At 71.0% G+C, this 55,972-nt stretch carries 53 protein-coding genes (1 of these 53 cut by a window edge); 37 read left to right on the top strand and 16 right to left on the bottom strand.

Features of this window, described 5'->3' with window-relative positions:
• From ACIA77_RS43070 to ACIA77_RS43060, 3 genes are all read left to right on the top strand, one after another.
• A protein-coding gene (locus ACIA77_RS43070; RefSeq protein ID WP_395891940.1) for an aldehyde dehydrogenase crosses the window boundary here: on the top strand, positions 1-417 show its end. Its footprint begins 1,074 nt before the window's first position; the window shows 417 of its 1,491 coding nt (coding positions 1,075-1,491); its start codon lies beyond the left edge, outside the window; it ends in the stop codon at positions 415-417.
• Between the two features lie 40 nt (positions 418-457).
• Positions 458-1,630: an LLM class flavin-dependent oxidoreductase gene (locus tag ACIA77_RS43065; protein ID WP_395891976.1), complete on the top strand. Its 1,173-nt coding sequence runs from the start codon at positions 458-460 to the stop codon at positions 1,628-1,630.
• Positions 1,631-1,760: 130 nt separating this feature from the next.
• Positions 1,761-2,603, top strand: coding sequence for a helix-turn-helix domain-containing protein (locus ACIA77_RS43060; protein WP_395891939.1), 843 nt, complete (start codon positions 1,761-1,763; stop codon positions 2,601-2,603).
• A 12-nt stretch (positions 2,604-2,615) separates the two neighbouring features.
• Here the strand turns inward: ACIA77_RS43060 and ACIA77_RS43055 are convergent, their stop codons facing one another.
• Positions 2,616-4,085 (bottom strand): amidase, encoded by a 1,470-nt coding sequence (locus tag ACIA77_RS43055; protein ID WP_395891938.1) that lies wholly within the window; start codon positions 4,083-4,085, stop codon positions 2,616-2,618.
• A gap of 158 nt (positions 4,086-4,243) precedes the next feature.
• Here ACIA77_RS43055 and ACIA77_RS43050 point away from each other — a divergent pair, with 158 nt between their 5' ends.
• From ACIA77_RS43050 to ACIA77_RS43035, 4 genes are read left to right on the top strand one after another with little or no spacing between them, the layout of a single operon-like run.
• Positions 4,244-4,753, top strand: a complete 510-nt coding sequence (locus tag ACIA77_RS43050) for a methylated-DNA--[protein]-cysteine S-methyltransferase (protein WP_395891937.1) — start codon at positions 4,244-4,246, stop codon at positions 4,751-4,753.
• Positions 4,754-4,764: 11 nt separating this feature from the next.
• Positions 4,765-5,253: an RNA polymerase sigma factor gene (locus ACIA77_RS43045; protein ID WP_395891936.1), complete on the top strand. Its 489-nt coding sequence runs from the start codon at positions 4,765-4,767 to the stop codon at positions 5,251-5,253.
• Positions 5,250-5,849: a methylated-DNA--[protein]-cysteine S-methyltransferase gene (locus ACIA77_RS43040; protein WP_395891935.1), complete on the top strand. Its 600-nt coding sequence runs from the start codon at positions 5,250-5,252 to the stop codon at positions 5,847-5,849. Before ACIA77_RS43045 ends, ACIA77_RS43040 begins: the two co-directional genes overlap by 4 nt.
• Before the next feature lie 37 nt (positions 5,850-5,886).
• The gene (locus ACIA77_RS43035) at positions 5,887-6,537 is read left to right on the top strand and encodes a response regulator (RefSeq protein ID WP_395891975.1); all 651 of its coding nucleotides are present in this window, start codon (positions 5,887-5,889) and stop codon (positions 6,535-6,537) included.
• On the opposite strand, the gene ACIA77_RS43030 is transcribed toward ACIA77_RS43035, so the two are convergent.
• Positions 6,538-7,350: a hypothetical protein gene (locus ACIA77_RS43030; protein WP_395891934.1), complete on the bottom strand. Its 813-nt coding sequence runs from the start codon at positions 7,348-7,350 to the stop codon at positions 6,538-6,540.
• A gap of 720 nt (positions 7,351-8,070) precedes the next feature.
• Here ACIA77_RS43030 and ACIA77_RS43025 point away from each other — a divergent pair.
• Both ACIA77_RS43025 and ACIA77_RS43020 read left to right on the top strand, forming a co-directional pair.
• Positions 8,071-8,673, top strand: coding sequence for a hypothetical protein (locus ACIA77_RS43025; RefSeq protein ID WP_395891933.1), 603 nt, complete (start codon positions 8,071-8,073; stop codon positions 8,671-8,673).
• Between the two features lie 40 nt (positions 8,674-8,713).
• Positions 8,714-9,007: a hypothetical protein gene (locus ACIA77_RS43020; RefSeq protein WP_395891932.1), complete on the top strand. Its 294-nt coding sequence runs from the start codon at positions 8,714-8,716 to the stop codon at positions 9,005-9,007.
• Between the two features lie 34 nt (positions 9,008-9,041).
• On the opposite strand, the gene ACIA77_RS43015 is transcribed toward ACIA77_RS43020, so the two are convergent.
• Entirely contained in the window at positions 9,042-9,260 is a 219-nt protein-coding gene (locus ACIA77_RS43015; RefSeq protein ID WP_395891931.1) for a hypothetical protein, read from the bottom strand.
• Positions 9,261-9,445: 185 nt separating this feature from the next.
• Entirely contained in the window at positions 9,446-10,063 is a 618-nt protein-coding gene (locus tag ACIA77_RS43010) for a TetR/AcrR family transcriptional regulator (protein ID WP_395891930.1), read from the bottom strand.
• Positions 10,064-10,151: 88 nt separating this feature from the next.
• On the opposite strand from ACIA77_RS43010, the gene ACIA77_RS43005 reads away from it, so the two are divergent.
• Positions 10,152-10,988: an SDR family NAD(P)-dependent oxidoreductase gene (locus tag ACIA77_RS43005; protein ID WP_395891929.1), complete on the top strand. Its 837-nt coding sequence runs from the start codon at positions 10,152-10,154 to the stop codon at positions 10,986-10,988.
• A gap of 15 nt (positions 10,989-11,003) precedes the next feature.
• On the opposite strand, the gene ACIA77_RS43000 is transcribed toward ACIA77_RS43005, so the two are convergent.
• A complete protein-coding gene (locus tag ACIA77_RS43000; protein ID WP_395891928.1) occupies positions 11,004-11,570 on the bottom strand; it encodes a TetR/AcrR family transcriptional regulator in 567 nt (188 codons plus the stop codon).
• A gap of 97 nt (positions 11,571-11,667) precedes the next feature.
• Between ACIA77_RS43000 and ACIA77_RS42995 the strand changes: the two genes are divergently transcribed.
• A complete protein-coding gene (locus ACIA77_RS42995) occupies positions 11,668-12,621 on the top strand; it encodes an SDR family NAD(P)-dependent oxidoreductase (protein ID WP_395891927.1) in 954 nt (317 codons plus the stop codon).
• 48 nt (positions 12,622-12,669) lie between these two features.
• Here ACIA77_RS42995 and ACIA77_RS42990 read toward each other — a convergent pair whose 3' ends face one another.
• The 3 genes from ACIA77_RS42990 to ACIA77_RS42980 form a co-directional block, all read right to left on the bottom strand.
• Positions 12,670-13,506 carry an alpha/beta fold hydrolase gene (locus ACIA77_RS42990; RefSeq protein WP_395891926.1) on the bottom strand — a complete coding sequence of 279 codons (837 nt, stop codon included), beginning with the start codon at positions 13,504-13,506 and terminating at the stop codon, positions 12,670-12,672.
• 443 nt (positions 13,507-13,949) lie between these two features.
• Positions 13,950-16,445, bottom strand: coding sequence for an FtsX-like permease family protein (locus tag ACIA77_RS42985; RefSeq protein ID WP_395891925.1), 2,496 nt, complete (start codon positions 16,443-16,445; stop codon positions 13,950-13,952).
• On the bottom strand, positions 16,445-17,176 hold the full coding sequence (locus ACIA77_RS42980) for an ABC transporter ATP-binding protein (protein WP_395891974.1): 732 nt from the start codon (positions 17,174-17,176) through the stop codon (positions 16,445-16,447). The genes ACIA77_RS42985 and ACIA77_RS42980 overlap by 1 nt, the downstream gene beginning before the upstream one ends.
• A gap of 137 nt (positions 17,177-17,313) precedes the next feature.
• Here ACIA77_RS42980 and ACIA77_RS42975 point away from each other — a divergent pair, with 137 nt between their 5' ends.
• On the top strand, positions 17,314-17,997 hold the full coding sequence (locus ACIA77_RS42975) for a response regulator transcription factor (protein ID WP_395891924.1): 684 nt from the start codon (positions 17,314-17,316) through the stop codon (positions 17,995-17,997).
• Positions 17,990-19,462, top strand: a complete 1,473-nt coding sequence (locus ACIA77_RS42970) for a sensor histidine kinase (RefSeq protein ID WP_395891923.1) — start codon at positions 17,990-17,992, stop codon at positions 19,460-19,462. The genes ACIA77_RS42975 and ACIA77_RS42970 overlap by 8 nt, the downstream gene beginning before the upstream one ends.
• 1,083 nt (positions 19,463-20,545) lie before the next feature.
• Here the strand turns inward: ACIA77_RS42970 and ACIA77_RS42965 are convergent.
• On the bottom strand, positions 20,546-21,031 hold the full coding sequence (locus ACIA77_RS42965; protein ID WP_395891922.1) for a hypothetical protein: 486 nt from the start codon (positions 21,029-21,031) through the stop codon (positions 20,546-20,548).
• A 608-nt stretch (positions 21,032-21,639) separates the two neighbouring features.
• On the opposite strand from ACIA77_RS42965, the gene ACIA77_RS42960 reads away from it, so the two are divergent.
• Complete coding sequence (locus ACIA77_RS42960) at positions 21,640-22,881, top strand: dicarboxylate/amino acid:cation symporter (RefSeq protein ID WP_395891921.1); 1,242 nt, start codon at positions 21,640-21,642, stop codon at positions 22,879-22,881.
• Positions 22,882-23,031: 150 nt separating this feature from the next.
• Here ACIA77_RS42960 and ACIA77_RS42955 read toward each other — a convergent pair whose 3' ends face one another.
• Positions 23,032-23,241, bottom strand: coding sequence for a molybdopterin-binding protein (locus tag ACIA77_RS42955; RefSeq protein WP_395891920.1), 210 nt, complete (start codon positions 23,239-23,241; stop codon positions 23,032-23,034).
• A 359-nt stretch (positions 23,242-23,600) separates the two neighbouring features.
• Between ACIA77_RS42955 and ACIA77_RS42950 the strand changes: the two genes are divergently transcribed.
• Both ACIA77_RS42950 and ACIA77_RS42945 read left to right on the top strand, forming a co-directional pair.
• Positions 23,601-24,863: an SLC13 family permease gene (locus ACIA77_RS42950; RefSeq protein WP_395891919.1), complete on the top strand. Its 1,263-nt coding sequence runs from the start codon at positions 23,601-23,603 to the stop codon at positions 24,861-24,863.
• Positions 24,860-25,345, top strand: a complete 486-nt coding sequence (locus ACIA77_RS42945; RefSeq protein ID WP_395891918.1) for a universal stress protein — start codon at positions 24,860-24,862, stop codon at positions 25,343-25,345. The genes ACIA77_RS42950 and ACIA77_RS42945 overlap by 4 nt, the downstream gene beginning before the upstream one ends.
• Before the next feature lie 22 nt (positions 25,346-25,367).
• On the opposite strand, the gene ACIA77_RS42940 is transcribed toward ACIA77_RS42945, so the two are convergent.
• A complete protein-coding gene (locus ACIA77_RS42940) occupies positions 25,368-26,243 on the bottom strand; it encodes a LysR family transcriptional regulator (protein ID WP_395891917.1) in 876 nt (291 codons plus the stop codon).
• A gap of 71 nt (positions 26,244-26,314) precedes the next feature.
• Between ACIA77_RS42940 and ACIA77_RS42935 the strand changes: the two genes are divergently transcribed.
• From ACIA77_RS42935 to ACIA77_RS42895, 9 genes are all read left to right on the top strand, one after another.
• Positions 26,315-27,328 (top strand): SDR family oxidoreductase, encoded by a 1,014-nt coding sequence (locus tag ACIA77_RS42935; protein WP_395891916.1) that lies wholly within the window; start codon positions 26,315-26,317, stop codon positions 27,326-27,328.
• Positions 27,329-27,659: 331 nt separating this feature from the next.
• Positions 27,660-29,819 (top strand): N,N-dimethylformamidase beta subunit family domain-containing protein, encoded by a 2,160-nt coding sequence (locus ACIA77_RS42930; protein WP_395891915.1) that lies wholly within the window; start codon positions 27,660-27,662, stop codon positions 29,817-29,819.
• Positions 29,820-29,861: 42 nt separating this feature from the next.
• Positions 29,862-30,863: a sugar ABC transporter substrate-binding protein gene (locus ACIA77_RS42925; RefSeq protein ID WP_395891914.1), complete on the top strand. Its 1,002-nt coding sequence runs from the start codon at positions 29,862-29,864 to the stop codon at positions 30,861-30,863.
• Positions 30,864-30,871: 8 nt separating this feature from the next.
• The gene (locus tag ACIA77_RS42920) at positions 30,872-32,413 is read left to right on the top strand and encodes a sugar ABC transporter ATP-binding protein (RefSeq protein WP_395891913.1); all 1,542 of its coding nucleotides are present in this window, start codon (positions 30,872-30,874) and stop codon (positions 32,411-32,413) included.
• Positions 32,410-33,417: an ABC transporter permease gene (locus ACIA77_RS42915; protein ID WP_395891912.1), complete on the top strand. Its 1,008-nt coding sequence runs from the start codon at positions 32,410-32,412 to the stop codon at positions 33,415-33,417. The genes ACIA77_RS42920 and ACIA77_RS42915 overlap by 4 nt, the downstream gene beginning before the upstream one ends.
• A 43-nt stretch (positions 33,418-33,460) precedes the next feature.
• Entirely contained in the window at positions 33,461-34,258 is a 798-nt protein-coding gene (locus tag ACIA77_RS42910; protein ID WP_395891911.1) for a DeoR/GlpR family DNA-binding transcription regulator, read from the top strand.
• The gene (locus ACIA77_RS42905) at positions 34,255-35,706 is read left to right on the top strand and encodes an FGGY family carbohydrate kinase (RefSeq protein ID WP_395891910.1); all 1,452 of its coding nucleotides are present in this window, start codon (positions 34,255-34,257) and stop codon (positions 35,704-35,706) included. The genes ACIA77_RS42910 and ACIA77_RS42905 overlap by 4 nt, the downstream gene beginning before the upstream one ends.
• Positions 35,706-37,115, top strand: a complete 1,410-nt coding sequence (locus ACIA77_RS42900) for an NAD(P)/FAD-dependent oxidoreductase (protein WP_395891909.1) — start codon at positions 35,706-35,708, stop codon at positions 37,113-37,115. Before ACIA77_RS42905 ends, ACIA77_RS42900 begins: the two co-directional genes overlap by 1 nt.
• Positions 37,112-38,368, top strand: coding sequence for an NAD(P)/FAD-dependent oxidoreductase (locus ACIA77_RS42895; RefSeq protein WP_395891908.1), 1,257 nt, complete (start codon positions 37,112-37,114; stop codon positions 38,366-38,368). The genes ACIA77_RS42900 and ACIA77_RS42895 overlap by 4 nt, the downstream gene beginning before the upstream one ends.
• Before the next feature lie 361 nt (positions 38,369-38,729).
• Here the strand turns inward: ACIA77_RS42895 and ACIA77_RS42890 are convergent, their stop codons facing one another.
• The 3 genes from ACIA77_RS42890 to ACIA77_RS42880 all read right to left on the bottom strand — a co-directional run bounded on the left by ACIA77_RS42890 (position 38,730) and on the right by ACIA77_RS42880 (position 41,614).
• Positions 38,730-39,650, bottom strand: coding sequence for an NADP-dependent oxidoreductase (locus ACIA77_RS42890; RefSeq protein WP_395891907.1), 921 nt, complete (start codon positions 39,648-39,650; stop codon positions 38,730-38,732).
• Positions 39,651-39,706: 56 nt separating this feature from the next.
• A complete protein-coding gene (locus tag ACIA77_RS42885; RefSeq protein ID WP_395891906.1) occupies positions 39,707-40,117 on the bottom strand; it encodes a cupin domain-containing protein in 411 nt (136 codons plus the stop codon).
• 81 nt (positions 40,118-40,198) lie between these two features.
• Entirely contained in the window at positions 40,199-41,614 is a 1,416-nt protein-coding gene (locus tag ACIA77_RS42880; protein WP_395891905.1) for a PLP-dependent aminotransferase family protein, read from the bottom strand.
• 324 nt (positions 41,615-41,938) lie between these two features.
• Between ACIA77_RS42880 and ACIA77_RS42875 the strand changes: the two genes are divergently transcribed.
• The 3 genes from ACIA77_RS42875 to ACIA77_RS42865 all read left to right on the top strand — a co-directional run bounded on the left by ACIA77_RS42875 (position 41,939) and on the right by ACIA77_RS42865 (position 43,509).
• On the top strand, positions 41,939-42,160 hold the full coding sequence (locus tag ACIA77_RS42875) for a hypothetical protein (RefSeq protein ID WP_395891904.1): 222 nt from the start codon (positions 41,939-41,941) through the stop codon (positions 42,158-42,160).
• A 285-nt stretch (positions 42,161-42,445) separates the two neighbouring features.
• Positions 42,446-42,787: a hypothetical protein gene (locus tag ACIA77_RS42870; RefSeq protein WP_395891903.1), complete on the top strand. Its 342-nt coding sequence runs from the start codon at positions 42,446-42,448 to the stop codon at positions 42,785-42,787.
• A 362-nt stretch (positions 42,788-43,149) separates the two neighbouring features.
• Positions 43,150-43,509 carry an MmcQ/YjbR family DNA-binding protein gene (locus ACIA77_RS42865; RefSeq protein WP_395891902.1) on the top strand — a complete coding sequence of 120 codons (360 nt, stop codon included), beginning with the start codon at positions 43,150-43,152 and terminating at the stop codon, positions 43,507-43,509.
• Between the two features lie 486 nt (positions 43,510-43,995).
• Here the strand turns inward: ACIA77_RS42865 and ACIA77_RS42860 are convergent, their stop codons facing one another.
• Positions 43,996-44,106: a nitroreductase/quinone reductase family protein gene (locus ACIA77_RS42860; RefSeq protein ID WP_395891901.1), complete on the bottom strand. Its 111-nt coding sequence runs from the start codon at positions 44,104-44,106 to the stop codon at positions 43,996-43,998.
• A gap of 263 nt (positions 44,107-44,369) precedes the next feature.
• On the opposite strand from ACIA77_RS42860, the gene ACIA77_RS42855 reads away from it, so the two are divergent.
• The 8 genes from ACIA77_RS42855 (at position 44,370) to ACIA77_RS42820 (ending at position 51,411) form a co-directional block, all read left to right on the top strand.
• On the top strand, positions 44,370-45,149 hold the full coding sequence (locus ACIA77_RS42855) for an alpha/beta fold hydrolase (RefSeq protein WP_395891900.1): 780 nt from the start codon (positions 44,370-44,372) through the stop codon (positions 45,147-45,149).
• A gap of 280 nt (positions 45,150-45,429) precedes the next feature.
• Positions 45,430-45,951: a cupin domain-containing protein gene (locus tag ACIA77_RS42850; RefSeq protein ID WP_395891899.1), complete on the top strand. Its 522-nt coding sequence runs from the start codon at positions 45,430-45,432 to the stop codon at positions 45,949-45,951.
• Positions 45,952-46,070: 119 nt separating this feature from the next.
• Entirely contained in the window at positions 46,071-46,595 is a 525-nt protein-coding gene (locus tag ACIA77_RS42845) for a general stress protein (RefSeq protein WP_395891973.1), read from the top strand.
• A 211-nt stretch (positions 46,596-46,806) separates the two neighbouring features.
• The gene (locus ACIA77_RS42840; protein ID WP_395891898.1) at positions 46,807-47,064 is read left to right on the top strand and encodes a hypothetical protein; all 258 of its coding nucleotides are present in this window, start codon (positions 46,807-46,809) and stop codon (positions 47,062-47,064) included.
• The gene (locus ACIA77_RS42835) at positions 47,058-48,296 is read left to right on the top strand and encodes a Rieske 2Fe-2S domain-containing protein (RefSeq protein ID WP_395891897.1); all 1,239 of its coding nucleotides are present in this window, start codon (positions 47,058-47,060) and stop codon (positions 48,294-48,296) included. Before ACIA77_RS42840 ends, ACIA77_RS42835 begins: the two co-directional genes overlap by 7 nt.
• Before the next feature lie 85 nt (positions 48,297-48,381).
• Entirely contained in the window at positions 48,382-49,341 is a 960-nt protein-coding gene (locus ACIA77_RS42830; protein ID WP_395891896.1) for a PDR/VanB family oxidoreductase, read from the top strand.
• Between the two features lie 139 nt (positions 49,342-49,480).
• Positions 49,481-50,743, top strand: coding sequence for a GAF domain-containing protein (locus ACIA77_RS42825; protein WP_395891895.1), 1,263 nt, complete (start codon positions 49,481-49,483; stop codon positions 50,741-50,743).
• Between the two features lie 29 nt (positions 50,744-50,772).
• Positions 50,773-51,411: a response regulator gene (locus ACIA77_RS42820; RefSeq protein ID WP_395891894.1), complete on the top strand. Its 639-nt coding sequence runs from the start codon at positions 50,773-50,775 to the stop codon at positions 51,409-51,411.
• A 711-nt stretch (positions 51,412-52,122) separates the two neighbouring features.
• Here ACIA77_RS42820 and ACIA77_RS42815 read toward each other — a convergent pair.
• Positions 52,123-52,611, bottom strand: coding sequence for a hypothetical protein (locus ACIA77_RS42815; RefSeq protein ID WP_395891893.1), 489 nt, complete (start codon positions 52,609-52,611; stop codon positions 52,123-52,125).
• A gap of 854 nt (positions 52,612-53,465) precedes the next feature.
• Between ACIA77_RS42815 and ACIA77_RS42810 the strand changes: the two genes are divergently transcribed.
• Entirely contained in the window at positions 53,466-55,727 is a 2,262-nt protein-coding gene (locus ACIA77_RS42810; protein ID WP_395891972.1) for a M4 family metallopeptidase, read from the top strand.
• The last annotated feature ends 245 nt before the right edge of the window (positions 55,728-55,972 follow it).

The raw sequence follows: 55,972 nt of genomic DNA, 5'->3' as shown, positions 1-55,972 counted from the left end.
GGCGGCGAACCCGACGCCGACCGCGGCGGCCTGTTCGTGAAACCGACCGTGGTCACCGGTGTGACCGCCGAGCACACGATCGTCCGCGAAGAGGTGTTCGGCCCCGTGCTGGCCGTCTACGCGTTCCGCGACGAGGACGAAGCCGTGAAGCTCGCCAACGACACCCCGTACGGGCTGGCCGGCGCGGTCTGGACGAAGGACGTGCACCGCGCCCACCGCGTCGCCGCGAAGCTGCGCGCGGGCACCGTGTGGATCAACGCCTACCGCGTGATCGCGCCGAACATGCCCTTCGGCGGCTTCGGCGCCAGCGGCATCGGCCGCGAGAACGGCATCGACGCGGTGCACGAGTACACGGAGAACAAATCCGTGTTCGTCGAGCTCACCGGCGGCACGCGAGACCCGTTCCAGCTCGGCTGAGCACCCCCGAATTTCCCGTGAAGGAGACAACCCCGTGACGATGACCGCGAACGAACGCCTCGGCCTCGCCCCGACCGACCCGCGTCCGGCCGACGAGACGCGGCCGCTGGCCGACCGCGCGCTGACCAACCCGCTGTTCGGCGACCAGAAGATGAAGCTCGGCCTGTTCGGCACCAACTGCTCCTACGGGCTGATCATGAGCCACGCCCCCAGCTCGTACAAGATCACCTGGGAGCACACGCGCGAGATCGCGCAGCGCGCCGACGCCCTCGGCTTCGACGTGCTGGTGCCCGTCGCGCGCTGGAAGGGCTTCGGCGGTTCGACCAACTTCAACGGCAACTGCTTCGAGACCTACGCGTGGGCCGCCGGGCTCGCCGAGGCGACGGAGCGGATCGCCATCGCGTCGACGTCGCACCTGCCGACGGTGCACCCGATCGTCGCGGCGAAGGCCGCCACCACGATCGACCACATCTCCGGCGGCCGGTTCGCGCTCAACCTCGTGATGGGCTGGGTGCCGCCGGAGATGGAGATGTTCGGCGGCGAGCAGCGCGAGCACGACGAGCGCTACGCGTTCGGCCAGGAGTGGCTCGACTACGCGATCCGGCTGTGGACCGAGCCCGGCTCGTTCGACGTCGCGACGAAGTACTTCCAGGGCCACGACGTCGAGGCCTACCCCAAACCGCACCAGGCGCCGCGACCGGCGCTGCTGAACGCGGGCAACTCGCCCGCGGGCATCGAGTTCTCCGCGCGCAACGTGGACATCAACTTCGCCTCGCTCGACACGCTCGAGAACATCAAGGCCTACACGGACAAGGTCAAGGCGAAGGCCCGCGACGACTACCGGCGCGACATCAAGGTGATGACGTACGGCCTCGTCGTGTGCCGCGACACCGAAGCCGAGGCCAAGCGCGCGTTCCAGCAGGTCGTCGACGAGGGCGACTGGGGCGCCGCGGGCAACGTCATCAAGATCGCCGGCTCCGGCGCGAGCCAGTCGTTCGACCACGCGGTCAAGAAGATGCAGGAGCGCTTCATCGCCGGCTGGGGCGGTTACCCGATCGTCGGCACGCCCGAGCAGGTCACCGAGGAACTCGGCCGGCTCAACGACGCGGGCATGGAGGGCATGATCTTCGGGCTCGTGGACTACAACGAGGAGCTCAAGTACTTCGGCGACGAGGTCATGCCACTGCTCAAGCAGGCGGGGCTGCGGCACTGAACCGCGGCGTCACTGAACCACTGAGCCACGTGCGGGCTCCGGGTGCGCACCCGGAGCCCGCCGTTGGGATGACCCGAGTTTGAGAAAAGAGGCGGTACCGCGCGGCCGGTGGTTTGCGAGACTGGGTGCCGTGAACCACCCGGACGAGCTCGCGAAGACGTTGCGGGGATGGCGGGAACGGCTGGTACCCGGCCGGGCCGGCTTGCCGGTGCACGGGCAGCGGCGGGCGCGGGGCCTGCGGCGCGAGGAGCTGGCGGCGCTCGCCGGGCTCGCGGCCGACCACGTCGTGCGACTGGAGCAGGGCCGGGCGGCCGCGCCGGCGGTCCAGGTGTGCGTGGCACTCGCGCGGGCGCTGCGGTTGTCGGACGCGGAGCAGGAACGGTTGTTCCGGCTCGCCGGTCACGAGCTCGGTGGCGGCCGGGTGCCGCGCCTGGTGCCGGAGAGCACGCGGCGCCTGCTCGAACGGCTCGACGACCACCCGATCGCGGTGCACGACGCGATGTGGACGCTCATCGCGTGGAACCGGCCGTGGGCCGCGCTCATGGGCGAGCCCGCGGCCCGCGACGACGACCGCAACGCGGTGTGGCGGCACTTCGCCGCCCGCCCGACCCGCACGCGCCTGACCCCGGCCGAACGCGCCGAGTTCGAACACGCCCTCGTCGCCGATCTGCGGCTGGCGCAGGAGCGCTACCCGCGCGAACCCGACCTGACCGCGCTGCTGGGCCGGCTCGCCTCGGTCAGCACCGGCTTCCGCGCGTTGTGGGATTCGCAGCCCGCCGACGGGCAGCAGCCCGCGGGGCTGACCGTCGAGCACCCGGACGTCGGCCGCCTCGACCTCGACCGCGACGTGCTCGCCAGCCGCCACGGCGACCTGCGCATCGTGGTCTGCACCGCCCGCCCCGGCACGGAGTCCGCGGCGAAGCTCGCGTTGCTCGGCGCGCTCGGCTTCGACGCCATGGCCCCGCCCGGCTGACCCCGCTGCCGGTCAGCGGCGGTCGAGGTCCGGAGCGGTGAAACCGCCGATCTCGGCTTCCAGCAGTTCGGCCAGCCGCAGCGTCGTGCGGTCGCCGTACATCGGGCCGATGAGCTGGACGCCGACGGGCAGGCCGGCGGCGTCGGGCCCGGTCGGGATGACCGTGGCGGGCAGGCCGGGCAGGGTGGCGAGGCCGGCCCACACGAGCTGGTCGCCGTAGGGGTGCTCGGTGCCGTCGATCGTGATGGTGCGCCGGTCCTGGTGCGGCGACTGGTCGTGCGGGAACGCCGGCGTGGGCGAGACCGGGCAGACGACGGCGTCGTACTCGGCGAACACCGCGCGCCAGGCGTGGCGGTGCCCTTCGCGGGCGAGGTCGGCGGCGAACCAGTCGCGGTGGCTCAGCCGGGCGCCACGCACCCGAGCGGCGACGAGGCTGTCGTCGGCGGGGTCGAGGCCCGCGGCCAGAGCTCCGAACCGTTCGTAGATCTCGGCGGGGTAGCTCGCGCCGAAGACGGAGAACAGCAGCCGCAGGTAGAGCCGCGCCGCCTCGCCGAGATCCGGCAGGACGGGGCTGCTGTGGTCGACACGCGCGCCGGCGGCCGTGAGGGCGCCGGCGACGCGGGCGAGGCCGGCGCGCACGCTCGCCGACGTCGCGATGTCCGGGTGGTCCGCGAGCACGAGCACGCGGAAGTCGCCGAGCCGGTCGTGGCGCGCGGGTGGCAGCCGCAGCTCGTACGCGGCGCCGAGCGTGAGCGGATCGGGTTCGGCCAGCACGTCGAGCAGCACACCGAGGTCGGCCGCGCTGCGCGCCATCGGCCCGATCACGCCCAGGTCCACCTCGGCCGTCAGCGGGGGAGCGGGCGGTGGCGTGTGGCCGCGCGTGGGCACCAGCCGGAACGTCGGTTTGTGCGCGTGGACGCCGCAGAAGTGCGCGGGCGTCCGCAGCGATCCGCCGATGTCCGAACCGATCGACAGCGCCCCGAACCCGGCGGCGAGTGCGGCCGCCGACCCGCCTGACGAACCGCCGGGCGAGCGGCCGAGGTCCCACGGGTTGGCCGTGGTGCCGTAGGTGTCGTTGTAGCTCTGCAGATCACCCAGGGCCAGCGGCACGTTGGTCTTGCCGAGCACCACCGCCCCCGCCGCCTTCAGCCGAGCGACCGCCAGCGCGTCCTCGGCCGGGGTGAAGCTCGCGAACTGCGGGAAACCCCACGTGGTCGGCAGGCCGGCGACGTTGAACGATTCCTTGACCGTCATCGGCACGCCGAGCAGCGGCCCGTCCTCGCCCCGGGCGCGCGCGGCGTCGGCGGCCCGTGCGGCGGCGAGGGCGCGGTCGAAGTCGGGCACGCAGATCGCGTTGACCTCGCCGTCGTGCTTCGCGATGCGCTCGATCGCCGATTCGGCCAGCTCGACGGCCGTCACCTCACCCGCCCGCAACGCCGCCGCGAGCTGCCCGGCCGACAGCAGGTTCCGGTCCGTGCCCATGCGTTCCTCCCGCTGCCGTGAGCCGACGTGCGGACCGAGGCTAGTCCGCGCCGTCGCTATCGTGGCCCGTGGTGCTGCCGTCGTGGTCCGGGCGGACCTCACACTTCGGCGCGCCCACGCGTCTACGGGGTGTGACGCGAGGAGAAGGGAACGGGGACATGGGCGTTCGGCACGCTGTCGCGGCTTCGCCGGTCGGCGAACTGACGCTGGTCGCGGACGGCACGGCCCTGGTGGGGCTGTACTTCGAGGGCCACAAGCGCGAACCGCGCCTGATGAGCCTGGGGCCGCGCGTGGCCGGGAGCGATCCGGTCTTCGCCGCGGCGATCAGCCAGCTGACCGAGTACTTCGCGGGCGAGCGACGGGATTTCGACCTCGAGCTGGCACCGCGCGGCTCGGACTTCGAACGCAAGGTGTGGGGCCTGCTCACGAAGATCCCGTACGGCGAGAAGCGCACGTACGGTGAGCTCGCCGCCGAACTCGGTGACCCGGGGGCCGCGCAGGCCGTGGGCAACGCGAACGGCTGGAACCCGATCAGCATCGTCGTGCCGTGCCACCGAGTGGTCGGCGCCAGCGGCGGGCTCACCGGGTACGCGGGTGGCGTCGACCGCAAGCGGTTCCTGCTCAGCCTGGAGGAGCCGGCCGCCGAAGACGACGGCAGGTTGTTCTGAAAGCGCGCGGCGTGCGGCCCTTCGACGAGGTCGTCCAGGAGCACGGCGCGATGGTGCTGCGGGTCTGCCGCGCCGTGGTGGGCCCGCACGACGCCGAGGACGCGTGGTCCGAGACGTTCCTGTCCGCGCTCAAGGCCTATCCGGACCTGCCCGCCGACGCGAACGTCGCGGCGTGGCTCGTGACGATCGCGCACCGCAAGGCCGTGGACGTCACGCGGGCCCGCGCCCGGCACGCGGTCCCGGTGGAGCACCCGCCGGACGAGCCGAGCCGCACCGGCCGCCCCGAGGACTGGGACGGCGACCTGTGGGACGCGCTCGCCGCGTTGCCGGACAAGCAGCGCGCGGCCGTCGCGTACCACTACCTCGGCGGGTTCCCGTACGAGGAGGTCGCCGCCATCACCGGCGGCACCGCGGCCGCCGCGCGCCGGGCGGCCGCCGACGGCGTGAAGGCGCTGCGGGCGGCGTCCCGCCGCGGCGAGCTGGAAGGAGCAGCGCCATGACCACCGACCTCTTCGCCGCGCTGCCGGCGACCGACGAAGCCGTGCAGGTGCGCCTGCGTGCCCGGCTGACGGCCGCAGCGGACCGTGAAGGACTGCTCGACGTCGCGTACCGCACCGTCGATTCGCCCGTCGGCCCGCTGCTGCTCGCCGCGACCGGCGCCGGCCTCGTGCGCGTCGCGTTCTCCGTGGAGGACCACGACGCGGTGCTCGAATCGCTGGCCGGGGAGATCAGCCCGCGGATCCTCGCGGCCCCGGCGCGGCTCGACCCCGTCGCGCGGGAGCTCGACGAATATTTCACCGGCCACCGGCACGAGTTCGACGTCGACGTGGACTTCCGGCTGGCGAAGGGCTTCCGGCGCGAAGTGCTGCAGCACCTCGCCGAGATCCCGTACGGCGGCACGCGCAGCTACGCGCAAGTCGCGGCGGCAGCGGGCAGTCCCAAGGCCGTGCGGGCCGTCGGCACCGCGTGCGCGCGCAACCCGGTGCCGCTCGTCGTGCCGTGCCACCGCGTGGTGCGCTCCGACGGCAGCGCCGGTCGCTACCGCGGTGGCGAGGAGGCGAAGCGGGTTCTGCTCGCCCTGGAAGCGGCTGCCTGACGCGTAGGCTGAGCCGGTGGACGGACCTGATCCCGGGGTGATCAAGGTCTTCCTCGTCGACGACCACGAGCTGGTGCGCCGCGGAGTCGCGGACCTCGTGGAGGACGAGGAAGACCTCACCGTGGCGGGTCAGGCCGCCTCGGCCGCCGAGGCGCTGGCGCGGATTCCCGCCGTACGCCCGGACGTCGCCGTGCTCGACGTGCGCCTGCCCGACGGCGACGGCGTGCGGCTGTGCCGAGACCTGCGGGCCACGCTGCCGGGCCTGCGGTGCTTGATGCTCACGTCCTACACCGACGAGGAGTCGATGGTCGACGCCGTGCTCGCGGGCGCCGACGGGTACGTCATCAAGGACATCGAGGGGCTGCGGCTCATCGACGCCGTGCGCCGCGTGGCCGCCGGGCGCAACCTGCTCGACGACCGCGCGGTGGCCGCGCTGGTGGGAAAGCTGCGCGAGGGCACGCGCCACCCCGGCCCGCTGGCCGCGCTCACCGAGCAGGAACGCGTGCTGCTGGACCTCATCGGCGAAGGCCTCACCAACCGGCAGATCGCCGAACGGATGTTCCTGGCGGAGAAAACGGTGAAGAACTACGTGTCGCGGCTGCTGGCGAAGCTCGGCGTCGAACGGCGGACCCAGGCGGCTGTGCTCGTCACCGCCGTCCACGACGAGAAGCGGCGCACCCCCGGCTGATCACGGCCGGACTTCGCTCGTCACGACGGTTTCCAGCGGGGCCTGCTCGGGCACCGGCACGGGGGCGCCGTGGCCCAGGCGCAGCAGGACCTGCGGCCACAGCCCGCCGCCGAGCAGGCCGCGCAGTTCGCGGCGGCTCGCCGGCGTCAGCACGTCGGTCCAGTGGGCCGCCGACAGACCCGCGACCGTCGCGGTGAGCAGCACGCGTTGCACGGCCTGGCCCGCGTGCAGCTGCGCGAGCGGGGTGTCGTGGAGCGAGCCGACGGCCACGAGCAACCGCTCGGGTGCCAGGTCGAAGCCGCTGGAATCCGAGCGCCGCAGGATTTCCCGCAGCCGGGGGAGGTGTTCGGGGCCGATCGTGGCGAGCCACGCGCGTTCGAGCTCCGCGGCGCGGCGCAGTTCGCGGTGCAGCGCCGGTGGCACGACGGCGGTCGTGAACGGGCTGCGGTTGCCGCGGCGGATGCGGATGGCTCCGGCGAGCCGCCGGTCGATCGGCGTCACCGGCTCGAGCCCGCGCGGGCGCACCACCGCCAGCAGATCGGGCCGGCTCCGGGCGGGCAGCAGGCGCACGTCGGGGTGGCAGCCCTGGGCTTTCACCGCGAGCCGGAGGTTGAGCAGGGCCGCACCGCAGTCGAGCAACTGCCCGCGCCGGCCGTTGCGCGAAGGCGCGGCGTAGAGCTCGATCGAGGCCGGGGTGCAGCGGAACCGCCACGGGCAGCCCTCGTGCAGGGGCGGCGGGCTGGTCGCGGCGACGAGCACCGCCCGCACCTGGCGGGCGGTGAGCCGTCCGACGGGTCTGACTCCGGCCTTCACGGCGCCACCTCTCGTGCACGTCCGTCGTTCACCGTGCGCTCTTCCGCGGGCCCGGGCTAGTGCCGAACGTCCCGCGTGGCGGGTCCAAGGGTCGCCGATGACGGGTGACCCCGGGGCCGGTTTCTCGTGCCAGAGTGGGGGGATGCCGGACGTCGACGACCGGAGCGCGGGCACGGCCCGGGCCGGGGAACGGGACCGGACGGCGGCGCTGCTCGCCACGGTCCCCGGGGCCCCCTCGCGCCTGGAACCGGCCCTCGCGCTGCGCCGGATCGTTGCCACCACGGCGAATCTCGTCGGCGCGGGGCGCGGGGCGCTCGCGGCGGGGGATCACCACGGAGCCACCGCGGGCTTGGCCGGGCGGGTGTCCCTGACGGGCAAGAACCCGGGCGAGTGCTTCACCGACGAAGCCGATCAGGCGTTGGCCGTTCGCGCGGCTGCCTCGCCGGCTGCCGGGGGCAGCGCGGTGCGCGGGGCACCTCGTGGTCGACGTGCCGGACCCGGGACGGGCTCCCGCGCTTCGAGCGGCGGGCCACCGCGTCCGGCGGCACTTTCCGGGCCGAGCGCCCGCACCCGGGCCGCACGCGTCTCGTGTGGACGGTGCGGGGCGCCGTCCGGTGGCCGGAGCGGCGCCGTGCGGGCGCGGCCCGGCCCTCGACGTCCGCTCGTCCGTCCACATCGGACCGGACGCGGCGGGCCGAGTTGCGGCAGGAGGCAAGACCGATGAGCACGTCGGCGGAGTGGTTCAGGCGGATGCGCCGCGCCCTGTTCGCCCGGCACGGTGGCCTGGCCCGGCCGTCGGACCGGTTCCAGGCGGTGGTCCTCGCCGTCTTCGTGGTGCTGGCCCTCGTGGCGGTGCCCATCGCCATCGGGCTCGGCTCGGACACCGCAGCACAGCGCAGCCGGCAGGCCGCCGAGGAAGCGGCCGCACGCCACCAGATCACCGCGACGCTGCTCGTCGACGCGTCTCCCGACGACGCCGCGATCGGCCCCGACGGCGTCCCGGCCGGTCCCAGCCCGCGCGACGCCCGCTGGCGGCTTCCCGACGGCGGCTACCGAGTGGGCCAGGTCGACGCCGACTTGCAGGTCCACGCCGGGCAGACGGTCCCGATCTGGGTGGACCGCGCCGGCAACCTCGTGCCTCCGCCGATCGAGCGGCGCACGGCTGTGGTCGAGGGCGTGCTGACCGGGGTCGGTGTGTGGGCCGGGTCCTGCGCGGCGCTGGCTCTGCTCTACGGCGGGCTCGTCCTCGGCCTGGACCGGCACCGGCTCAAGCGCTGGCAGCACGAGTGGACTGTCGAACTCGACCGGAGAACACCATCGTGACCGGCTCCGGCCGGTCCTCCGCAGGAAGGCGGGAATCCCCATGCTCACCCTGTCCCCGTCCGCCACGGAAGCCATCGACCGGCTCACCGTGACCTACCAGGTCGGCCCGCGCGGCGGCTTCCGGCTCAGCCTGGCCGGTCCGCCCGAGCAAGGGTGCGCCGTCGACGTCGAAGCCGCGCCGTGGCCGCGCGGGGACGACGACGTGGTCGCGTTCGACGAGACCCAGTTCTTCCTGTCGCGCGAAGCCCGGGAGGGGCTCAACGAGAAGATCCTCGACGCCCGGGAGGACTACGAGGGCCACTACACTTTCTCGATCGTCAACGCCGGGTGCTGACCCGCCGCGGCGGAAACCGGTTGCGGGAAACCGGTTACGAGGGCTCGCGGGGGGAGGGCATCGTCCCCGCGGCCGGGGGTTCCGGCGGCTCGGCTGTCCGCTGTGGACCGTCGTGGCGCGAGAGGCCGCGCAGGCGGTCGATCATGCGGTTCGCCTCCGCTTCGGTGAACCGGCCCTGGCGGGCGTAGCCCATGATGGCGACCACCGTGCTCACGTGCGGCTCGGCGATGCCGGTAAGATCGACGGAGTCCATGGCCCCCCCTCGTCAGGCGCGTCCGCCGGGGGCAGGGGCGGCGCACTTCGCACCCTACGCCGGTCTGGGTGCGTCAGGCCGAATCGCGGCAAACCTTTCAGCGCAACGATTTCAACGCACACGCACAGTGAGGATGCCGACAGGGCAAGGAAAAACGGCGCCGACGTGCAGGAAACCGGGCTGGATCAAGGGTTCTGCGTAGGTGCGACCGCGGACATCGCGTGATCGAGGCAATCCGCGAACGTGGCTTTCGCGCCGCCGGCGAGCCACGCGTGCTGCGCGGCGAGCAGGCACGCGAACGCGGCGCCGATCACCGCGCGCGGGGCCGGGTCGGCGGGCTGGTACGGCGTTCCCCGTAGCCCGGCCCGTTCACGCAGCGCGACCTCGGCCGCGGATTCCATGCGCTGCAGCTTCTCGAGGTAACTCGCCAGCAGGGCCGGGGTCGCGAACACGATGCGCTGCATGGGTTCGGCGACCTCGTGCTTGCCGGGGGCGTCGACGTAGGGGACGAGCAGGTCGAACGCCCGTCGCAGCGACTCCCACACGAGCTCGTCGAGCGGGCGCTCCCGCAGCCGCTCGACCATCGTGTCGGCCAGCACCTCGAACTTGCCGACGATCAGGTCTTCCTTGGTGGGGAAGTAGCGGAACAGGCTGCGCCGCGACAGGCCGGCTGCCTCGGCGACGTCGTCCATCGTCGTGCGTTCGTAACCGTGCTCGACGAACAGCCGCTGCGCGGCCTCGGTGATGTCCTGCTGGACTGCCCGGCGGGTCCGTTCTCGCAGGCCGGGGCGGTGTTCGTTCACCGGCGCCACCCTAGCAGGCGGGGCAGAGTTGGCACTGAGTGCCAAGCGTGGCGTACAGTGCCGGTCATCGACCCCGTGAAGGAGTGCCATGTCCCCGAAGACGATCGTGATCACCGGCGCCAGTGACGGCATCGGCGCCGCCGCGGCCCGCGAACTGCACGGGCGCGGTCACCGCGTGGTGGTCGTCGGGCGGTCGCCCGCCAAGACCGCGGCCATCGCCGGGGAGCTCGGCGTGGACCACCACGTCGCCGACTTCACCCGCTTCGCCGAGGTCCGCGAGCTGGCCGCCGCGCTCGACGCGGCGTACCCGCGCATCGACGTGCTCGTGAACAACGCGGGCGGCGTGTTCGGCGACCGCGCGAAGACCGAGGACGGGTTCGAGCAGACCGTGCAGATCAACCACCTGTCGCCGTTCCTGCTCACCACGCTGCTGATGGACAAGCTGCTCGCGTCGCGCGCGTCGGTGATCCAGACGGCCAGCTCCGGCGCCCGGCTCTTCGGCGACCTGCGCCTCGACGACCTCGACCACGACGCCGCCTACACCCCGCACAAGGCCTACGGCACCGCCAAGCTCGAGAACATCCTGTTCACCCGCGAGCTGCACAAGCGGTTCCACGCCCGCGGACTCTCGTCGGCCGCGTTCCACCCCGGCACCGTCGCGACGCGGTTCGCCACCGGCAGCGCGAGCTTCATGCGCCTCGTCTACACCAACCCGATCGGCCGGCTGGTCATGCTCAGCCCGGAGAAGGGTGCGCGGCAGCTGGTGTGGCTCGCGACCGCGGTGCCGGGCACGGACTGGGAATCCGGCGCGTACTACGAACGCGGCCGCGTCGCGCGCCGGCTGAACCCGCAGGCGAAGGACGACGACCTCGCGCGCCGCTTGTGGGACCGCTCGGCCGAGCTGGTCGGGGTCAGCGTCGGCTGACCGCGCGGGTGGGGTTCACCGCGGCCGCAGTCCGGCCACGACCAGGTCGAGCAGCCGTGAGGCGAGTGCCCGCTGGTCCTCGTGGCCGGCGATGAGCGTGACGCCGCCGATCGCCATCATCACGTCGTCCGCCGGGACGTCGGCGCGCAGCGTCCCGGCGTCGGCCGCGGCGGTCAGCATGCGCTCGATCGCCGCGCGCAGGAGGTCGCGGCTGTGCGTGCGCAGGCCTTCGCGTGCGGCGAGGATGCCCGGCAGTGCTTCGGCCATGCCGTTCTTCGTGAGCATGTAGCCGACGAACTGGTCCATCCACGCCCGCAGGGCCGCGTCGGGTGGCAGTTCGGCGAGGAGGCCGGCGGCCGAGCCGGCCAGGCGCTCGGTCTCGCTGCGGTAGGTCGCCTCGACCAGGTCCTCGCGGGCCGGGAACCGCCGGTACAGCGTGGCGATGCCGACGCCGGCTTCCTTCGCGATGGCCTTGAGCGAGGTGTCGGCGCCCTGCTGGGAAAACGCGCGCGCCGCGGCTTCGAGGATGCGGTCCTGGTTCTCCCGTGCGTCGGCGCGCAACGATCGTCCCGTGTCCGCCACACCACTCTCCCTTGCTAAGTGGAACCAGCTCCGGTTACGGTCGTAAGTGGAACCGGCTCCGCATAACAGGCTAGCGGAGCGGAGAGAGGACAGCACCATGACCCAGCGCAGCACGACACCGTTCGGGGCGACGGCCACCGCCGCCGAGGTGATCGCGGGGGTCGACCTGACCGGCCGGCGCGCGATCGTGACCGGCGCCGCGTCGGGGATCGGGGCGGAGACCGCCCGGGCACTGGCGTCGGCCGGCGCCGAGGTGACGCTCGCCGTGCGCGACACCGCGGCCGGCGACCGGGTGGCCCGGGAGATCACGACCGGCACGGGCAACGCGGCGGTCCACGTCGCCGCGCTCGACCTGGCCGATCCGGATTCGGTCGCCGCGTTCGTCGAGCAGTGGCGCGGACCGTTGCACGTCCTGGTGGCGAACGCCGGCGTGATGGCGACGCCCGAGCGCCGGACGGCGCAGGGCTGGGAACTGCAGTTCGCCACCAACCACCTCGGCCACTTCCAGCTCGCGACCGGCCTGCACGGTGCGCTCGCGGCGGCGGGCGGCGCCCGCGTGGTGGTGGTCAGCTCGGTCGGGCACGTGAACGGCGAAGTGCTCTTCGACGACGTGTCCTTCACGCGCACGCCCTACGACCCGTGGGTGGCCTACAGCCAGTCGAAGACGGCCAACGTGCTCTTCGCCGTCGCCGCCGCGCGGCGGTGGGCGGCGGACGGGATCGCGGTCAACGCGCTCAACCCCGGCCGCATCTGGTCGACGAACCTCGGGCGCCACAGGGAAAACCCGCCCACGGCGTTCGACCCCGCCGGCTCGACCGGCGTGTCGGAGAAGGACATCCCGCAGGGCGCCGCGACGTCGGTGCTGCTGGCCGCGTCGCCGCTCGTGGAGGGCGTCACCGGCAAGTACTTCGAAGACGGTCAGGAAGCGGAGCCCTACACCGCGGGCGTGCGGCGCGGGGTCGCGGACTACGCGCTCGACCCGGAGAAGGCCGACCGGCTCTGGACGCTGTCCGAGCGCCTGCTCGCCGAGGCGGGACACCCGGTGGGGTGACCGGGCTCCGGTGGGATGGCCGCGCGCCACCCCACCGGGCCGGGTGGCTCACTCGCGCAGGAACGTCAGCAGCTCGGCGTTGAACGTCGCCGCGTGGGTGACGTTGAGGCCGTGCGGGGCGTCGGCGACGAGCACCAGGCGGGCGTCCTTCACCGTCTCGGCGGTGCGCTTGCCGCTGATCTCGAACGGCACGATCGCGTCGGAGTCACCGTGGATCACCAGCGTCGGGATGGTGAACGCCTTGAGGTCCTCACGGAAGTCCGTGTTCGTGAACGCGGTGGTGCAGTCGAGCGTGCCCTTCGGCGACGCGAACGCGGCGATCGCGGTGTTGTACGCGTGCACCGACGGGCTGACCAGGTCGGTGCGGCCCTTCACCGCGAAGAAGTTCGTGACGAACCCTTCGACGAACGCCGGGCGGTCGGCGCGGATGCCGTCGTGGAACGACGTGAGCAGCGCGTCGTCGAAGCCGCCCTCCGGGTTGCCGTCTTCCTTGTGCAGGAACGGCGGGACGGCCGCGGCGAACACGGCCTTGGCGATCCGGCTGGTGCCGTAGCGGCCGACGTAGCGGGCGACCTCGCCGCCGCCCATCGAGAACCCGACGAGCGTGACCTCGGTCAGGTCGAGCGCGGTGAGCAGCTTGTCGAGGTCGTCGGCGAAGGTGTCGTAGTCGTAGCCCTCCCACGGCTGCGACGACTGCCCGAAGCCGCGGCGGTCGTAGGTGATCACGCGGTAGCCGTCTTCGACGAGCGCCGGCACCTGGGCCTCCCAGGAGCGGCCCGACAGCGGCCAGCCGTGGATCAGCACGACCGGGCGCCCGGCGCCGCGGTCTTCGTAGAACAGCTCGACCGGTGCTCCGTTCTCTTCACCGACGGTCAGCTTGGGCATGAGGTGTCCTTCCCTCCAGGAAACGATGTGGGTCCGGCACTCCGGGCGGTGGCCCCGTTGCCGGCGCCGGTGCTGCCGAGGGGAACCGTAGTCCCACCATGTGGCCGGGCGGCAGTCCCGCCAACGGAGTAATTTTGCGAATACTTCCGGGACGCGTCCGTTCGGGTGACCGGGTTTCCTTGTCTCCCACGGGTTTCGGCTGGCACGCGCGTTTTTTCACCGCCGTCGCAGCTCCCGGCCGGTGTCCCGATCTGTGGCTTGATCGGCACGCTCGCGTGGTCCGACCACTCTGGACGGTCGCGCGATTTCGGACGCGGCGGGACGATTCCGGGGTGCGGGGGAACCGGCCCCCTGGGTGGGGAACCGGTTCCCCGTTTGCCCGGGGTTCCCGATAGTGCCCTGGTTTCCGGGTACGAACGGGCGTCCTCAGTGGACGGCGCGCCTCACGCCGCGGCCATGCCCGCGGTGAGCGAGCCCCGGGCCGCGCGCCGCGCGGGCAGGGCGGCCGCGAGCGGGGCGGCCAGCACGGCGGCCGCGAGCAGCACCCCGAGCCGGGCCGACGGCAGCGTGAACAGGACCGGTTCGGCGGCGGTCGACGCGACGCGCGTGATCAGCCACGCCGAGCCGACGCCGAGCAGCAGCCCGCACGCCGCGCCGAACACGGCGACGAACACCGACTCCGCGGTGAGCGTCGCGCGCAGCCCGCCGCGGGTGAGGCCGAGTGCGCGCAGGAGCGCCGACTCGCGCGTGCGTTCGAGCACCGACAGCGAGAGCGTGTTGGCGATGCCGGCGAACGCGATCAGCACGGCGAGCGCCGTGAGCGCCCACAGCAGGTCGAGCGTGCTGCGCAGCGGCGCCGACAGCTGGTCCTCGAGGTCGGCGATCGTGTTCACCTGCGCCAGGGGAGCGGCCGCGAGCGCGTGGTCCAGCCCCGCTCGGACGCGGTCGGTGTCGGCGCCGGCCGCGACCTTCACGAGCACGCTGCCGTCGTGCTCGCTGTCCGCGAGCGCGACGTGGGGCAGCTCCCCGAGGTCGACGAGCCCGAGCCCGAGACTGGCGCCGGGCGCGTCGACGCTGTCGTACACCGCGACGACCCGCAGCGACCCGGACGACGTGCGCACCGGCTGACCGACGGACAACCCGGTCTCCTCGGCCAGCTGCCGGCTCACGGCGAGTTCGCCGGGGCCCAGCCGGTCGAGCCGCCCGGCCAGGACGACCGGCTTCAGCAGCGTGCCCACCGCGTCGCCGCGCACGGCGGTCATGCCGTACGCGCCGAGTTTGCCGAGGTCGCCGGTGAACTCGGTGACCGGCGCGGCCGCCGCGACCCCCGGTACCGCGGCGAGCGTCGCGGGCAGCGTCGACGGCAGCTGCTGCCCGTTCACCACGGACGTCACGGTGAACTCCGCCGCCAGCTGCTGCTCGACGCCCCGGCCCTGGCCCGCTTCGACTCCGGCGGTCACGGTCGTCACGAGCGCCACCACGGCCAGCCCGATCGTGAGGGCGGCCGCGGTCGCCGCCGTGCGCCGCGGGTTGCGGTCCGCGTTGAGCGCGGCGAGTTTCGCGGGCTCACCCAGCACCGGCCCGGTCACGGAGCCGAGCACCCGCACGACCGGGCCGGCCAGCAGCGGCCCGACGGCGAGGAGCGCGCCCAGGAGCGCGACCATCGCGACGACGGCCAGCACGGCACCGTCCTCGACCTCGGCGATCAGCGCCCCGATCGCCGCGGCGATCCCGGCGACCAGCAGCACGACCGCGGCGATCGTGCGGGGCCGGCCCGCGCGCGCCCGGCGGCCTTCGACCGGCGTCCGCATCGCCTCCACCGGGGCGACGCGCGTCGCGGTGCGTGCCGGTGGCACCGCCGCCAGCACCGTCACCACGACCCCGATCACCACCGCCAGCACGGCGGTCCGGGCCGACAGCGGCACGTACACCGGCGCACCCGGCTTCCCGGTGATCGCCTGCAGTGCCGCGGCGACCCCGAGCCCGCCGAACAACCCGGCGACCGACGCGACGAGCCCCACCGCACCGGCTTCCACCAGCACCGCGCCGAACACCTGCCGCTTCCCGGCGCCCACGCACCGCAGCAGCGCGAGCTCCTTCGCGCGCTGCGCCACGAGGATCGTGAACGAGTTGGCGATGACCATCGCCGCCACGACCATCGCGAGCACGGCGAACGCGGTGAAGAACTTCGTCAGCCCGGCCGAGTCCGGCGCCGCGTTCGAGAGCAGCTCCGAAGCGGCGTCCGCACCCGTCACCACGCGGACGCCCTTCCCCCCGACGGCCTGGTCCAGACCGGCGACGAGCGTGGCCGGCGCGACCCCCTGCGCCGCCCGGACCACGATCTCGTCGTAGGCCGCCTCGGGTGCCACCTGCCGCAGCCCCTCGGGTGTGAGCACCAGGTCCTCGGCGCCGATCCCCGCGTCGGCCGGCCGGCTGAAGGTGCCGACGAGGGTGAACGGGTGCGCTCCACCCTGCTGGTCGAACAGCGTCACGCGCTGCCCGAGCGTGAAGTCCGCGGCGGTGGTCTCCGCCATCGCGAGCTCACCGGGCTGCTGCGGGAACCGGCCGCCGACGAGGTCGAACGGCCGCAGCGCGGCGTCGGCGGGCAGCGCGATGGCACCCGCGTCCCGCGCGTGGCCGGTGGCGTCGCGCAGGGGAGCGCTGACGGTGGTGCGGCCCTCCGCCGCGGCCACGCCGGGCACCCCGCGCACCTTCGCGAGCAGGGCGTCGTCCAGACCACTGCCGCCGCCGCGGGTCTGATCGACGACCGCGTCGACCCCGCGGGTCTGGTAATTGACGGCGGCGCGCAGCCCGGCGCCGACGGCCGCGGACAGGATGAGCGAGCCGGACACGAAGGCCACCCCGAGGGCGATCGCGACGGCCGAGAGCAGCAGGCGCAGGGGCCGGGCCCGGACCCCCGCGGCGACGACGCGCAGCATCACGCCACCAGCCCGCTCAGCGCGGCCAGCACGGAGTCGGCCGTCGGGCGGGGCACGTGCGCGGCGACGCGGCCGTCGGCCAGCAGCACGCCGTGGTCGGTGTAGGACGCGGCGACCGGGTCGTGCGTCACCATCACCACCGTCTGGCCGAGTTCACGCACCGACGCGCGCAGGAAGCCGAGCACCTCCGCGCCCGAGCGCGAGTCGAGGTTGCCGGTGGGCTCGTCCGCGAACACCACCTCCGGCCGGCCCACCAGCGCGCGGGCGCACGCCACGCGCTGCTGCTGGCCACCGGACAGCTCCGCGGGGTGGTGGCGCAGGCGCTGGCGCAGTCCCAGCGCGTCGACGACCACGCGCAACCACGACGGGTCGGGCTTGCGGCCGGCCAGGCGCAGGCCGAGCAGGATGTTCTCCTCGGCGGTCATCGTCGGCAGCAGGTTGAACGCCTGGAACACGAAGCCGATCCGGTCGCGCCGCAGCCGCGTCAGCGCGGCGTCGGACAGGCCGGTGAGCTCGGTCCCGCCGATCCGGACGCTGCCGGAGTCGACCGTGTCCAGCCCGGCGAGGCAGTGCATCAGCGTCGACTTGCCGGACCCCGAAGGGCCCAGCACGGACGTGAACCGCCGCACCGGGAAGTCGACGGACACGTGGTCCAGTGCCCGCACCGCCGTGTCCCCGCGGCCGTGGACCTTGAGGACGCCGCGGACGCCCGCCGCGACGGGACCGTCCATTGTGCTTGGTTGCATGAGTTCTCCCCGAACTTCGCCTGTGGTGTGTGGCGATCATCGCGGGCTCGGCCTGAACGGTTCCTGAACCGACCTGAAGAACCCTTCAGGTGCGCTCGGCGGCGTCTGGGAAGATCGGGTTCATGAGGGTGCTCGTGGTCGAGGACGAGCGGCGGCTCGCCGAGACGCTGCAGTGGGGGCTCGAAGCCGACGGTTACGCCGTGGACCTCGCCCACGACGGCGAGACGGGGCTGGAGCTCGCGCAGCTGCACCCGTACCAGGTCATCGTGCTGGACATCATGCTGCCGAAGCTGAACGGCTACCGCGTCTGCGCCGCGCTGCGCGAACGGGGCGTCACGACGCCGATCCTCATGCTGACGGCCAAGAACGGCGAGTACGACGAAGCGGAGGCGCTCGACACGGGAGCCGACGACTTCCTGAGCAAACCGTTCTCCTACGTCGTGCTCACCGCCCGCCTGCGCGCGCTCGTGCGCCGCGGCCGGGCGGCCGCGGTGGCGACGCTGACCTTCGGCGACCTCGTGCTCGACCCCGCGAAGCGCACGTGCCGGCGCGGCGGCACCCCGGTGGCGCTGACGACGAAGGAGTTCGCCGTCCTGGAGTGCCTGCTGCGCCACGACGGCCACGTGGTCGCGAAGCACGAGATCCTGGAACAGGTGTGGGATCTCGCGTACCGGGGCGACCCCAACATCGTGGAGGTCTACGTGAGCGCGCTGCGGCGCAAGCTGGACGCGCCGTTCGGGCGGCGCACGATCGCGACCGTGCGCGGGGCCGGCTACCGGCTGGTGGGCGACGGGTCCGATGAGTAGGGCGTGGCCCGAATCCGTGCGGCGGAGCACGGCGCTCGCGGCCGTGCTGCTGGCCGTGGTGGTGTTCGGGCTGGGCTGGTGGGGGATCCGGCAGTTCGTGTCGACGCAGCTCTCGCGCAACGCGGTGAACGCGACGCGCGCGGAGCTCGACCGGCTGGCCGAGGCGTATCGGCTGGGCGCGCTCCCGTCGGCCGGGCTCAACGGGGACGCGATGTTCGAAGTCGTCGCGGACTCAGGGCGGGCCGTCGTCCACAGTGCGAACCTGAGCCGCCTCGACCCCGCGTGGCGGCCGCTGCCGCCCGCCCCGCGCGGTGCGGCTCCCGGCTGGGAGACGACCACCAGCGCGACGCTGCGTCCGGGAGAACACCCGCAGTGGCGTGAATACCGCACATACACCGTCGTCGGGACGGTGGTCTCGGACGTACCGGCCGCGTTGGTGGAACCGCTGGGGCGGTCGGGGTCCACTGTGGACGCGGAACTGACCGGAGCCGCGGGCCCGCGGTACCGGTTGACGCTCTACCTGTACGTGCTGCCCTGGAACACGCTCGGCACGCTGGGGCTGTTCGACGACACGCTGCGGGTGTTCGTGCCCGTTGCGGTGCTGCTGACGGGGCTCGTCGCGTGGTTCGCGGCCGGGCGCGCGCTGCGGCCGGTGGAGGCGATCCGCTCGAAGCTCGCGGAAGTGAGCGGCAGCCGGCTCGACCGCCGTGTGCCCGTGCCGCGCTCGAAGGACGAGATCGCGCGGCTGGCGCACACGACCAACGACACGCTCGACCGCCTGCAACGCAACCACGAGCAGCAGGAACGCTTCGTGGCCGACGCGAGCCACGAACTGCGCAGCCCGCTGGCCAGCCTCCGCACCGGCCTGGAGGTCGCACTGGCCCACCCCGGCCGCGCCGACTGGCCCGCCGTCGCCGAACGCTCCCTCGACGACGTCCGGCGCCTCCAGCGCATCACCGCCGACCTGCTGCAGCTGGCGGTGGACCAGGGCAGCGCACCCGCGTCGGACCCGGTCGACCTCGCCGACGTGGTGCGCGAGCAGGTCGCCGAACGCGCCTTGTCGGCCGGGCCGGCGTTCCGGTCCTTCGTGGACGGCCCGGCTGTGGTGCCGGGCGAACCCGTCCAGCTCGAACGCCTGCTGCGCAACCTCCTCGACAACGCTGCCCGCCACGCCGCGTCGTCCGTCACGGTCACCGTCGGCCGCACCGGCCCCGACATCGTCCTCGAAGTCCTCGACGACGGCCCCGGCATCCCACCCGCCGACCGCGAGCGGGTCTTCGACCGCTTCGCCCGCCTGGACGACGCGCGCACCCGCGACTCCGGCGGGTCCGGCCTGGGCCTCACGCTGGCCCGCGACATCGCCCACCGCCACGGCGGCACCCTCACCGCCGAAGACTCCGCCACCGGCGCCCGCCTCGTCGCCCGCCTCCCGGCAGCCGATGCGGAGGCGAGTGAGACCGAGTGAACGGCTGAGGCTCGGGCTCGCGCCGCCTTGCCCGCGCAGCGGCGTGCTGGTGCTCGCGCGCTTGTCCTTCCGGCGCACGGCGCTTACGCGGTCGCGCATCGCGTTCACGGTGCCTTGCGGACTTAGGCTCTACCGCCGGCGAGGCGGCCGATGTCGCTCGGACCGCGGTGTCCACCGCGCTTTGGCCAAGCCGCTGTGAGCCCGGCGACGCTGGCTGGGCCGGCGGTCGTTGCGCCGTGTCTCGCTGGCCGTCGACGGCGCGGCTGATGCAACAAGGCCCACGGTGTTCGCCGTGACTCTGACTCCGTTGTCTCGCGCGAGGGGAAGGCGTCGGCGCTTGTGCCGTGGTCCGTCAGCCGCCGATGAGGCGGCTGGTGTGGTTCGGCCGCCGTAATCGCGGCGAGGGTGCTGGGCCGGCGGTCCTTGCGCCGGGTCTCATCAGCCCTCGACGGCGCGGAAAACACCACAAGGCCCACGGTGTTCGCCGTGACTCTGACTGCGCTGTCGCGCGCGTGGTGAAGGCGGCGGTCCTTGTGCTGTGTCCCGTCAGCTGCCGATGAGGCGGCTGGTGTGGTTCGGCCGGCGTAATCGCGGCGAAGGTGTCTGGGCCGGCGGTCCTTGCGCCCCGTCTCGTTAGCCGTCGACGGCGCGGCTGATGAGACTGGGCCTGTGGTGTCCGCGGTGACTCTGACTCTGCTGTCGCGCGCGTGGTGAAGGCGGCGGTCCTTGTGCTGTGTCCCGTCAGCTGCCGATGAGGCGGCTGGTGTGGTTCGGCCGGCGTAATCGCGGCGAAGTTGCCGGGCCGGCGGTCCTTGCGCCCCGTCTCATTGGCAGTCGACGGCGCGGCTGATGAGACTGGGCCTGTGGTGTCCACCGTGACCCTGAATCTGCTGTCCAGCGCGCGGTGAAGGCGCCGGCGCTGTGTCCCGTCAGCTGCCGATGAGGCGGCTGATGTGGCTCGGCCCGCGGTGTTCGCCGCGGCTTTGGCCCGTCCGCCGTGGCTGCGGCGAAGGGCGGTCCTTTCGCTGTGTTCCGTCGAATGCGGCGCGACCACGGTGAGTACCGGCGCCGCGGCTCGCGAGGTCAGGGGGTCGTCGACGTGGTGCTGGTGGAGCCGCCGCAGACGTTGAGCGCCGCGCGGATCGACGAGGCGACCTGGCCGGCTGCGGAGCGGACCGCGGCGGTGTCGAGCGGCTGGGTCGTGAGCGCGGTCTGGAGCTGACCGACCGCCGTGCCGGCCGCGTCGAGGTCGGCGCGCGCGTTCGGGCCGAGGGTGTTGCGGGCCGAGTCGAGGGCGGAGGCCAGGTCGCGGCCGGCGGCGGCGACCTGCTCGCGGCTCGTCTGGCCGGCGACGAGCGCCTGCACCTGACTGGTGAGGTTGCGGGCCGCCGTGCTGACCGCGGCGCAGTCGGCGCCGGTCGGGCCGGTGGTGGGTGAGGCGGTGGGTGCGGGGGCAGGGGTGGGCGTCTGTCCACTTTGGCCGCCCCCGCACGCGACCGCGATCGCGGCGACCGCGGCCACGACCGCCGCGGCCCCGGTGCGCGCTGTTCGCCGTGTGGGTGCGCTCACGAGCGCTCCTCTCCCGCCGCGGGCGACGTGGCCTGGGCTCCTGTCACCCCATCGTCAGGGCGGCGGCGGCCGGGCTGCCTCGCCTGATCCGGGTGACCTGTCCGCCGCGCGCACACCGAACCCGACCGAAGCCGAAACAACCTCCCCAAGCTCGCGCCCTGGCGCGGAAATCCCTACCCGGCCGTGAAAACGGCAGAAGCTCCACCCCCTCCGGTGAGGAGCGGGTGCACGGAACCCGGATTGACCAGGCAAGACGCAGGATCTCCCGCTGGGTCGTCCGGCCGCGTGAAAACTCCTCGACAAGCGCTGAGCGCACGGTTTCGGCCGCAGCGCTTCGCCTGAGCCGGCGAGCTCCCGGATCTGACTCCGGTTCGCCTGTCAGTGACCTGGTGAACACAGGAACGGCCGGCAGTGGCGGGAGACGGTGTACGCACGTCGACGTGCGTCAGCGCCGGTGGTTCCAGGCCGAACCCGGCCGGAGTATCGCCATCGCCAGGTCGGCCGGGCTTCGCCGGTCAAGGCGGTCTGGCATGTCGATCCCGCACGGGGCATGCGCATCCCGCATGACGTGCCGCCCCGCGTGGCGCGGCGGGTCAGACTGCGGGGCCATGTGGACATCAAGGAAGATGCCGCCACTGGGCGTGCAGGTGCTGGCGGCACTGGTGATCGGCGCGGTGCTCGGGTTCGCCGCTCCCGCGGTCGGTGAGCAGCTCAAGGTCGTCGGCGACGCGTTCATCCGGTTGATCGAGATGAGCATCGTCCCGCTGATCTTCCCGTTGATCGTGGTCTCCATCGCGCGGCTGCAATCGGCGAAGGCGGTGGGCCGGATGGCCGGCAAGACGATCCTCTACTTCGAGGTCGTGACCACCGTGATCCTGGCGCTGACGCTGCTCGCCGCGTTCCTCAGCGGTGTCGGCAAGGGCACCGACCTCGATGCCGTCACCCCGGCCGGGACGAGCAGCATCCAGAAGTCGGTCGACTTGAAGGACCTTTTCGTCGGCATCATCCCGGACAACTTCTTCGCCGCGCTGGCGAAGGGGGAGCTGTTGCCGATCCTGTTCTTCGCCGTGTTCCTCGGCCTCGCCTTGACCAAGATCGGGGACAAGGCCAAACCGGTGGCCGCCGTGCTGGACGGGCTCGCGGACGCCATGTTCCAGGTGATCACCTGGGTGGTGCGGCTGACCCCGCTCGCGGTGCTCGCGTTCGTCGCCTACAACACCGCGCACTACGGCTGGAACCTGGTGGTGAAGCTGGCGCTGTTCGTGGTCGTGAGCTACGTGGCCGTGGCGCTGGTGTTCCTCGTGATCTTCCCGCTCGTCGGGGTGATCTGCCACGTGCCCTACTTCCGCATGCTGCGGGCGATCGCCGACCTGATCTTCCTGTCGTTCGTCAGCCGCAGTTCCGAGGTGGTGCTGGCTCCGTTGATCAAACGGCTGGACGGCTTCGGCGTCGACCGCACCGTGTCCTCGTTCACGCTGCCCCTCGGCTATTCGTTCAACGCCGACGGCGCCACGCTGTACGAAGGCCTGGCCGTGGTCTTCCTCGCGCACGCCTACGGCGTCGAACTGACCCCGGGCCGGCTGGTGACCACGATGCTGGTGCTGATGCTGCTGACGAAGGGGATCGCGGGCGTGCCGTCGGCGTCCATCGTCGTGCTGTTCTCGGCCTCCGCGGCCATCGGCCTGCCCGCGCAGGGCGTCGCGGTGCTCCTGGCGGTCGACTTCGTGATCGACATGGCCCGCACCGCGCTGAACGTGACCGGCAACGCGCTGGCCGCGGTGGTGGTGGCCAAGTCGGAACGGCTGTTGCGCTCCCCGGACCACGACACCGCCGTCGAGCCGATCCACTGACTGTGCTTGGCCGGCACGATGGACAATCGGCCCACGCGGCGGCGCCGTGCGATGCTCCGGCCGCGCACAGGTGGAGACCCTTGCGCTGAGGTCGCGCGGCACGGCTGCGTTCCTTTGTGGACACCCCGAGAACGAGGAAGACGTACGGGATCAGTCCGTACTGAGCAACACCTCGGTGGATTTGATGATGGCCGTGACCGGCGAGCCCACGGCGAGGCCCAGTTCGGTGACGGCTTCCTTGGTGACCGACGCGGTGACTTCCTGGCCACCGTCCAAAGTGATCTTCACGATCGACATGACGGCGCCGGTCTCGATCTCGGCGACCTTGCCGGTGAGCTGGTTGCGCGCGGACAGGGGCATGTCAACCTCCACAATGGATCAGCCCTGCGTGGCCGGCCAGGAAGGACCAGCCGCATCCGTGCCGACCGTGCGCCGGCGATGAAGGAGCGGTTCGGACGCACCTCGGGTAAAGCTCGACCGAGTCAGACACGACGTAGCACACCCTAAACCGGACGCCACACGGTGCGACGGCATCTTTTTTGCCGGTCTCGCCTCCGGCTGTCACCATGAGCCCCGGGCCCCTCCCGGCTGTTCTCACCTGACGACATGCGCCACGAGCGCGACACCGATCGACGCACAGGTGATCGATGGACGCGATACCGGCCTATCATCCCGTCTACCTGACCGTTCGCCCCGCAGACTGGGAGGGGGCCTGTTCGGTGACCGCCGCGCTGGCGGAGGCTCTGTCCGCCGTTCTGCTCCTGGCTGTGCTGGCGTGTGCGGTCATCCGCCCGTGGGGCTGGCCGGAGGCGCTCGTCGCGGTCCCGGCCGCCGGCGTGGTCATCGGCACCGGAGCGATCTCGCTGGACCACGCCCGTGCCGAGGTCGAACGGCTGGGGCCGGTGATCGGATTTCTGGCCGCCGTGCTGGTGCTGGCCCAGCTGTGCGACGACGAGGGGTTGTTCCACGCCTGTGGGACGTATCTGGCCCGCACCGCCGCGGGACGGCCGCGCCGGCTGCTGACGCAGGTCTTCGCGGTGGCGGCCGTGGTCACCGCGGCGCTGAGCCTGGATGCCACGGTCGTGCTGCTGACTCCGGTCGTGTTCGCCACCGCTGCCCGGCTCGGCGCCCGGCCCCGGCCGCACGTCTACGCCTGCACCCACCTGTCGAACACCGCCTCGCTGCTGCTGCCGGTGTCCAACCTGACCAACCTGTTGGCGTTCGCGGCGAGCGGGCTGAGCTTCACCCGCTTCGCCGCGCTGATGGCGCTGCCCTGGCTGGTGGCCATCGGCACCGAGTACCTCGTCTTCCGCCGGTTCTTCGCCACCGACTTGGCTGCCGGCGCCCTGGCCCCGCCCTCGGCCGAGAGTCGCGAGGTGCCGGTGTTCGCCCTGGTCACCGTGGTGTGCACACTGGCCGGTTTCGTCCTGACCTCCGCGCTCGGGGTCAACCCGGCGTGGGCGGCGCTCGCCGGCGCGGCGGTGCTGGCCGGGCGCGCCCTGGCCCGGCGCCGCACCACCCCCGTCGCGATCGTGCGCGCCGCGGCGGTGCCGTTCCTCGCGTTCGTGCTCGCGTTGGGCATCGTGGTCCGCGCCCTCGTCGACAACGGCCTCGCCTCGACGTTGAGCCACTTGATCCCCCACGGCAGCGCGCTGCCCGCGCTGCTCGCCATCGCGGCAGTGGCCGCCCTGCTGGCGAACGTGATCAACAACCTGCCCGCTGTACTGGTCCTGCTGCCCTTGGCCGCCCCGGCCGGATCGGGCGCCGTGCTCGCGGTCCTGCTCGGGGTGAACATCGGACCGAACCTCACCTACGCCGGCTCCCTGGCCACGCTGCTGTGGCGTCGCATCGTGCGCAAACACGACACCGACGTCGGCTTGGGGGAGTTCACCCGCCTCGGCGTGGCCACCGTCCCCGCCGCCCTGGTGCTCGCGGTACTGGCGCTGTGGGCATCACTCACGCTCATCGGAGGCCGACCGTGACCGTCATCGTCTGGATCGTCGAGGGCACCTGGCCCGCCTGCATCGACGCCGTCCGTGCCCACGCGCCCGAGGACACCGACGTCGTGCTGGTGCACGTCACCGGCTCCGAAGCCCCCAGCGCCGCCCACGGCGCGTACGCCGGCTTGCTCGGCCGCGCCCGGCCCGAACGCGACCCCGGCACGGCGGTGGAACACCTGGCCGCCGCCTCCGCCGAACACCTCCTCGCCGACGCGGCGTCGCGGCTGGGGCGCCCGTGTACCCGGAGCGAACGCACCGGACGGGTCGAGCGGGAGGTCGTGGCCGCCGCCGCGGGGGCGGACCTGCTCGTCCTCGCCCGCGACGGTGATCGCACCCGCCTCGGCCCGCGCAGCCTCGGTCCCGCCGGCCGGTTCATCGTCGACCACGCCCCGTGCCCGGTTCTGCTCGTCTGGCCCGAAACCGCCCCCGGCATCGACACCATCCCGGCCCCACCGCACCGGTAGCGGGGAGTTCTGACCGGATGCTTCAGACTTTTGCGTGCTGGGCAAGGACTTCCACGAACGCGGTGGTCAGCGGATCCGGCCCCGGCCGGCTGTAGGCGCTCAGCATCCGCCGCACCGGTCGTGCCGGGCGCAGCACCCGGCCGTCGAAGTTCGGGGGCAGCACGTTGGCCGGCACGAGCGCCGGGCCGAGGCCGGCGGCGGCGAGGATCGGGGCGGTGGCCGTTTGTTCGGTGCGCACGGCCGGGCGGGGCCGGAAGCCCGCGTCGGCGCAGGCGGCGTCGAGGATCTCCGCCAGGCCGTGGCCGGGGGCGTAGTGCACCCAGGCGCAGTCGGCCAGGGAGCGGAGGTCGACGGTGCCCGCGTGGCCCTCGGTGGCGCCGTCGGCGGGCAGCACGACGACGAACTCCTCCGCGCCGAGTTCGCGCACCGGGCCGTCCCAGGCGTCGGGGACGGGGCCGATGGCGATGTCCGCCTGGCCGGCCGTCATGGCGTCGCGGAGTTCGGTGGTGTGGCGGTGTTCGAAGAGGCGGACGTCGACGGCCGGGTGGTCCCGGCGCCACACCCGCAGCGCGGCGGGCAGCACGCCGAGGCTGACCGAGTAGACGGTGGCCACCAGCAGTTCTCCCGCCATCAGGCCGGACGCTTGCCGGGCGGCGCAGCGGGCGCGTTCGGCGTCGGCGAGGGTGGCGCGGGCGTGCGGGAGCATCGCGCGGCCCATCGGGGTCAGGCGGACCGAGCGCGGCAGCCGTTCCAGCAGCGGGCCGCCGACGTGCTGCTCCAGCGCCCGAACCTGGTGCGACAGCGCGGGTTGCGTGACGTGGAGCTGTTCGGCTGCGCGCGTGAACGACCCGGTGTCCACGACCGTCACGAGGTACTCAAGCTGCCGCAGGCTCGTCATGAGCGCAGTTTATCCTCGACCAAAGAACTATGCCTTGGACTTATTCATGCGTCGGGCACAGCATCGGAGGCATGAGCACACCACGCAAGGCCCTCGTCGCCGGCGCCCACGGGATCATCGGCCGCACCCTCACCGACCACCTGCGCGGCCTCGGCGGCTGGGACGTCGTCGGCCTGTCGCGGCGCGGCGGGCCCGGCTCGCTCGCCGTCGACCTGCTCGACTCCGCGGACACGAGCGCGAAACTGGCCGACCACCGCGACGCGACGCACCTGTTCTACGCCGCCTACCAGGACCGGCCGACGTGGGCGGAGCTCGTACCGCCGAACGTCGCGATGCTCGAGAACCTGGTCGACGCCCTCGACGGCAGCGCACTGGAGCACGTGAGCCTCATGCAGGGCTACAAGGTCTACGGCGCGCACCTCGGGCCGTTCAAAACGCCCGCGCGGGAGTCCGACGCCGGGCACCTGCCGCCGGAGTTCAACGTGGACCAGCAGGCGCTGCTGGAGCGGCGGGCGCCCAGCTGGTCGGCGATCCGGCCGTCGGTGGTGGGTGGCACGACGCTCGGCAACCCGATGAACCTGGCGCTCGTGATCGCGGTGTACGCGTCGATCACGAAGGAACTCGGGCTGCCGCTGCGGTTCCCCGGCAAACCGGGCGCGTACGACAGCCTCCTCGAGATGACCGACGCCGGCCTGCTCGCCGAGGCGACGGTCTGGGCCGCGACGTCGACCCGCAACGAGGCCTTCAACATCGCCAACGGCGACCTGTTCCGGTGGAGCGAGCTGTGGCCGAAGCTCGCCGCCTACTTCGAACTCGACACCGCGCCGCCGTTGCCGATGTCGCTCACCACCGTGATGGCGGACAAGGGCCCGCTGTGGTCCGAACTGGCCGCCGAGTACGGCCTGAAACCCGGCTACGACCAGGTTTCCGCCTGGCCCTTCGGCGACTTCGTGTTCTCCTGGGACTACGACGTGTTCGCCGACACGTCCAAGTCCCGGCGCGCGGGCTTTCACTCCTATGTGGACACAGAGCGGATGTTCTACCGGCTGTTCGACGACTTCCGGCGCGACAAGATCATCCCCTGAGCGCCGGCGCCCTCTGGCGCGACTGAAGCCCTGCCCCTCCGAAAGAGGAGCAGGGCTTCCTGCCGCCAGCTGCGTGGCACCTCCAGCGGCCACGGCAACACGACTACGTGGAGCAGGTGACCGGAGGACGTGAGCCTCCCGATGTCGAGCCGGATCGAGCGGCCGCCGGGTCGGCGCTGTAACGAGAACGTGACGAGCGGAAACCTCCTCGTAAATACGAGGTATTGCGTGGAAGTTCGGTCACCTGTACGGTCCCATCAGCCAGAAACCGCAGGAAGATCGTGGGCGTTGTTGTGTAAGTTCGGGCATGCGTCGGATGGGCGGAGTGTTCATGAGGTTGATCGGTTACCTGGACCAGCTGTCCGCCCGGCCGGGGGAGACGCTCCCGGTCCGGATCAGCGGTGACGGCGGGAAGGTCACGGTCGATCTCGTCCGGCTCCTGCACGGCGACACGAACCCGCTCGGTCCCGGCTTCCTCAGCACCGACGTGGCTTCCGTTCCCAGTCAGGTCGTAGTCGCGGCCGAGCAGGTAACACCGGTCGGTTCCTGTCTGCGAGCGGACGACGTCGTCCCGGCGGGCACCACGCGGCTGAGTCTCGGTGCGGTGATCTGGCCGACCACTGTGGACGCCGGCCGTGAACAGGGTGTGCTGACCGTGGTGGACGCGCGCGGTGAGCCCGTCGTCGCGGTGGCACTCGGCGAAACCGGCCGCCTTCGGCTGTCCACCGGTGACGGTGCGGTGCCGGTCGAGGCCGCCCGGCCACTGGCGAACCGGCGCTGGTACCGCGTGTCCGCCGAGGTCGGCACCGGCGGCGTGTCACTGGAAATCGTGCCGCTGGAGCCGTTCCCCGGCGACGAAACGCCGGTCCGCGTGAGCGGGGAGTCCGAAGTGGACCTTTCGGCCGCGAGCGGCGTGGTGGTCGCGGCGCTGCGCTGCCCGGCGGAGGGCACCCGATACTTCCCCGGTGCCGTCTTCAACGGCAAGGTCGAACGTCCGGTGGTGTCCTCCGGTGCCGACCTGCTCGCCGAGTGGGCGTTCGAGCGCGGTTTCGCCACGGACGCCGCCGAGGACGTCTCGGGCCGCGGCCGGCACGGGCGGCTGGTGAACAAACCGGCCCGCGCGATGACGGGGCACACCTGGACCGGCGAGGTGCAGGACTGCACCGCCGCGCCGGAGCAGTACGCCGCGATCCACTTCCACGACGACGACCTGATCGATGCCGGCTGGCCCGAGACGGCTCGCGTGGAGTTGCCGGCCGATCTGCCGAGCGGCATCTACGCCGTGCGGCTGCGCGGAACCACCCGCGACGGCGACGAGACCGACCACATCCCGGTCGTGGTGGCGCCGGCGAGCGGCGCGCCCCGTTCGAAGGTCGCCTACCTGATCCCGACCTTCACCTACCTGGCCTACGCCAACGAACGCCTCCAGCACCGGCTCGACTACGAGGCGGCCGGCATCACCGACCACCCGATCACGCCAGGAGCGCACGACGTCGCGCTCGCCGAGCACCCGGAGTTCGGCTCCAGCCTCTACGACCTGCACAGCGACGGCTCCGGAATCTGCTACACGAGCGCGTTGCGGCCGATCCTCAACCTGCGCCCGGACTACCGCATGTGGCTGCAGAACGCGCCGCGCAGCTTGGGTGCCGACCTCTACCTCGAGCACTGGCTCGTCCGAAGCGGCATCGAGCACGACGTGCTCAGCGACCACGACCTGCACGCCGACCCCGAGCACGCGCTGGACGGTTACCAGGTGGTGCTCACCGGCTCGCACCCCGAGTACTACAGCGGGGCGATGCTCGACGCGCTGCAGCGGCACGTCGACACCGGACACTGCCTGATGTACCTGGGTGGCAACGGGTTCTACTGGGTCACCTCGCAGGACCCGCACCAGCCGGCCGTGCTGGAGGTGCGTCGCTCGGGCGGGATCCGCACCTGGGAGATCCAGCCGGGGGAAGGCCGCCACTCGACCACCGGCGAGCCGGGCGGGCTGTGGCGCTGGCGCGGCCGGTCGCCCAACAAGCTCGCCGGCGTCGGGATGTGCAGCCAGGGCTGGGACGAAAAGGCCCCGGCGTTCGAGCGCACCCCGTTGTCCCACGAGCCCGAATGGGCCTGGGTTTTCGAAGGCATCGAGGAGAATCTCATCGGTGACTTCGGCCTGATCATGAACGGCGCGAGCGGCGACGAACTCGACCGCTGCGACTTCGCGCTGGGCAGCCCGCCGAACACGGCTGTGCTGGCCACTTCCCAGCGCCACAGCGATTTCTACCAGCTCGCCGTCGAGGACGTGCTGATGCTCGCCCCCGGGCTCGGCGGCAGCGAGTCCGATCTCGTCCGCTCGGACATGGTGCTCGTCGAGCGCCCGGGCGGCGGTGCGGTCTTCTCCGTCGGCTCGATCTGCTTCACCGGCTGCCTGCCGTGGAACGGCTACGACAACAACGTTTCGCGGCTGCTGCACAACGTGCTCGGCAACTTCGTCGCCCGCGTCTGACCAACGGTCCCCACCGGAATCCCGACTGCAGGGAGAACTCCCATGAAACAGCCCGTCCTATTCCGCCGGCTGGCCGGCGCCAGCGCGGCGGCCGTGCTGACCCTGTCGCTGGCCGCCTGCGGCGGCATCACCGCCGACAACGGCTCGGCGGCCGGCGGCCAGTCCTGCAAGCGCTCCACCGACAAAGTGATCGGCTTCGACTACCCGTTGACGTCGCTGTCGGTGTACGGCGACCTCAAGCGGTTCGCCGAGCAGCGCGCCACCGCGCGCGGGTACCAGATGAAGTACACCGCCGACGACGAGGACCTGCAGAAGCAGACCCAGAACGTGCAGACCTGGGTGACGCAGAAGATCCCGGCGATCGTGTCCTACCCGCTCGAGCCGGCGTCGATGGAACCGCTCGCGCAGCAGGCGCGGAGCAACTGCACGGTGTTCGTTTCCTACGCCTCGCCGCTGAAGAACCAGGACGCCTCGGTGCTGTTCAGCGGCCTCGAAAGCGGTCAGGCGCTCGGCAAGACGGCGACCGAGTGGGCCAAGCAGCACCAGGGACCGGTGAAGGTGCTCGTGCTCAACAACCGGGACCTCGCGGTGGGTGCGCAGCGCGACGATGGGCTGAAGGCGGCTTTCGCCGCGGGTGGCAACGTCGAGATCGTCTCCACGCAGAAGGCCGGTACTCGCGCGGACGGCGAGCAGATCGCCCGCACGGTCCTGCAGGCGCACCCGGACCTCAACATGGTGCTCGGCTACGACGACGACGTCGCCCTCGGCGCGCAGCAGGCGTTCCTCAACGCGGGCAAGAACCCGAAAGACCCGGGCATCTTCATCGGCGGCCAGGACGGGTCGAAGGAAGGCCTCCAAGCGGTGGCGCAGGGCGGGATCTACCGGGTCTCGGTCGCCGTGCGCATCCGGGACATCGGCTTCGCGGTCACCGACGTGGCGGCGGACCTGTTGGAGGGCAAGCCGAACAAGGGCGTGAACGTCCCGCCGGTCGCGCTCACCTCGAGCACCCCCTCGCTCAAGGACTACCTGAGCGACTACAGCTGAGGAACCCGATGACGCTCACCATTCGAGGCCTGGTCAAGGGATACGGCGCGGCCACCGTCCTCAAGGGGGTCGATCTCGACATCGCCCCCGGCGAGGTGCACGCGCTGCTCGGCCCCAACGGCGCCGGCAAGTCCACCTTGATCAAGTGCATCGGCGGAGTGGTGACCCCGGACGCGGGTGAGCTGGCGCTCGACGGCGAGCCGCTGGGCCAGCTCACCCCGCACCGGGCCTTCGCCGCCGGCATCGCCACCATCCACCAGCACCTCTCGCTGATCGACGTGCTGTCGGTGAGCGACAACCTGTTCCTCGGCCAGGAGAAGACCGTCGCCGGGGTCCTCGACCGGGCCGGCCAGCGGCGGGTCACCGCCGAGTTGCTCGACCGGTTCGGCCTCGACGTGGCGCCGGGGACGAAGGTCGGCGGGCTGCCGATGGGCACCAAACAGCTTCTGGAGATAGCGAAGGCGTGGCACCGCACCGACGTGCGGGTGCTGATCCTCGACGAGCCCACGGCGTCGCTGTCGGAGAGCGAAACCGAACGCCTCTTCGCCGAGATCGCCAAGATGAAGAGCGGCGGGGCGCGCATCGTCTACACCACGCACCGCCTCGGCGAGGTCTTCCGCATCGCCGACCGGGTCACGGTCCTTCGCGACGGCGTCCTCGCCCTGCGCGAGAAGGTCGCCGATGTGGCACCCGAGCGGATCGTCGAGGTGATCTCCGGCGGCACCGGCGCGCCGACGGCACCGGCCGAGCCCGCCGACCTCGGCCCGGTCCGGCTGCGGCTGCGGGGCCTGGCCGGGCTGCGGTTCGGGCCGATCGATCTCGACGTGCGCTCCGGCGAGATCCTCGGGCTCTACGGTGTTCTCGGCTCCGGCCGCACGTCGCTTTTGGAGACGCTCGCCGGCCGCTACCGGGCCGCCCGCGGCACCGCTGAGGTCGACGACGAGCTGTCGGCGCCGCGCACCCCGGCGGGCGCGGTGCGGCGCGGAATCGCGCTCGTCCCGTCGGATCGGCTCCGCCAGGCGCTGTGGCCGACCCGCAACGCGGCGGACAACCTGCTGCTCCCGTCGTACCGGCGGCTCGCGCGGCTTGGTCTGCGCCGGCCCGGTGGTGAGCGGCGACTGTTCGCCGAGACCGCCCGGCAGGTCGACCTTCAGCCGCCCGACGGCGGCCGCAAGGGTGGCCAGTTCTCCGGCGGGAACCAGCAGAAGCTCGTTCTCGGACGCTGGCTCGCGCGGGCCGGGGAACTCGGTGTGCTGCTGCTCGACGAGCCGACGCAGGGAGTCGACGTCGGGGCCCGGCGGCAGATCTACCAGGTGTGCCGGGAGCTGGCCGCCCGCGGTCTCGCGGTGGTCTTCGCTTCTTCGGATGCCCAGGAGGTCGCCGTGCTCGCACACCGCGCGGTCGTGATGGACCGCGGGCGGCTGACCACCGAGCTGATCGGCGAGGACATCACCGAATCCGCCTTGCTCGCCGAAGCCCACCAGTTCACCGGTGTCACCACTGACCTGCCCGACGACGCCGCAGTCACCCTCCCGGAGGTACGCCCATGACGACGGCAACCGCCAACCCGGAGGTGAGCACCACCCGGCGTACGCCGGTGCTGGAGCTCGTCCTGCGGTCGGCACTGCTGATCGGCCTGCTCGTGTTGATCGGCTTCTTCACCAGCCGGTCGGACCTGTTCCTCACCGTGGGGAACATCAAGAACATCGCGCTGTCGGGCGCAGTGCTGCTCATCGTCGCGGTGCCGCAGGCGGTGCTCGTGATCATGGGCTACGTGGACCTCTCGGTGGGATCGGCGGTCGGGTTGTCCGGGGTGGTCACCGGGCTGCTCATCGTCGACCACCACCTGAACTGGGGGCTGGCCGTGCTCGCCGGGCTCGTGGTCGGCGCCGTGGGCGGTCTGGTCAACGGGGTGCTCGTGTCCTACACCCGGCTCAGCCCGATCATCGTCACGCTCGGTACCCTGCAGCTGTACCGGGGGATCGCGCAGTTCCTGCGCTCGGACCCGCCGGCCGACTTCGGCTCGGGGATGTCGCTGCTGGGCCGTGGTCTCTACGCCGGTATCCCCGTCCCGGTGTGGATCGCGTTCATCGTGTTCGCGCTCGGCGCGCTGTTCCTCTACGGCACGCCCGCCGGCCGCCAGGTCTACGCGATCGGAGTCAACCCGGAGGCGGCGTTCCTGTCCGGGGTTGCGACAAAACGGTTGCCGCTGCTGGTGTTCGTGGTCACCGGCCTCGCCGCCGGCCTCGGCGGGGTGCTCTTCGCGGCGCGGCTCGACTCCGCCCCGCCGAGCACACTCGGTGCCAACTTCGAGCTGCAGGTGCTCACCGCCGTACTGCTGGGCGGGGTCGCGTTCAGCGGCGGCCGGGGGACGATGCTCGGCGTCCTGCTCGGGGTGGTCTTCCTCGGCGTGCTCAACAACGGTATGACCTTGATGAACGTGCCGTACTTCGCACAGGCCATCGCGACCGGCGCGGCTCTCGTGGTCGCGGCCGGTCTGGACGAGCTCGGGCAGCGGGCCGGCGCCCTGCGCCGGGTGCTCCGGAGAACGTGATCGGCTTGGCTCGCTCGTGCAGTTGAGAAAGGTAGGGGGAAACGTGCTTCCCGACGAACGCCGCAGGCGGATCCTGGTGCTGTTGAACAGCAGCGAGGTGCTCCGGCCCGCGGACATGGCGGTCCAGCTCGACGTGTCGCCGGAGACCATCCGGCGCGATCTCGTGCTACTGGAACGCGAAGGTGCCATCCGCCGCGTCTACGGGGGTGCGGCCAAGGCCAAGAACCTGTCCCGCAGCGCCGAGCCCGGCCGCGTGGAGCGCGAGAACATCGAGCGCGAGGCCAAGGCGGAGATCGCCGAGGTGGTCGCCTCGATCGTCGGTGACGACGACACGGTGTTCCTCGACGTGGGCACCACCGTGCTCGCCGCCGCCCGCGCTCTGCCCGATTCGTTCCGCGGCCGCGTGGTCACCAACAACCTCGGCGCGGTCCTGGCGATGGCCGGCCGGGACGCGGTGAACCTTCACCTCGTGGGCGGCCGCGTCCGGCACGACGAGCTGACGTCCTCGGGGCCCGACGCCGAGGACCAGGTGAGCAACTTCTTCGCCGACAAGGCGTTCCTGGGCTCCGGCGGGGTCCACGTGACCGGCGGGCTCACCGACTACCACCTCGACGAGATCGCTGTCCGGCACCGGATGATCAGCAACGCGGCCGAGGTCTACGTGCTGGCGGACGGAAGCAAGCTCGGGCACGTCGCGCTGCGCAAGGTCTGCGGGCTCGACCGCATCACGGCACTGATCACCGACTCGGCCGCGGACCCCGAGATGGTCGCGCAGCTGCGCGACGCGGGCCTGACCGTCGTGCAGCCGCCCGTGGCCGGAACCGAGGACGCGGCCTCATGACCTCCGCTGTGCTGGCCATCGACCAGGGCACCTCGGCGACCAAAGCCCTCGTGGTCGCCGAGGACGGCACCGTGCTGGCGGAGGTCGACCGGCCGCTGTGCGTGCGGACGCCCGAACCGGGGGCGGTGGAGGTCGATCCGGGCGAGCTGCTGGCGTCGGTTCTCGATGCCGGTCGCGCGGCCGTCGCGGCGGCCGGGGTCGGCGCCGGGGTCGTCGGGCTGGCCAACCAGGGCGAGACAGTGCTGGCGTGGGACCCCGCGACGGGAGAAGCCCTCTCGCAGTGTGTGGTGTGGCAGGACCGCCGGGCCGTCGAGGTGTGCGAGTCCCTGCGCGACGTCGCCGCCCGGCTCGGCGAGATCAGCGGCCTGCCGCTCGACCCGTACTTCTCCGCGCCGAAGATGCGCTGGCTGCGGGAGCGCGTCGGAGCCGGGGGAGTGGTCACCACCACCGACACGTGGCTGCTGCACCGGCTCACCGGCGAGTTCGTCACCGACGTCGCGACCGCGTCGCGCAGCATGGTGCTCGACCTCGAGTCCGGCACCTGGTCGGACGAGGCCTGGGAGCTGTTCGGGCTGACCGAGCGCCGGCCGCGGCTGGCCGGCAACGACGAAGTGGTCGGCACCACCAGCGCGTTCGGTACCGAGGCTCCGGTCGCCGGAGTGATCGTGGACCAGCAGGCCGCGCTCTGGGCGCAGCGCTGCCGGGAACGGGGCGAGGCGAAGTGCACCTACGGCACCGGAGCCTTCCTGCTCGTCAACACCGGTGACCGGCCGCAGCGCAGCGACGCCGGGCTGACCCCGTCGGTCGCGTGGCAGATCGCCGGACAGCGGCGCTGGTGCCTCGACGGGCAGGTGTACACCGTGGGCAAGGCAGTGTCCTGGCTGCGCGACGTCGGCCTGCTCGGCCCGGCCGGCGAGCTCGACGAGCTGGCGTCCACGGTGAGCGACACGGCCGGGGTGGTTTTCGTGCCGTCGCTCGCCGGGCTGGCCGCGCCGCACTGGCAGCCGGGTGCGACCGGCGGCTTCCTGGGACTGAACCTGGCGGCGACTCGGGCGCACCTCGCCCGCGCGGTCTGCGTGGGGATCGCCGCGCAAATCGTGGACCTCGTCGATGCCGCGGCGGCGGACCTCGGCGGCACGGCGCCCAGGCTTCGGCTCGACGGCGGGCTCACCCGGTCGCGGACCCTGGTGCAGCTGCAGGCCGACCTGCTGCAAGCGCCGGTGGAGGTGGCTGCCGCCCCGCACGCGACCGCGCTCGGCGTCGCCGACTTGGCGCTGCGCGGTGCCACCGGCCGCGCGTTGCCCGACCCACGGCCGAGCACGGTCGTCGAGCCGAGCCGCCCGCCCGCCTGGGCCGCCGAGCAGTTGGGCCGCTGGCGGTCCGCGCTGGCGGCGACCCGGCAGTTCAGCGGCGAAGGCCGCGCGTTTCCCGGAAGGGCTGATTCCTGATGCCAGTGCCCGAGTACGACCTGGCCGTGATCGGAGCCGGTGTGGTCGGCTCCGCGCTGGCGCGCGAGTTCACCCTGCGAGGCCGGTCCGTAGCGCTGGTGGACGCGCGCTCCGACGTCGGGGACGTGACCAGCAAGGCCAACACCGCGATCCTGCACACCGGCTTCGACGCGGCGCCCGGCACCACCGAGTCGCGGCTCGTCGCTCGGGGGTACCGGCTGCTGTCCGACTACGCCGCCAAGGCGGGTATCCCGGTCGAGCCGCTGGGCGCCCTGCTGGTCGCTTGGGACGACGAGCAGCTGGCGGCACTGCCGGGGCTGGCTGAGAAGGCCGCGGCCAACGGGTACCACGAGACCCGGGTGCTGGATCCCGCTGAGCTGGCCCGGCGCGAGCCCCACCTCGGCCCGGGCGCGTTGGGTGCCCTGGAGGTGCCGGGGGAGTCCATCATCTGCCCGTGGACGACCACGCTGGCGTTCGCGACGGAGGCGGTGCGCCACGGTGCGGAACTGCTGCTCGGCCGTACCGTGACCGGCGCCGTGCCGGCGCCGGACCACACGGTGCTGCACACCGGCCGGGGACCGGTCCGGGCCCGGTACGTGATCAACGCCGCCGGCCTCGGCAGCGATCACGTGCACGCGATGTTCGGGCACGACTCGTTCACGATCACCCCCCGGCGGGGCCAGCTCATCGTGTTCGACAAGCTGGCGCGGTCGCTGGTGAACCACATCCTGCTGCCGGTACCGACGAAGATGGGCAAGGGCGTGCTGGTGAGCCCGACCGTCTACGGCAACGTGATGCTCGGCCCCACTGCGGAGGACCTCACCGACCGGTCGGCCACCGAGTCCACGGAGGACGGACTGGCCATGTTGCGGGAGAAGGGAAACCGGATCGTCCCAGCGCTGCTGCGCGAGGAGGTCACCACCATCTACGCCGGCCTGCGGGCGGCGACGGAGTTCAGCGACTACCAGATCTCGTTCCACCGCGATCAGCGGTACGTGTGCGTGGGTGGGATCCGGTCGACGGGGCTCACCTCGTCGCTCGCGATCGCCGAGTACGTCGCGGCGGAGCTGGCGGATTGGCCGGGTGAGGTGCTGCCGGGGCCGCGTGCGGACGTCGTCCCGCCACAGCTGCCGTACCTCGGCCAGGTGGACGTACGGCCGGCCGCGGACGCCGAGTTGATCGCGAAGGATCCCGCCTACGGCGAGATCGTCTGCTTCTGCGAACGCGTCAGCCGCGGTGAGATCCGCGATGCCCTGCGCAGCGAAATTGTGCCATCCACTGTGGAGGGACTGCGACGCCGCACTCGGGCCGGAATGGGCCGGTGTCAGGGCTTCTACTGTGGCGCGGTGGTTTCGCGCATGGTCGACGAGGGCGCAGATGTGCCCGTGAAGGCGGAGGCCGCGAAGTGAACGAGCGGGTCAGGCACGATGCCGACGTCGCCGTGATCGGCGGTGGGCCGGCCGGGCTCGCCGCGGCGGTCGCGTTGCGCCAGGCTGGGGTGGAGCGGGTCGAGGTGCTGGAGAGGGAAGCCGTCGCAGGCGGGATTCCGCGGCATTCCGCGCACACCGGTTACGGCCTGCGGGACTTCCGGCGGATCATGACCGGGCCGGCCTACGCCCGGCGGCACGCCGCGCTGGCCGCGGCGGCCGGAGTCACCGTGCGCACCACGACGATGGTCACCGGTTGGTCCGGCGACGGCGGACTGGAGGTGACAGCGCCGGACGGGCTGTCGGTCGTGCACGCCTCTGCGGTGCTGATGGCGACCGGCGCCCGGGAGCGCCCGCGCCCGGCGCGCTGGGTACCCGGCGACCGGGGCCAGGGCGTGTACACCACCGGGCAGTTGCAGCAGACCGTGTACCTCCACGGCCGGCCGGTCGGACGGCGCGCCATCGTGGTGGGTGCCGAGCACGTCGGCTTCTCCGCGATGATGACGTTGCGGCACGCCGGGGTCGAGGTCGCCGCGCTGACCACTGAGCTGCCGCGGCACCAGAGCTACGTGCCGTTCCACCTCGGTGCGCGGTGGATGTTCCGCGTCCCGGTGCTGACGGGCACCCGGGTCGTCGCGGTGCGGGGCAAGCCGCGGCCGGAGGAGGTCGAGTTGGAGCGCGTCGCCGACGGGCACCGGTGGACCGAGGCCTGTGACACCGTCGTGTTCACCGGCGACTGGGTGCCGGACCACGAGCTCGCCCGGACGGCGGGCGTCGGGATGGACCCGCGGACCCTCGGGCCGGTGATCGACGCGACCGGGGCCACCAGCGCGCCGGGGCTTTTCGCAGCCGGCAACCTGTGCCACCCGGTCGAGACCGCAGACGTCGCGGCGCTGTCCGGCCGGCACGCCGGCCGCTCGATCGCGCGGTGGCTGGCCGGTCGCGCGGCGTCGGCGGCCGCCGCGGGGGTCCCGATCGAAGTCGACGGCCCGCTGGCTTGGACCAGTCCGCAGCGCATCTCATCGTCGGCGGACCTCCCGGCGCGCGGCCGGGTGATCCTTCGGCCGAACGTATTCGCCCGCCTGCCACGGGTGCGGGTCAGTCAGGACGGCCGGGTCCTGTGGCAGGGTCGGCTTCCGCAGTTCGTCCCGTCCCGCCCGGCGCTGCTGCCTGCCTCCTGGCTCGCTCGCGTGGACCCTTCGGGCGCTGCGGTGCGGATCGAAGCACTCGTCTGACCATCCGTCCACGGTGGACCTTGGTGGCGGCAGCGAGAACTGGTCGGCAGATGTAGGGGGCGGACCCGCGGGCGGTAGATCGTCACCGCCGCGTGGCACGCGGCCGCATCGGCGTGCCTGCCTCGCCGGTCGAGAGACGGCGGCCTCGATGATCGATCGCAAGCGCCATCGCACGCTCGTTGCGCGGCGGGAAGAGCAGCATCCACCCCTCGGGCAGACCGGGCATCACGCCCGAGCCGGCGGAACTCGCCGCAGCCCCAGGCTGACGACCACGGCCGCGTCAGGCCGGGAGGTTCGCCGGCCGGCCCGCGGCGCCTGAGCCCGGCCGGCGAACCACCCGGCTGCTGTGTCGCCGACGGCCTCAATATCCGTTGACCACGATGATCGTCTTCCCGCCGCCGCGGCGTCCCGATGCCAACGCCACCGGTGCGTCCGCCAACGGGTGCTTCGATCCGACCAGGATGCGCAGGCTTCCCTCGCGGACGAGCTCCGCCAACGCGGCCAGCCGCGCTCGGTCCGGTTCGACGACGAAGAAGATCGCCCGGCCGTCACGGGGCTTGGCCGTCGGCGGTTCGGCGATGGTGACGAGGGTGCCGCCGGCACGAACCAACCCGGTCGAGCGTTCGAGAACCTCTCCGCCGAACACGTCCAGGACCACATCGACTTCGCCGGCTTCTTCCAGCCGTTCGGCTTGCAGATCGACGAAGGTGTCGACGCCGAGGTCGAGTGCGACCTCGCGATTGCCGCCGCGGCCGGTGCCGATCACCCTCGCCCCCGCGGCACGCGCGAGCTGCACGGCGATCGATCCGACGCCGCCCGCGGCGCCGTGGATCAAGACCGTCTGGCCGGGCGCGAGGCGGCCGTGGTCGAACAACGCCTGCCAGGCGGTCAGGCCGGAAATCGACAGGGCCGCACCGACGGTGTGGTCGAGGTCCGCCGGGAGGGGCGCGAGATTGCGGGCCTCCACGGCCGTGAACTCGGCGAGCGATCCGTCTCGCGTCCAGTCGGCGAGCCCGAAGACGCGCTGTCCGACCGTGAGGCCGGTGGTGCCGTAGCCGAGCTCCGTCACGACGCCGGACAACTCGTGCCCGGGCACGCTCGGGGTCCGATCACGACCGGCTCGATCCGTCCACGTGCCCGGCCAGTCGAGTTCGCCAGGGGTGAAGCCGGCCGCGTGCACCCGCACGATGACGTCGTTCTCCGCGGCGTGCGGGTGCGGACGATCGGTCAGGGTCAACCCACCGAGACCGGCGGCACGGTCCTGGACGGTGATGGCTTTCATGTCGGGTCCTTGTCGTGTGCGGGCAGCGTCGGGGGTGTGCTGTGGCGCTGACCGGTTCAACTCGAGTACTGGCGGGCGCTGGGGTGCCGGAGGTGATCGCGCGCCACGATCTCTTCGGGTTCCAGCATGGTGATCATGTCGACGTCAGGGGCGCAGATGCACACCGCCAGGAACCGGCTCCAGGTCGTCGGCTCCAGGTTCGCGACCTGGTAGTGCACGACGTCACCGCCGGGCTCCCAGAACGCTTCGCCGGCGGCGATCTCGCGTGGAGCTTCGCCTTCGAGCTCGAAGAGGATCTTGCCTTCGAGGACGTAACCGAAGACCGGCCCGCTGTGGCGGTGAGGCTGCAGGCCGGCGTCGGCCGGGGGCAGCTCGACGAGCTGGGTCATCGCGTGTGCACCCTCGGGGATGGGCGGCGGGGTGACGCAGAGCAGGTCGGAGACCTTGGTGTTTCCGGCAGCCAACATGTCCGCGAGGCTAGCCGCGTTTCGGCCGGGAACCTGGGGCCACTTGACGGTGGGAAACGGGGACCACTCGGGTGGGGGCGGTCACCGGAGGGCGCGAACCAGCGCGTCGAGTGCGCCTGACCATCCGCTGGGGGAAGGTGCTGCGAACCCGATGACCACGCCGTCGCGGTCCGATGTGGATTCCGGGTGCCGGAAGAGGTCGAGGGGCTCGACCGCCAGGTGTTCGCGGGCAGCTCGGCGGGCGAGCTCGCTCCCGTTTCGGGCGGGTTGTTCGAGGACGACGTGCAGTCCTGCGGGCATCCCGGCCTCCTGCGTGCCCGGCGAGTGCTGCCTGATCGTTTCGACCAGCTGCTGACGTCGCCGGCGGTAGTGTGCGCGCATCGCGCGGATGTGCCGATCGTAGGCTCCCGACTCGATGAAGTCGGTCATCGCCAACTGGTTGACGAACCCGGCGGTCTCCTCGGTTTCCCCTTTCTGCGAGCTGATCACCTCCACCAGGTGGTCGGGGAGGACGAGCCAGCCGAGGCGCAGCCCCGGTGCCAGCGACTTGCTGGCGGTTCCCAGGTAGATCACGTGGTCGTGGTCGAGTCCCTGCAGAGCGCCGACGGGAGAGCGGTCGTAGCGGAACTCGCCGTCGTAATCGTCTTCGATGATCAGGGTTCCCCGCCGTCGTGCCCAGTCGACGACCGCCGCTCGCCGGTCGGAGTGCAGTGCCACGCCGAGGGGGAACTGGTGCGACGGCGTCAGCAGAACCGCCCCCAGGCCGGGCGAGCGGTCGAGCAGCGAGATGTCCGCACCGTCGCTGTCAACCGGGATCGGGACGGCTTCGAGCCCGGCCTTCAGCAATGCCTGGCGCTGGGTCTGGAGGCCGAACTCCTCGACCGCCACTTTCGTCACCCCGGCTTTCGCCAGTCCGGCGACGACGAGCCGCAGGCCTTCGGCGGCCCCGCTGCACACGATGACGTTGTCCGCCCGCGCACGCAGCCCGCGGGCACGGGCCAGATAACGGGCGAGGGTCTCGCGCAGCTCACTGCGGCCGTGCGGATCGGTGTACCCGAAGGCCTCGAACGGTGCAGTGCTGATCGTCCTCTTCACCGCCCGAATCCACTCCTCCCGCGGGAACGACGAGAGGTCCGGGTACCCGGGCCGAAGATCGTGCACCGGTTGCGAGCGCGGTCTGGCCGGCTGTCGTCGCGTCCGTCGGCCCGTGAGTTCCGTCGCGCGTTGCGACACTTCGGTACCGGAACCCCGCAGCGCGGTGAGCCATCCTTCACTGATCAGCTCGGAGTACACGCGCACGACGGTGTTGCGACCGATGCCGAGGTCCGCGGCCAGCACCCGGCTCGAGGGAAGGCGTGTCCCGGGCGCCAGCCGGTCGGCGCGAATCGCTTCCCGGAACGCGTCCATGAGGCCGGCGCGAACGGTGCCGCTGATGTGCCCGAGGTGCAGGTCGAGTCCTGTCGTCCGGGCACCGCGGTCGGCGGTTCGAGCAGTCACGCCGGAGACGATACTGGCGCCTCGCGGCCGTCAGCAGCCTGCGGCACAACGCCCGCGGCTTGTCAGTACCCAACTGGCGCCCGAGAACACCCGAGCGGAGGAACGACCGCAGGTCGGGAGCGAGTGTACGCTGTTCACTTCCGCCCTGGACCGCGGCGGTCGTTCGGTGAATCCCGCATGCGATCGGGGTGACGAGTCGTGGCGATGGACGACGGTCCGCACGATCAGCCGGTAGACGATCGGGCTTGCCGAGGCCCGGAGAGCAGCGATCCGAAGGCCGACTGGCCCACCCGGCACGCTGGTGGTTACCCGCCGGGGTGGCAGGTGCGCTACCTCTGCCGCGTTCGCGGCCCGGCTGGTGGGCGCCGGGCCGGAGCGTTTCCCGAGTGGCAGGAGCGCACCGGCACGATCGCGGGCCGCAGCCTGCGCGACGAGCACACCAGCACCACGTGGGTGCCGGTCCGGCAACGTGACACGGCGCCCGACGCGCCCGTGAACCTGGTCCGCGCCACCGACATCCTCGACGCCGCACCACCCGCCGGCTGACGCCCGAAGCCGCGACGAGACGGATCCGGGTGGTCCTGTCGTGCGATCGGCCTGCCACAGTGGATTCGCCGGTTTCGGCGCGGGAGCGTTCGGCGATCCGCCGGTGGCCGGGCCCGCCTGCTCGGGATTCCGGTGTCGGACACCCTCTACTTCGGACGGTGGTCTGTCCGCTGTTCGGGGGAATCGAGGTGCTTTTGCCGGGTTTCCCGGTAGAGTCGCCTGCCGAGTCTTGTGCCGCCCCGGACCCGGCGGTCGTTCTCCCGGAGTTCATCAGGAGGGGCGGCGATGGCCGACGACGTCGAAATGCGGGCCGCGGTCAAGGCGAGAGCGGTGGACTACCCGGTGGGACGGCACCTGGCCTACCTCGAACGAGAGGCAGACGGCGAGGGGGTGGTGGTCCGCACCGGCGTGGTCGCGGGGTCCTGCGTGGACGCCGACGATCCGGGGAGCGCGTGGGTTCCGCTCGTGGACGCCGGGTCGCCGGAGCCCGCAACGACCCGATTCGTGGCGGTCGCCGATCTCATCGGCGAGCTGACCGATCCCGGCGTGCCCCGGCACCTGGCCGAGGGCCGGCCCGTCCGTCCGCCGCGGCAGCTCTTCCGCACGGGACGGCACCGGCGCGACTGAACCGGTCGTCGCGGCACTGCTTTGGCCGATGCGGTCCTGCGCCATCACTACAAACAGGTCCGACCGAAGGCGACCTGGCGGCGTGCAGCCAAAGCGCGAATACCTCGGGGTTCACAAGTAACTTCTTTTACGACCAACGAGACCAGCCCACGGCCGCGTGCGTGAATGCTCACCGCCGGGTCAGTGCCTCTGCTGTGCGCGCGGCGTCGCGGTCGGGCTCGACGCGTTCGTGGGGGAGGTGAAGGTCGCCAGCCGATCGCTCAACTTCGGCGGCAAGCACGGGTTGGTGGCGCCAGGACGACCGGCGTCCCGCGCGCTGGGCGCGTCCTGGCAGTCTTCGTGTTCGGGTGAGGAGGTGGGTCATGGCGGTGATCGAGGATGTTCGTGCCTTGGGCTCGGAGCTCGAGCGCTCGTATCCGGTTTATGTGCGGGGCCGGCTGAAGTTCCGGGTCAAGCAGATCGTCTATGTGGCGTTCTCCCTCGACGAGGCGGTGATGGGCTTCGCGTTCCCGAAGGAGGAGCGTGCCGCGCTCGTCGCCGGCGAGCCGGGGAAGTTCCGGCTGCCGTCGGAGTCGGACATGCGGTTCAACTGGGTCCACGCGGAACTGGCTGCGCTGGACCCGGCTGAGGCCCGCGAGTTCGTCGTGGACGCGTGGCGGATGGTGGTCCCCCAGAAGGTCTCCCGCGCTTACGACCTCGCCCATCCCGATGGTCCGGGATGACGGCGCCCGACCCGTGGTTGATGACGAGTTCTGCTGGCGCGACTTCGCGCGGGTAGCGAACCCGGCGACCCGGAGAGGCCGGCCGTGCTCGACGACGCCGATGCCGAAGGGCGACCGAGAGATCTGGCGGCCGGCTCAATCCGCCCGAGGACGACGAATAACAGGTCCCCGGCGACCCGCCGAAATCTCGGGTCACCGGGGACACCCACCACCCCGGGCACGGTGCCCTCGGGCAGGCGACATCCTGCCGGTCGGCACGTCAGCGCCGGAAACCCGCCCGGCGCGGCAGCGTTTCGGCCGACGTGCTTGTGGGTGTACCAGCGGGCGATCCCACGCAGCACTGCGATGCGGGACGGGCGGCGTTTCGCGGCCGTTGGTCTCCACCGGGCCGGCGAGACCTGCCGAGTTGATCACAGCGTGGACGACGTCGCTGAACTCCTGACGGGCTTGCCGATCGGCGGCCGACGGGCCGCGCTTTCCTCGCGGTCACATCCGTTCGAGCACCACCACGGGGATCTCGCGGTCGGTCTTCTTCGTGTGCTCGTTGTAGTACGGCCGCACCTGGGCCATCTTGTCCCATAGCAAGATCGACTTCACGCGTGACTCGCAGATATCAAGGTAGGCCGATCGATCACCGAGACGTGCACGACTGCCTGTACTCGTGTCCGGTGTTGGTAAGACGGCACGGTGGATCGACGCCGTCCAGCCGGACGGCAATGCGGCGTCCCGCACATCGCGGTTCAACCGATACGAACAGGAGCCCTGATGTCCAAGTCATGTCGATTAGCGCTTTCTCGACGATTGAGAATCGACTATCAACAATTTAACACTCGACTGGTCAATGACGAGAGTGTTGCTCAATGACACCACGGACTCCGCTGAGTTTCACCGCACAAGGGTCTCAGGGGGACACGACGATCGTCCTCGTCCACGGTCTCGGCGGCCGGCGGGCGCAAAACGCCGCTCTTGCGGACGACCTGAGCAGCGACTCGCGAGTCGTTTCGGTTGATCTCCTCGGGCACGGCGCCTCCCCGGTGGGGCAGGGGGCCCGTGGTATGTCGGCGCAGGTCGAGGCGCTCGGGCAGCTCATCGAAGACCTCGCGCTGACTCGGGTGGCGCTGGTGGGCCACAGCGCGGGTGGGACGACGGCGTTGCGCCTGACGAACCGTTTACCGGGGATCGAGACTCTCACTCTCCTCGATTCGTCGCTCATCGTCAGTGACGCCGTCCGTGGCTGGGCGGATCGGCTGGTGAGCGCACTCGATCGCGACGGCTTTCGCAACGCGGTGAAAGACCACCACCGCGCCGGCCTTGGCGACCGGGCCGGGCCGAGGATCATCGACGAGATCAACGAGGCCGTCGACGCCACCGATCCCGAGGTGGGATCCGCGCTCCTGCGCGACGCCGTGATTTTCGACGCATCTGACGAGATTCGACGAAGTCCGTCACGTCTGTGCTATGTGAACTCCTCCCGGCCGCTCTCCCGTGAGCAGCTCCGCGCGGTGCGACCGGACATCAGCTTCCACCGCATCGAGTGCGCCGGGCACTGGGTCCAGGTGGAGCATCCGCGAAAGGTCGCGGATATCATCCGGCGCCATGTTCACGCCTTCACGGCCGCGCCACTAGTTGATGGCGGGTAACAAGCAGGCGAGGCTCCGTTGCCGGCGTTTCCGCGAACGGTCGAACCCGGTAGCCGCGGCAGGCCACGTGGACGGCAGACCAAGTGGTGACGCTCGGCATTCGAGAGAAGTTGGAAGACTCACGTACGAGTAATTCACTCATTTCTACTTTGCGCCCTCTATGTTCGGGCACCTATTGTTGGAAGCACGGAAATTTTTCGTCGAAACGGAGTCCACTGTGAGTGTTCCAGGCGAGCCCAAATTGACGGTCGTGCCGCCGGGTGGTGGTGAGGCGGTCCGAATGGGCCTGTTCGGGGTGGCGTTCAAACTGTGGAGCCGCGACACCAATGGGTCGGTTTCGGTCGTGGAACATCCGTTTGACGTCGGCGCGATCGTGCCGGCGCACCAGCACAGCCGGGAGGACGAGTACTCGATCGTGCTCGAAGGCGAGATGGGCTTTCGTTCCGGTGACCGCGAGGCGGTCCTCGGGCCTGGCGGGTACATCACCAAACCCCGTGGGGAGATGCACACGATGTGGAACGCCGGCACCACGCCGGCCCGGATCATCGAGATCATCACGCCCGGCGGCTTCGAGCAGTACTTCCACGATCTCGCCGAACTGCTGGCGGAGGGCACGCCGGAGCCCGACACGATCGCGGAGCTGGCTGCCACGTACGGGCTCACCTTCGGCCACCCCGCTTGGCTGGATGATGTTGTTCACCGTTATGGCCTCACCACCGACCCGCGGCAGGTAGTCGATCCAACCCGTGGAGCTGAGTTCTGCGCACGTCGACCACGAGGAGCCAGCGCCGACGACTCGTGACCGGTTACGACGGCCGATCGCGTGCTCAGGCGAAGTAAGGAAGTAAGACGGTCGCGCGACGCGTCGCAAAGGGAATCGACCCGTCAAGACCCTCAGCGCAGTCGAACGAAGCACAGGTGATGATCGTGACCAATCCACTCTCGTCGGGACGGCGAGCGCCGGGACTGCCCAGCCTGCCGACGCCACCGTCGGGGTGGCCGATCGGCTCGTACGGCACCTATGAAGAAGCACAGCGCGCGGTCGAGTACCTGGTCGGCAACGAGTTCACCGTTCAGGACCTGACGATCGTCGGCGTCGACCTCATGCTCGTCGAGCGTGTCATCGGCAGGCTCACCTGGGGCAAAGTGCTGGGCACCGGTGCGCTGTCCGGCGCCTGGTTCGGGCTGTTCGTCGGCCTGCTGCTGGGCCTGTTCGACAACACCGCGGGCTCGACCGCGGCACCGATGGTCGTCGGCCTCGCCGCCGGGGCCCTGTTCGGCGGGGTGTTCGCGGCGCTCGGCTATACCGCCTCGCGCGGGCGCCGCGATTTCTCCTCGGCCAGCCAGCTCGTTGCCGGCCGTTACGACGTCCTGTGCGAGCCGCGTAATGCGGAGAAGGGCCGGGAGTTGCTGGCGAAGCTCGCCGCAGGGGCTCACGGCAGTTGAGCGTGGGCGGCAAGGCCCGTAGCCGCGGTCTTCGAGAAATTGCTCGCCGAGGGCTATGACGATGGTGTGTGGTGCCGGCCGAAGTTCGCGCACCTACGTCAGATGACGTAGACGATACGTCGAATGACTGAGCGACGCCTTGGGCGAAAGAACGATTGTCGGGTCCTCGTGCGTTCCCTAGGTTCGATCCCGTGGTGACGGAAGGAACCTCATGACATCGATCGTCCATTTGCTGGATGGTGCGTGCGTCGCGATCCTCAACGGGTACCGGGACGGGCGGACGAAACCGTCGGAGTTGCGCGTCAGTCCATCCGGGTACGAATCCGTCGCGCGGGTGAAACGCGCCGAAGTGTCCCGGGGAAATCCGCTGGTACTGCTCGACCTCGATGTTGTCGTCGATCACTCGCTCGAAGGCGACAAGACAGCCATCACGTGGGCGGGAACACCGGAACAGGAGTCGCAATGCTGAGCGCCGAGGAAAACGCATATCTCTGCCGCATCGGGCCAGGCACACCGATGGGTGCGCTGCTGCGGCGGTACTGGCTTCCGATCTGCCTCTCCAGCGACGTGGCCGAGCCGGACGGAGATCCCCGGAAGTTCCGCTTGGTCGGCGAGGATTTCGTCGTCTTCCGCGATTCGGCCGGAACCGTCGGAGTGCTGGACGAGAAATGCATGCACCGCGGCGCTTCGCTGGCGATCGGCCGCGTGGAGGACTGCGGTATCCGCTGCCTGTACCACGGGTGGAAGTTCGGGGCGGACGGGTCGATCCAGGAGACGCCGAACCTGCCGGACTCGCGGTTCAGGAGCCGCCTGCGGGCCCCGGCGCACCCGGTGCACGAGGCCGGTCAGATCGTCTGGGTGTACCTGGGCCCGGCGGACAAGCAGCCCCCGCCGCCGAGTTACGTCTGGATGAACGTGCCGCCGGGACACCTCGCGACGACCAAGATGGTGCAGAAGGGCAACTTCATCCAGGGCGTCGAAGGGGAGATCGACTCATCCCACGTGGGCCTGCTCCACCAGACCGAGGTCGCCCTCGCCAGGACGGGCGAATACGACCCGGACGGTATCGGCCGGGACCGTTTCCCGACGACCGACGACGCTCCCGTACTCGAGGTCGAGGACACGAAATTCGGTTTCCACTACGCCGCGATCCGAAAACTCAAGGGTGCCGACGCAGACAAGTCCTACGTTCGGGTCACGCCGTTCATCATGCCGTTCCAGGCGCTGATCCCCCCGATGAACCTGGGCTTCCTCTACGTTCCGATCGATGACACGCACACGTGCACGTACGTGGTGACGGGCGACCCGGCGAAGCCGATCGACAAGGCGGAATGGCTGAAGTGGCGGAGCCTCGAGGATGTGCAAGCGCCGGACTACGTCCTGAGCCCCGCGCAGGATCGGCAGGCCATGGTGGCCGGTACCTCGTTCTCCGGGGTGGCGGGCCTCATTCCCCAGGACGCACTGGTGACCGATTCGATGGAGCCCATCGTCGATCGGTCGAAGGAGCACCTGGTCGCGGCGGACGTCGCGGTGGTGCGAATGCGGCGCCTGCTGATCGACGCGGCGCGCCGGGTTGAGGCCGGCGGCGATCCCGAGGGCCTCGACGGTTCCGTCGACTGGGCCAAATTCACCGCCGGGTCGGGAATCATCGCCCAGGGGGTTCCCTGGCAGACGCTGGTCCCGACGAACGTCACCGATTGATCGAACCGCCGTCGCGCCGGGAGGCCGGCCTTCGCCGGTCGGCCTCCCGAACCGACAACGATGTGGGAGTTGAACCGTGCCTCAGATGGACACGACACGGCGAGAGGCCGAACTCGACCTCGTCGTGCGGAAACGGACTGTCATCGCCAAGGAGGTCGTCGAGCTGGTCCTGTCGAGCCGGTCGGGAGAGGAGCTACCCCCGTGGGATGCCGGTAGCCACGTGGACCTTCTCCTCGATGACGGGCTCGTGCGGCAGTATTCCCTCTGCGGGCGCCCCGCGCGCGACGAGTGGCGAGTTGCGGTGCTCCGCGAGCACGACGGCCGCGGCGGGTCCGCGCACGTCCACGATCGGCTGGTCGAGGGCACCTCCGTGCGCGTTCGGGGGCCGCGGAACAACTTTCCGCTGGTGCCCTCGCCGCGTTACCTGTTCATCGCCGGCGGGATCGGCATCACCCCGATCCTGCCGATGCTCGCTTCGGCTGAAGAGGCCGGCGCCCACTGGCGGCTGCTGTACGGCGGGCGCACTCGTCTGTCGATGGCCTATAGCGAAGAGCTTGCGGAGAAGTATGGTGACAGGGTCGTCATCTGCCCGGAGGACGCGAGCGGCCGGCTCGACCTGGACGAGTGGCTCGGTACGCCGGCTGATGACGTACTCGTTTACTGCTGTGGGCCCGAGTCCTTGCTGCTCGCCGTCGAGGAACGGTGTGCGAGGTGGCGGGCCGGCTCGCTGCGGCTGGAGCGCTTCGTCGCGAAGGCGGTACCCGATTCGACAGACCACTCTTTCTTCGAAGTCGAGCTCGCCCGGACAGGCGGCACGGTGACTGTATCGCCTGGCGAAACCATTCTCGCGGCGGTTGAACGCGCCGGGGTTCGGCCGCCGTATTCCTGCGAGCAGGGTACGTGCGGGACCTGTGAGACGAAGGTGCTTGCCGGAACGCCGGAACATTTCGACTCCCTGCTGACGGACGAGGAACGGGACGAAGGAAAGACGATGATGATCTGTGTCTCTCGGGCGGCGTGTCCCAAGCTCGTGCTCGATTTATGACGTCCGGTAGCGGATCTGCTCTCCTGGGTTCACTGACCTGGGCGTGGTGTCCTTGAAGATCTGATCGACCTCGCAAGGTTGGTCTGCCGCGGGAGGAGATCGGAACTTTGACTCTCATCGACCGTTGTGGTGAGCGACGATGACCGCCGATCGCGATCTTCAGGCAATGTCGCGAGTGGCGGCGGCCCTGGCGAAATCGGGTTCGTTGTCCGACACTCTCGCGGCATTGGCGGGTGAGGTTCGGCGGTCGGCCGGACTTGCAGCCGTTCACATTCGACTCAGCGAAGCAGGTAGGAGCACTCTGCCCATCGGTGCGTTGTCGGGTTTGCCCGGAACCGCCGACGAATTGCGCGATCGGCTCATCCAGTGCCGGGCGCTCGGCGCGGAAATGGTATCCCTCGATGCGATAGCGGAACGTCGGCCCGTCGTCGTATCCCATCGCTGGGAAACCTTTCGCACCGATCCTTCGTGGGCGCCGATCATGTCAATACATCGGGCGATTTCCTGGGAGAGCTTCGTGGCCGCGCCGTTGATCTTGCCCGACGGCGTGCTCGGTTACCTGAGCGCCTTCTACCCGCCCGGTCGCGATCCGGACCCCGACGAGATCTACTTCCTGTCGGCCGTCGCCGACCAGGCTGCGGTCACCATCGACCACGCCGGGATGATCGCCGACAACCGCGCACGCGCGGCGATGGAGGAGCGTCGTAAGTTGGCCAGCGACCTGCACGACTCCATCGTCCAAGAGATGTTCTCGTTGTCGATGCACGCCCGGGCGATCGAGCTCACCAACGAGGCGTCCGGCGCCGGCGCGGTGGCCAAGATCCGTGCCGACGCCGCTCGAGTGGTGGACTTGTCGCAGTCGGTGGTGAAGTCGTTCCGTTCGATGATCGCGGAATTGCGCGTTCCGCAGCCCCCGGAGCGGTCCGTGGTGATGTCGATCCGCGAGTGGGTCGCCGCGACGAGCCGCGACACCGACCTCACGGTGAGGGTCGTCGACGAGGTCGGCGAGATGGACCTGCTTCCCGAACATCGGGAGGAAGTGTGGTACCTCGTTCGTGAGGCGTACCACAACATCATCAAGCACGCCCGGGCGAAGAACGCGGTGATCCGATTCGCGCACCGTCACGAGGAATCTCGAACACTCCTGGTCATCGAGATATCGGATGACGGAGTGGGATTCCCAGAGCGCAGCTCGCTTCCGGGCCACTTGGGTCTGATCTCGATGAGCGAGCGCGCCGAGCGGCTCGGCGGGAAGCTCACCATCGTGACCGGCCCGGGTAGCGGCACCCTCGTGCGTCTCGAGTTCTGCCCCGCCCAGACCGGAAGCAGGTCGAACCCCACTGGCGGTGCCGTCGAGATCGACTGGCAGGAACCGCGCGAAGCGGCGAGTGAGGAACCGTGAACAGGCCACCGGCCGAGCAGATCCGATTGATGCTCGTCGACGACCACGCGGTGGTCAGAGCCGGGCTGCGTTCGTATGCCGACGCGGTTCCCGGTCTGTCGGTGGTGGGGGAGGCCGTTGACGGGGCGGATGCGCTGGAGCGCCTGACGGAGCTCGCGCAGAAGGGCCGGTTACCGGATGTGATCCTGATGGATCTGGTCATTCCGGGTGACGACGGAATTCAGGTCGGCGGTCTGATCACGGCGCGATACCCCACCGTGAAGATCCTGATCATGACCAGCTTCAGCGAGGCGGAAAACGTCCGGCGAGCCATTGCCGCCGGCTTGTCGGGCTACATCCTCAAGGACGCGGGCTCCGACGAGATCGTCGCGGCAGTTCGGGCCGCCACTCGCGGTGAGCTGTATCTGGACTCCGCGGTCACCCGCTGCTTGACCGACCCGGCTGAACGAGGCGGGACCGGCCTCGACGAGCTGACGCCGCGCGAACGTGAAGTGCTGCTCCACATCGCGACGGGGCAGTCCAACCAGCAGATCGCCAAGCACCTGCAGATCAGCGAACGCACAGCCCGCACCCACGTCAGCAACCTGTTCGCCAAGCTGGGGGTCACCTCGCGGACCCAAGCTGCGCTACTCGCCGTCCGCGAGGGCCTGACATCGGAGTCTTCCTGACCTGGCCGGTGGGTCCGTCGGATCGGTTCGGCGTGGGTGCGTTTGCCGGGCCTCACCGGGAATCGGCCAACGTGCGTGACGGGAATTGTGATCCCGCACGCCGCCGGCGACGTACCGATCGAGGTGCGACGGGATCGGGAAAGCACCTTCGAGCGCGCAACTCAGTGAGGTTCCAGAAAGATCGCCAATTAGTAGGCGAAGGACCCCCTCGGTCGGCCAGCGTGATGCGCGGTTCCTGCGCGGCGGCCGCGTGGGCCGGGTGAGGGTCCGCCACTACGAGGACGTCGATGCCCTTGTGCTCGGCGTGACCGGAGACCCGTCCCCGGCCGACGGCGCTCGTGCTCGGCCAGGCCGACCGCCGCGGGCGGGTGCGCGCGGTGGGGCTGACGACACCCCTGTCGCGGCCGGCGCTCGTGTCGCTGGCCGAGCAGCTCCGGCTCGCCGGCGGTAGCCCGCAGCGGCCGTCCGGGATCATCGCCGGCCATCCCGGCCGGGACGACTTCGTGTCCGGCCGGTCGAGCCCGGTGTGGTCGTCGAGGCGAGCGCACCGGGCGTTCGAGCTCGGTCGATACCGGGAACGTTTCGGGCCATTCCCTCGGTCGGCCGCCCTGGGCTTCAACGCTGATCAGCGAATCCGGCTGTGGCAGATGGATCGATGTTGCGTTAGATGCAACAACGCAGAGCGGTTCACCGACCCGGGGCAGTGGCCGTCTACGCCCGGACGGTAGGCCACTGCTTGAGCACGATGAGCGGCGCCGCAGTCGCAGGCCACACTTGCACCCGCACCTGCTCCATGGTTGCGGGGTCTTCGTCGGAATCGATACCCCAACGACTCGCAACTCCCAGGTTCGACTTCGCCACCCGCACCCGCAGCGACCCGGCGGGAACAGCGAAACGCGCCGCGTCGAGTTCAAAATCCGTGCAGCCCATCACCACCAGGCGTCCGGATCGAACCTCCAGGCTGCCCTCGACAACGTGGTCAAAGGCGGTGCTGTCGTCTGCGGGAGCCTCGTGCAACACCTCGACCGCTACCCGCACGAACACGTTCACCACGGTGCCGACAGCAACGGCGTCCCCGGTCACCGCGAGCTGGTTGGCCATCGCCTCCTCCGTCCACACCTCCCCCAGATCGGCTACGGAACCCTCATCGAACACGTGGATCTGGTGGTAGTCCGCGAACAGCTTCAACTCATCCGGCACCCCAGCCATCTTGCCGCAGGCCACCTGCCCCAGCTGACCCGCCAGTGGGCATTGTCTCGCCGCAGTCTCCAGGCCAGATCTGGCGAACACCGCGCGGTTCGAATAAGCGCACCGCGCCGACCTTGTCGACCTGGCCCTGCTGTGCGTCGATCACATCGACTGGCCAGCGGGCACGGCCGAACTGGTAGGCATGCGGGAGTTGAGCACGTGACGGGCCAGGACGCGTCGTGTCCGAGCACCAGTCGTGCCAGTGGTGGCTACGGTAGATGGGACGGCCGTGGTCCGGTGAGAATCCAGGCGCCGGTCGCAGACGCCGCGCCTGGTGGGGGAGCGACGCCGGCATCGGCTCGTGCCGGGCGCGACCGACGGCGGCGCGACCATGCTGGCCCTCACCGCTGCCCCGCCTGCGGAATACATCCGGCCGGATCGCTGGGCATCGTTCGGCGGATCGCTCTGCTCCATCTGGCCCGCGCCGCCGGGAACTCCGCGGCAGCCTTTCGGCGCCAACTGCGACCCCTGGTGAGGCGCACGCGATCGCCGACCCACGGGTCTACATCCAAGGAACGCGCGAAAGGGTCTTCGCCGGCTCCAGGGTCAACCGACGAACGGGTGGCGGCGTCCTCAGTGGACCTGCCCTGCCCGAAAAGTAACGTTAGCCCGTTTTGAGAGATAACGTGTCCTCTCAACAAGACCGTACGTTAGTCGCTTGTTCGCGAAGCCCGGGCGCCGGATTCTGTTTTCCGCTCCAGCGCACCACTTCCCGTTCCCCTGACCACGATCCGGCCTCGAACCCGGGTCTGGTTCACCCTGCCCGGAGGAGATCCCTCGACATGCACCTGAGACGTTCTGCCGTCATGGCGGCGACCGGCGTACTCGTCGGCGCGCTCTGCATCACCAGCACTGCACAGGCGCAAACCACCCCGAACACGACCCCGAACGCCGTGCCGAGCGCCCAGGCCATGGCTGTCAGTGCAGCCGCCGGCCTCGTCGCGAGCCGCCCGTCCGTCCTGCACGCCGGCGCGGACGACGTTTTCGTGCAGCAGAAGGCCATCTCTTCGACCAACGGCCTGCAGTACATCCCGTACGAGCGCACCTACAAGGGCCTGCCCGTCGTGGGCGGTGACTTCGTCGTCGCGACCAACTCGACGGGCCAGGTCCTGGGCACCTCGGTCGCGCAGGACCAGACCATCGACCTCGTGACGACCGCCCCGGCCGTCACGAAGGCCGCGGCCGAGGCCACTGCCCGGCAGCAGCTGTCCTCGGTGGACAGTGTGAGCCCGGCTCAGCAGGTCGTTTACGCGCTCGGCGCGCCGAAGCTGGCGTGGAAGAGCACCGCCGTCGGACGCGACGCCGAGGGCCCGAGCCGGCTCGACGTCATCGTCGACGCGGCCACCGGGAAGGTGCTCCACACCCAGGAGCACGTCCTGAACGGTGACGGCACCAGCGCGTGGAACGGCCCGAACCCGGTGCACCTCGACACCACGCACACGAGTTCGAACTACACGATGAAGGACCCGGCCATCACCAGCACGTCCTGCCAGGACGCGGCCACCAACACCACCTTCAGCGGCCCGGACGACAGCTGGGGCAACGGCAACGCCACCAGCCGTGAGACGGGCTGTGTCGACGCGTTGTTCGCGGCGCAGACCGAGAACAAGATGCTTTCGCAGTGGTTGGGCCGCAACGGCTTCGACGGCAACGGCGGCGGCTGGCCGATCCGCGTCGGCCTGAACGACGAGCAGGCGTACTACGACGGCACCCAGGTCCAGGTCGGCCACAACACGCAGAACCAGTGGATCGGCTCGATCGACGTCGTCGCGCACGAGCACGGCCACGGCATTGACGACCACACACCGGGCGGCATTTCGGGCGCGGGCACGCAGGAATTCGTCGCGGACGTCTTCGGCGCTTCGACCGAGTGGTTCGCGAACGAGCCGGCGCCCTACGACAAGCCCGATTTCCTGGTCGGCGAGCAGGTCAACCTGGTCGGCTCCGGCCCGATCCGCAACATGTACAACCCGTCGGCGCTGGGCGACAAGAACTGTTACGACAGCTCGGTCCCCGGCGGTGAGGTGCACGCGGCCGCCGGCCCGGGCAACCACTGGTTCTACCTGCTGGCCGAAGGCACCAACCCGACCAACGGGCAGCCGACCAGCACGACGTGCAACAACTCCACGGTCACCGGCCTCGGTGTCCAGACCGCGGTGAAGATCTTCTACAACGCGATGCTGCTCAAGACTTCCGGCAGCTCGTACCTGAAGTACCGCACCTGGACCCTGACCGCGGCGAAGAACCTGTTCCCGGGCAGCTGCACCGAGTTCAACACCGTCAAGGCGGCGTGGAACGCGATCTCCGTCCCGGCGCAGTCGGGTGAACCGACGTGCTCGGCGACCGGCACCGTCACCGTGTCCAATCCGGGCAACCAGTCGACCACGACGGGCTCCGCGGTGAACCTGCCGCTGTCGGCCTCGGGCGGCACCGCGCCGTACACCTGGTCGGCCACCGGACTGCCGGCCGGCCTGTCGATCAACGCCTCCACCGGCACGATCTCGGGCACCGCGACCACCGCGGGCTCCTCGACCGTCACGGTGACCGCGAGGGACTCGGCGGGGAGGACCGGCACGGCGTCGTTCACCTGGACCGTCGGCGCCACCGGCGGCTGCTCCGGCCAGAAGCTCCTCAACGGCGGCTTCGAGTCGGGCAGCGCGAACTGGACCGGCACCACCGGCACCATCGGCCAGTGGGCGTCCTCGGGTGAGCCGGCGCACGGCGGCACCTACAGCGCCTACCTCGACGGCTACGGCTCGACGCACACCGAGTCCGTCGCGCAGTCGGTGAGCATCCCGGCCGGCTGCCACGCCACCCTCACGTTCTACCTGCACATCGACACCGCGGAGACGACCACCACGACCGCCTACGACAAGCTGACCGTCACCAACGGCAGCACGACGCTGGGCAACTACTCCAACCTGAACAAGGGCACGGGGTACACCCTCCGGACGATCGACGTCTCGTCGGCCGCCGGCGGCACGCTGGCCCTGAAGTTCACCGGCACCGAGGACAGCTCCCTGCAGACGTCGTTCGTGATCGACGACGCCGCGGTGACGCTGAGCTGAATCGCTTGAAGCCGTTCTGAGGAGGCGGGGAAACCGGGAATCCGGCTTCCCCGCTCCTTCGCGGTGTGCTCGCGACGCTGACCAAGCGCACCGGCTGCTACTCCGCCGTGTTCAGCCATTGCGGGCGCCGGCGGGCCGCGACCCTCGCGGCCCCCCCCCGGATCGGCCGGCTTGTCGACGCGTCGGCGGGGCGAGGTTGGTCCCGCCGGTGTTGTGCGGCGGGACCCGCCCCGGGGGTGGGGGGT

This window comes from Amycolatopsis sp. NPDC051903 (genome assembly GCF_044452505.1).
Taxonomy (GTDB): domain Bacteria; phylum Actinomycetota; class Actinomycetes; order Mycobacteriales; family Pseudonocardiaceae; genus Amycolatopsis.
The sequence above is the reverse complement of the archived record's forward strand: the minus strand, read 5'-3'. Positions and strand labels throughout refer to the sequence as shown.

What these genes read in the sequence shown, in the direction of transcription:
- ACIA77_RS43065 (WP_395891976.1), top strand. Translation starts at nt 458, where the DNA reads ATGACCGCGAACGAACGCCTCGGCCTCGCCCCGACCGACCCGCGTCCG.
- ACIA77_RS43055 (WP_395891938.1), bottom strand. Translation starts at nt 4,085, where the DNA reads ATGGGCACGGACCGGAACCTGCTGTCGGCCGGGCAGCTCGCGGCGGCG.
- ACIA77_RS43050 (WP_395891937.1), top strand. Translation starts at nt 4,244, where the DNA reads ATGGGCGTTCGGCACGCTGTCGCGGCTTCGCCGGTCGGCGAACTGACG.
- ACIA77_RS43040 (WP_395891935.1), top strand. Translation starts at nt 5,250, where the DNA reads ATGACCACCGACCTCTTCGCCGCGCTGCCGGCGACCGACGAAGCCGTG.
- ACIA77_RS43025 (WP_395891933.1), top strand. Translation starts at nt 8,071, where the DNA reads ATGAGCACGTCGGCGGAGTGGTTCAGGCGGATGCGCCGCGCCCTGTTC.
- ACIA77_RS43020 (WP_395891932.1), top strand. Translation starts at nt 8,714, where the DNA reads ATGCTCACCCTGTCCCCGTCCGCCACGGAAGCCATCGACCGGCTCACC.
- ACIA77_RS43015 (WP_395891931.1), bottom strand. Translation starts at nt 9,260, where the DNA reads ATGGACTCCGTCGATCTTACCGGCATCGCCGAGCCGCACGTGAGCACG.
- ACIA77_RS43005 (WP_395891929.1), top strand. Translation starts at nt 10,152, where the DNA reads ATGTCCCCGAAGACGATCGTGATCACCGGCGCCAGTGACGGCATCGGC.
- ACIA77_RS42995 (WP_395891927.1), top strand. Translation starts at nt 11,668, where the DNA reads ATGACCCAGCGCAGCACGACACCGTTCGGGGCGACGGCCACCGCCGCC.
- ACIA77_RS42990 (WP_395891926.1), bottom strand. Translation starts at nt 13,506, where the DNA reads ATGCCCAAGCTGACCGTCGGTGAAGAGAACGGAGCACCGGTCGAGCTG.
- ACIA77_RS42985 (WP_395891925.1), bottom strand. Translation starts at nt 16,445, where the DNA reads ATGCTGCGCGTCGTCGCCGCGGGGGTCCGGGCCCGGCCCCTGCGCCTG.
- ACIA77_RS42980 (WP_395891974.1), bottom strand. Translation starts at nt 17,176, where the DNA reads ATGGACGGTCCCGTCGCGGCGGGCGTCCGCGGCGTCCTCAAGGTCCAC.
- ACIA77_RS42975 (WP_395891924.1), top strand. Translation starts at nt 17,314, where the DNA reads ATGAGGGTGCTCGTGGTCGAGGACGAGCGGCGGCTCGCCGAGACGCTG.
- ACIA77_RS42970 (WP_395891923.1), top strand. Translation starts at nt 17,990, where the DNA reads ATGAGTAGGGCGTGGCCCGAATCCGTGCGGCGGAGCACGGCGCTCGCG.
- ACIA77_RS42960 (WP_395891921.1), top strand. Translation starts at nt 21,640, where the DNA reads ATGTGGACATCAAGGAAGATGCCGCCACTGGGCGTGCAGGTGCTGGCG.
- ACIA77_RS42955 (WP_395891920.1), bottom strand. Translation starts at nt 23,241, where the DNA reads ATGCCCCTGTCCGCGCGCAACCAGCTCACCGGCAAGGTCGCCGAGATC.
- ACIA77_RS42940 (WP_395891917.1), bottom strand. Translation starts at nt 26,243, where the DNA reads ATGACGAGCCTGCGGCAGCTTGAGTACCTCGTGACGGTCGTGGACACC.
- ACIA77_RS42935 (WP_395891916.1), top strand. Translation starts at nt 26,315, where the DNA reads ATGAGCACACCACGCAAGGCCCTCGTCGCCGGCGCCCACGGGATCATC.
- ACIA77_RS42930 (WP_395891915.1), top strand. Translation starts at nt 27,660, where the DNA reads ATGAGGTTGATCGGTTACCTGGACCAGCTGTCCGCCCGGCCGGGGGAG.
- ACIA77_RS42925 (WP_395891914.1), top strand. Translation starts at nt 29,862, where the DNA reads ATGAAACAGCCCGTCCTATTCCGCCGGCTGGCCGGCGCCAGCGCGGCG.
- ACIA77_RS42920 (WP_395891913.1), top strand. Translation starts at nt 30,872, where the DNA reads ATGACGCTCACCATTCGAGGCCTGGTCAAGGGATACGGCGCGGCCACC.
- ACIA77_RS42915 (WP_395891912.1), top strand. Translation starts at nt 32,410, where the DNA reads ATGACGACGGCAACCGCCAACCCGGAGGTGAGCACCACCCGGCGTACG.
- ACIA77_RS42905 (WP_395891910.1), top strand. Translation starts at nt 34,255, where the DNA reads ATGACCTCCGCTGTGCTGGCCATCGACCAGGGCACCTCGGCGACCAAA.
- ACIA77_RS42900 (WP_395891909.1), top strand. Translation starts at nt 35,706, where the DNA reads ATGCCAGTGCCCGAGTACGACCTGGCCGTGATCGGAGCCGGTGTGGTC.
- ACIA77_RS42890 (WP_395891907.1), bottom strand. Translation starts at nt 39,650, where the DNA reads ATGAAAGCCATCACCGTCCAGGACCGTGCCGCCGGTCTCGGTGGGTTG.
- ACIA77_RS42885 (WP_395891906.1), bottom strand. Translation starts at nt 40,117, where the DNA reads ATGTTGGCTGCCGGAAACACCAAGGTCTCCGACCTGCTCTGCGTCACC.
- ACIA77_RS42870 (WP_395891903.1), top strand. Translation starts at nt 42,446, where the DNA reads ATGGCCGACGACGTCGAAATGCGGGCCGCGGTCAAGGCGAGAGCGGTG.
- ACIA77_RS42865 (WP_395891902.1), top strand. Translation starts at nt 43,150, where the DNA reads ATGGCGGTGATCGAGGATGTTCGTGCCTTGGGCTCGGAGCTCGAGCGC.
- ACIA77_RS42855 (WP_395891900.1), top strand. Translation starts at nt 44,370, where the DNA reads ATGACACCACGGACTCCGCTGAGTTTCACCGCACAAGGGTCTCAGGGG.
- ACIA77_RS42850 (WP_395891899.1), top strand. Translation starts at nt 45,430, where the DNA reads ATGGGCCTGTTCGGGGTGGCGTTCAAACTGTGGAGCCGCGACACCAAT.
- ACIA77_RS42845 (WP_395891973.1), top strand. Translation starts at nt 46,071, where the DNA reads ATGATCGTGACCAATCCACTCTCGTCGGGACGGCGAGCGCCGGGACTG.
- ACIA77_RS42840 (WP_395891898.1), top strand. Translation starts at nt 46,807, where the DNA reads ATGACATCGATCGTCCATTTGCTGGATGGTGCGTGCGTCGCGATCCTC.
- ACIA77_RS42835 (WP_395891897.1), top strand. Translation starts at nt 47,058, where the DNA reads ATGCTGAGCGCCGAGGAAAACGCATATCTCTGCCGCATCGGGCCAGGC.
- ACIA77_RS42830 (WP_395891896.1), top strand. Translation starts at nt 48,382, where the DNA reads ATGGACACGACACGGCGAGAGGCCGAACTCGACCTCGTCGTGCGGAAA.
- ACIA77_RS42825 (WP_395891895.1), top strand. Translation starts at nt 49,481, where the DNA reads ATGACCGCCGATCGCGATCTTCAGGCAATGTCGCGAGTGGCGGCGGCC.
- ACIA77_RS42820 (WP_395891894.1), top strand. Translation starts at nt 50,773, where the DNA reads ATGCTCGTCGACGACCACGCGGTGGTCAGAGCCGGGCTGCGTTCGTAT.
- ACIA77_RS42810 (WP_395891972.1), top strand. Translation starts at nt 53,466, where the DNA reads ATGGCGGCGACCGGCGTACTCGTCGGCGCGCTCTGCATCACCAGCACT.